Origin of the sequence: Pseudomonas sp. CBS (assembly GCF_024734645.1) — a bacterium.
Classification (GTDB): Bacteria; Pseudomonadota; Gammaproteobacteria; order Pseudomonadales; family Pseudomonadaceae; genus Aquipseudomonas.
In genome coordinates, this window is sequence record NZ_CP102929.1 from 6,107,003 (window position 1) to 6,163,559 (window position 56,557).

The 56,557-nt window shown below is 61.3% G+C and carries 52 protein-coding genes and 1 riboswitch (2 of these 53 cut by a window edge); of the genes, 32 read left to right on the top strand and 20 right to left on the bottom strand.

The genetic code is table 11. The features are described 5' to 3' along the window. The 4 genes from rlmD to NVB75_RS27915 form a co-directional block, all read left to right on the top strand. Nucleotides 1-634, top strand: the end of a protein-coding gene (gene rlmD / locus NVB75_RS27900; protein ID WP_258344270.1) for a 23S rRNA (uracil(1939)-C(5))-methyltransferase RlmD. It extends 719 nt beyond the left edge of the window; 634 of the gene's 1,353 nt are visible here — the last part of the coding sequence; the start codon falls outside the window, past its left edge; the stop codon is at nt 632-634. A 136-nt stretch (nt 635-770) separates the two neighbouring features. Continuing rightward, nucleotides 771-3,014, top strand: coding sequence for a GTP diphosphokinase (relA, locus tag NVB75_RS27905; RefSeq protein WP_010176475.1), 2,244 nt, complete (start codon nt 771-773; stop codon nt 3,012-3,014). A gap of 153 nt (nt 3,015-3,167) precedes the next feature. Beyond that, a complete protein-coding gene (gene mazG, locus NVB75_RS27910; protein ID WP_258344271.1) occupies nt 3,168-4,001 on the top strand; it encodes a nucleoside triphosphate pyrophosphohydrolase in 834 nt (277 codons plus the stop codon). A gap of 25 nt (nt 4,002-4,026) precedes the next feature. After that, nucleotides 4,027-4,572, top strand: a complete 546-nt coding sequence (locus NVB75_RS27915; RefSeq protein WP_017479129.1) for a DUF2058 domain-containing protein — start codon at nt 4,027-4,029, stop codon at nt 4,570-4,572. Nucleotides 4,573-4,771: 199 nt separating this feature from the next. Here the strand turns inward: NVB75_RS27915 and NVB75_RS27920 are convergent, their stop codons facing one another. The 4 genes from NVB75_RS27920 to purM all read right to left on the bottom strand — a co-directional run bounded on the left by NVB75_RS27920 (nt 4,772) and on the right by purM (nt 7,644). Beyond that, nucleotides 4,772-4,960: a hypothetical protein gene (locus tag NVB75_RS27920; protein ID WP_008438187.1), complete on the bottom strand. Its 189-nt coding sequence runs from the start codon at nt 4,958-4,960 to the stop codon at nt 4,772-4,774. A gap of 253 nt (nt 4,961-5,213) precedes the next feature. Beyond that, nucleotides 5,214-5,927 (bottom strand): DUF3108 domain-containing protein, encoded by a 714-nt coding sequence (locus tag NVB75_RS27925; RefSeq protein ID WP_258344272.1) that lies wholly within the window; start codon nt 5,925-5,927, stop codon nt 5,214-5,216. Between the two features lie 8 nt (nt 5,928-5,935). Beyond that, on the bottom strand, nt 5,936-6,586 hold the full coding sequence (gene purN, locus NVB75_RS27930; protein WP_258344273.1) for a phosphoribosylglycinamide formyltransferase: 651 nt from the start codon (nt 6,584-6,586) through the stop codon (nt 5,936-5,938). After that, entirely contained in the window at nt 6,586-7,644 is a 1,059-nt protein-coding gene (purM, locus tag NVB75_RS27935) for a phosphoribosylformylglycinamidine cyclo-ligase (protein ID WP_063032448.1), read from the bottom strand. Before purM ends, purN begins: the two co-directional genes overlap by 1 nt. Nucleotides 7,645-8,003: 359 nt before the next feature. Here purM and NVB75_RS27940 point away from each other — a divergent pair, with 359 nt between their 5' ends. The 5 genes from NVB75_RS27940 to NVB75_RS27960 all read left to right on the top strand — a co-directional run bounded on the left by NVB75_RS27940 (nt 8,004) and on the right by NVB75_RS27960 (nt 12,623). Further along, nucleotides 8,004-9,044: a DUF2066 domain-containing protein gene (locus NVB75_RS27940; protein WP_258344274.1), complete on the top strand. Its 1,041-nt coding sequence runs from the start codon at nt 8,004-8,006 to the stop codon at nt 9,042-9,044. 53 nt (nt 9,045-9,097) lie between these two features. Continuing rightward, nucleotides 9,098-10,171, top strand: coding sequence for an AI-2E family transporter (locus tag NVB75_RS27945; protein ID WP_076014750.1), 1,074 nt, complete (start codon nt 9,098-9,100; stop codon nt 10,169-10,171). A 217-nt stretch (nt 10,172-10,388) separates the two neighbouring features. Further along, nucleotides 10,389-11,093, top strand: coding sequence for a DnaA regulatory inactivator Hda (gene hda / locus NVB75_RS27950; protein WP_076014749.1), 705 nt, complete (start codon nt 10,389-10,391; stop codon nt 11,091-11,093). 213 nt (nt 11,094-11,306) lie between these two features. Further along, entirely contained in the window at nt 11,307-11,936 is a 630-nt protein-coding gene (locus NVB75_RS27955; protein WP_258344275.1) for a C40 family peptidase, read from the top strand. Between the two features lie 144 nt (nt 11,937-12,080). Then, the gene (locus NVB75_RS27960) at nt 12,081-12,623 is read left to right on the top strand and encodes a C40 family peptidase (RefSeq protein WP_258344277.1); all 543 of its coding nucleotides are present in this window, start codon (nt 12,081-12,083) and stop codon (nt 12,621-12,623) included. A 133-nt stretch (nt 12,624-12,756) separates the two neighbouring features. Here NVB75_RS27960 and NVB75_RS27965 read toward each other — a convergent pair whose 3' ends face one another. After that, nucleotides 12,757-14,070 (bottom strand): sorbosone dehydrogenase family protein, encoded by a 1,314-nt coding sequence (locus NVB75_RS27965; protein WP_258344278.1) that lies wholly within the window; start codon nt 14,068-14,070, stop codon nt 12,757-12,759. 99 nt (nt 14,071-14,169) lie between these two features. After that, a riboswitch (cobalamin riboswitch) is annotated at nt 14,170-14,409 on the top strand. A gap of 78 nt (nt 14,410-14,487) precedes the next feature. On the opposite strand from NVB75_RS27965, the gene cobO reads away from it, so the two are divergent. From cobO to NVB75_RS28030, 13 genes are all read left to right on the top strand, one after another. After that, complete coding sequence (gene cobO, locus NVB75_RS27970; protein WP_258344280.1) at nt 14,488-15,099, top strand: cob(I)yrinic acid a,c-diamide adenosyltransferase; 612 nt, start codon at nt 14,488-14,490, stop codon at nt 15,097-15,099. Further along, complete coding sequence (locus NVB75_RS27975; RefSeq protein ID WP_258344281.1) at nt 15,096-16,487, top strand: cobyrinate a,c-diamide synthase; 1,392 nt, start codon at nt 15,096-15,098, stop codon at nt 16,485-16,487. The genes cobO and NVB75_RS27975 overlap by 4 nt, the downstream gene beginning before the upstream one ends. Beyond that, nucleotides 16,484-17,134, top strand: a complete 651-nt coding sequence (bluB, locus tag NVB75_RS27980) for a 5,6-dimethylbenzimidazole synthase (RefSeq protein ID WP_177026428.1) — start codon at nt 16,484-16,486, stop codon at nt 17,132-17,134. Before NVB75_RS27975 ends, bluB begins: the two co-directional genes overlap by 4 nt. Beyond that, on the top strand, nt 17,131-18,039 hold the full coding sequence (gene cbiB, locus NVB75_RS27985) for an adenosylcobinamide-phosphate synthase CbiB (protein WP_258344282.1): 909 nt from the start codon (nt 17,131-17,133) through the stop codon (nt 18,037-18,039). Before bluB ends, cbiB begins: the two co-directional genes overlap by 4 nt. Beyond that, nucleotides 18,032-19,021: a threonine-phosphate decarboxylase CobD gene (gene cobD, locus NVB75_RS27990; RefSeq protein WP_258344283.1), complete on the top strand. Its 990-nt coding sequence runs from the start codon at nt 18,032-18,034 to the stop codon at nt 19,019-19,021. The genes cbiB and cobD overlap by 8 nt, the downstream gene beginning before the upstream one ends. Next, complete coding sequence (locus NVB75_RS27995) at nt 19,018-20,469, top strand: cobyric acid synthase (RefSeq protein ID WP_258344284.1); 1,452 nt, start codon at nt 19,018-19,020, stop codon at nt 20,467-20,469. The genes cobD and NVB75_RS27995 overlap by 4 nt, the downstream gene beginning before the upstream one ends. Nucleotides 20,470-21,226: 757 nt before the next feature. Then, nucleotides 21,227-21,748, top strand: a complete 522-nt coding sequence (gene cobU / locus NVB75_RS28000; protein ID WP_258344285.1) for a bifunctional adenosylcobinamide kinase/adenosylcobinamide-phosphate guanylyltransferase — start codon at nt 21,227-21,229, stop codon at nt 21,746-21,748. Next, complete coding sequence (cobT, locus tag NVB75_RS28005) at nt 21,745-22,800, top strand: nicotinate-nucleotide--dimethylbenzimidazole phosphoribosyltransferase (protein WP_258344286.1); 1,056 nt, start codon at nt 21,745-21,747, stop codon at nt 22,798-22,800. The genes cobU and cobT overlap by 4 nt, the downstream gene beginning before the upstream one ends. Beyond that, nucleotides 22,797-23,372 (top strand): alpha-ribazole phosphatase family protein, encoded by a 576-nt coding sequence (gene cobC, locus NVB75_RS28010; RefSeq protein ID WP_258344287.1) that lies wholly within the window; start codon nt 22,797-22,799, stop codon nt 23,370-23,372. The genes cobT and cobC overlap by 4 nt, the downstream gene beginning before the upstream one ends. A 2-nt stretch (nt 23,373-23,374) precedes the next feature. Then, entirely contained in the window at nt 23,375-24,103 is a 729-nt protein-coding gene (locus tag NVB75_RS28015) for an adenosylcobinamide-GDP ribazoletransferase (protein WP_063032420.1), read from the top strand. A 42-nt stretch (nt 24,104-24,145) separates the two neighbouring features. After that, entirely contained in the window at nt 24,146-24,550 is a 405-nt protein-coding gene (locus NVB75_RS28020) for a MarR family winged helix-turn-helix transcriptional regulator (RefSeq protein WP_063032418.1), read from the top strand. A 62-nt stretch (nt 24,551-24,612) separates the two neighbouring features. Continuing rightward, a complete protein-coding gene (locus NVB75_RS28025) occupies nt 24,613-25,812 on the top strand; it encodes an MFS transporter (RefSeq protein WP_258348761.1) in 1,200 nt (399 codons plus the stop codon). A 151-nt stretch (nt 25,813-25,963) separates the two neighbouring features. Then, nucleotides 25,964-26,515: a glutathione peroxidase gene (locus NVB75_RS28030; RefSeq protein ID WP_258344288.1), complete on the top strand. Its 552-nt coding sequence runs from the start codon at nt 25,964-25,966 to the stop codon at nt 26,513-26,515. Between the two features lie 65 nt (nt 26,516-26,580). On the opposite strand, the gene NVB75_RS28035 is transcribed toward NVB75_RS28030, so the two are convergent. The 3 genes from NVB75_RS28035 to NVB75_RS28045 form a co-directional block, all read right to left on the bottom strand. Further along, nucleotides 26,581-27,870: an OmpP1/FadL family transporter gene (locus NVB75_RS28035; RefSeq protein ID WP_258344290.1), complete on the bottom strand. Its 1,290-nt coding sequence runs from the start codon at nt 27,868-27,870 to the stop codon at nt 26,581-26,583. Nucleotides 27,871-28,016: 146 nt separating this feature from the next. Further along, complete coding sequence (locus NVB75_RS28040) at nt 28,017-28,499, bottom strand: hypothetical protein (RefSeq protein WP_258344292.1); 483 nt, start codon at nt 28,497-28,499, stop codon at nt 28,017-28,019. 265 nt (nt 28,500-28,764) lie between these two features. Then, nucleotides 28,765-28,989, bottom strand: a complete 225-nt coding sequence (locus tag NVB75_RS28045) for a hypothetical protein (RefSeq protein WP_003214941.1) — start codon at nt 28,987-28,989, stop codon at nt 28,765-28,767. 845 nt (nt 28,990-29,834) lie between these two features. Here NVB75_RS28045 and NVB75_RS28050 point away from each other — a divergent pair. Together NVB75_RS28050 and rmuC are read left to right on the top strand one after the other, a co-directional pair. After that, complete coding sequence (locus NVB75_RS28050; RefSeq protein WP_258344293.1) at nt 29,835-30,158, top strand: sel1 repeat family protein; 324 nt, start codon at nt 29,835-29,837, stop codon at nt 30,156-30,158. 175 nt (nt 30,159-30,333) lie between these two features. After that, nucleotides 30,334-31,698, top strand: a complete 1,365-nt coding sequence (gene rmuC, locus NVB75_RS28055) for a DNA recombination protein RmuC (RefSeq protein WP_177036364.1) — start codon at nt 30,334-30,336, stop codon at nt 31,696-31,698. Nucleotides 31,699-31,800: 102 nt separating this feature from the next. Here rmuC and NVB75_RS28060 read toward each other — a convergent pair whose 3' ends face one another. Together NVB75_RS28060 and NVB75_RS28065 are read right to left on the bottom strand one after the other, a co-directional pair. Further along, a complete protein-coding gene (locus NVB75_RS28060) occupies nt 31,801-35,271 on the bottom strand; it encodes a PAS domain-containing hybrid sensor histidine kinase/response regulator (RefSeq protein WP_258344294.1) in 3,471 nt (1,156 codons plus the stop codon). A 120-nt stretch (nt 35,272-35,391) separates the two neighbouring features. After that, complete coding sequence (locus tag NVB75_RS28065) at nt 35,392-36,138, bottom strand: 3-oxoacyl-ACP reductase family protein (protein WP_063032408.1); 747 nt, start codon at nt 36,136-36,138, stop codon at nt 35,392-35,394. A gap of 114 nt (nt 36,139-36,252) precedes the next feature. Between NVB75_RS28065 and NVB75_RS28070 the strand changes: the two genes are divergently transcribed. Continuing rightward, nucleotides 36,253-37,176, top strand: coding sequence for a LysR family transcriptional regulator (locus NVB75_RS28070; protein ID WP_258344295.1), 924 nt, complete (start codon nt 36,253-36,255; stop codon nt 37,174-37,176). 118 nt (nt 37,177-37,294) lie between these two features. On the opposite strand, the gene NVB75_RS28075 is transcribed toward NVB75_RS28070, so the two are convergent. From NVB75_RS28075 to NVB75_RS28085, 3 genes are all read right to left on the bottom strand, one after another. Continuing rightward, complete coding sequence (locus NVB75_RS28075) at nt 37,295-38,023, bottom strand: aspartate/glutamate racemase family protein (protein WP_258344296.1); 729 nt, start codon at nt 38,021-38,023, stop codon at nt 37,295-37,297. Nucleotides 38,024-38,036: 13 nt separating this feature from the next. Further along, entirely contained in the window at nt 38,037-39,566 is a 1,530-nt protein-coding gene (locus NVB75_RS28080; protein ID WP_008432689.1) for an NCS1 family nucleobase:cation symporter-1, read from the bottom strand. Between the two features lie 351 nt (nt 39,567-39,917). Then, complete coding sequence (locus NVB75_RS28085) at nt 39,918-40,652, bottom strand: phosphoadenylyl-sulfate reductase (protein WP_003214958.1); 735 nt, start codon at nt 40,650-40,652, stop codon at nt 39,918-39,920. A gap of 152 nt (nt 40,653-40,804) precedes the next feature. Between NVB75_RS28085 and thrH the strand changes: the two genes are divergently transcribed. Next, on the top strand, nt 40,805-41,422 hold the full coding sequence (gene thrH, locus NVB75_RS28090) for a bifunctional phosphoserine phosphatase/homoserine phosphotransferase ThrH (RefSeq protein ID WP_258344297.1): 618 nt from the start codon (nt 40,805-40,807) through the stop codon (nt 41,420-41,422). 116 nt (nt 41,423-41,538) lie between these two features. Here the strand turns inward: thrH and NVB75_RS28095 are convergent, their stop codons facing one another. From NVB75_RS28095 to NVB75_RS28120, 6 genes are all read right to left on the bottom strand, one after another. Beyond that, nucleotides 41,539-41,895, bottom strand: coding sequence for a type II toxin-antitoxin system HigA family antitoxin (locus NVB75_RS28095; protein WP_076014724.1), 357 nt, complete (start codon nt 41,893-41,895; stop codon nt 41,539-41,541). Continuing rightward, complete coding sequence (locus tag NVB75_RS28100) at nt 41,895-42,197, bottom strand: type II toxin-antitoxin system HigB family toxin (RefSeq protein ID WP_258348763.1); 303 nt, start codon at nt 42,195-42,197, stop codon at nt 41,895-41,897. The genes NVB75_RS28095 and NVB75_RS28100 overlap by 1 nt, the downstream gene beginning before the upstream one ends. Before the next feature lie 228 nt (nt 42,198-42,425). Then, on the bottom strand, nt 42,426-43,766 hold the full coding sequence (gene pabB, locus NVB75_RS28105; protein WP_258344300.1) for an aminodeoxychorismate synthase component I: 1,341 nt from the start codon (nt 43,764-43,766) through the stop codon (nt 42,426-42,428). Nucleotides 43,767-43,771: 5 nt separating this feature from the next. Continuing rightward, nucleotides 43,772-44,758 (bottom strand): alpha-L-glutamate ligase-like protein, encoded by a 987-nt coding sequence (locus tag NVB75_RS28110; protein ID WP_003214969.1) that lies wholly within the window; start codon nt 44,756-44,758, stop codon nt 43,772-43,774. Continuing rightward, nucleotides 44,758-46,290: an inactive transglutaminase family protein gene (locus NVB75_RS28115; RefSeq protein ID WP_258344302.1), complete on the bottom strand. Its 1,533-nt coding sequence runs from the start codon at nt 46,288-46,290 to the stop codon at nt 44,758-44,760. Before NVB75_RS28115 ends, NVB75_RS28110 begins: the two co-directional genes overlap by 1 nt. A gap of 5 nt (nt 46,291-46,295) precedes the next feature. Then, nucleotides 46,296-46,829 carry an ATP-dependent zinc protease gene (locus tag NVB75_RS28120; protein WP_258344304.1) on the bottom strand — a complete coding sequence of 178 codons (534 nt, stop codon included), beginning with the start codon at nt 46,827-46,829 and terminating at the stop codon, nt 46,296-46,298. A gap of 272 nt (nt 46,830-47,101) precedes the next feature. On the opposite strand from NVB75_RS28120, the gene NVB75_RS28125 reads away from it, so the two are divergent. The 6 genes from NVB75_RS28125 (at nt 47,102) to prpD (ending at nt 55,674) form a co-directional block, all read left to right on the top strand. Beyond that, nucleotides 47,102-47,815: a GntR family transcriptional regulator gene (locus NVB75_RS28125; protein WP_258344306.1), complete on the top strand. Its 714-nt coding sequence runs from the start codon at nt 47,102-47,104 to the stop codon at nt 47,813-47,815. Continuing rightward, nucleotides 47,812-48,705: a methylisocitrate lyase gene (gene prpB, locus NVB75_RS28130; protein ID WP_003214976.1), complete on the top strand. Its 894-nt coding sequence runs from the start codon at nt 47,812-47,814 to the stop codon at nt 48,703-48,705. Before NVB75_RS28125 ends, prpB begins: the two co-directional genes overlap by 4 nt. 161 nt (nt 48,706-48,866) lie before the next feature. Continuing rightward, the gene (gene prpC / locus NVB75_RS28140; protein ID WP_258344308.1) at nt 48,867-49,994 is read left to right on the top strand and encodes a 2-methylcitrate synthase; all 1,128 of its coding nucleotides are present in this window, start codon (nt 48,867-48,869) and stop codon (nt 49,992-49,994) included. Nucleotides 49,995-50,195: 201 nt separating this feature from the next. Further along, entirely contained in the window at nt 50,196-52,790 is a 2,595-nt protein-coding gene (gene acnD / locus NVB75_RS28145; RefSeq protein WP_258344309.1) for a Fe/S-dependent 2-methylisocitrate dehydratase AcnD, read from the top strand. Nucleotides 52,791-52,832: 42 nt separating this feature from the next. Beyond that, nucleotides 52,833-54,023 carry a 2-methylaconitate cis-trans isomerase PrpF gene (prpF, locus tag NVB75_RS28150; protein ID WP_258344310.1) on the top strand — a complete coding sequence of 397 codons (1,191 nt, stop codon included), beginning with the start codon at nt 52,833-52,835 and terminating at the stop codon, nt 54,021-54,023. A gap of 166 nt (nt 54,024-54,189) precedes the next feature. Next, the gene (gene prpD / locus NVB75_RS28155) at nt 54,190-55,674 is read left to right on the top strand and encodes a 2-methylcitrate dehydratase (RefSeq protein ID WP_258344312.1); all 1,485 of its coding nucleotides are present in this window, start codon (nt 54,190-54,192) and stop codon (nt 55,672-55,674) included. A gap of 159 nt (nt 55,675-55,833) precedes the next feature. Here the strand turns inward: prpD and NVB75_RS28160 are convergent, their stop codons facing one another. Continuing rightward, a protein-coding gene (locus tag NVB75_RS28160) for an AAA-associated domain-containing protein (protein ID WP_087695197.1) crosses the window boundary here: on the bottom strand, nt 55,834-56,557 show its 3' portion. The gene runs 599 nt beyond the window's last position; only the last 724 of its 1,323 coding nucleotides appear in the window; the start codon falls outside the window, past its right edge; it ends in the stop codon at nt 55,834-55,836.

A 56,557-nucleotide genomic window follows, 5' to 3' on the forward strand; every position in this document is an offset into this window, starting at 1 on the left:
CTTCCATGAAGCCCAGTTGTGGCTGCATGGCGAGGGCCAGCCGCAGTCTTTCGAGCCAGACCAGGCGTTGGGCTACCGGTTGGAGCAGTGGAATTTGCAGTTGGCGTACCGCCCGGGAGATTTTGTGCAGGTCAACGCCGGGGTCAACGAGGCGATGGTCGCCCAGGCCCTGGAATGGCTGGCGCCAAAGCCCGACGAGCGGGTGCTGGATTTGTTTTGTGGCTTGGGCAACTTCGCCTTGCCGCTGGCCCGCCAAGTGCGGGAAGTGGTGGCGGTGGAAGGCGTGCAGGCCATGGTGGACCGGGCGGCGCAAAATGCCGTCAGCAATAATTTGCATAATGTGCAGTTTTTTCAGGCCGATTTGTCTCAGCCTTTGACCGACGCGGAATGGGCCAAACAGGGCTTTTCTGCGGTACTCTTGGACCCACCCCGCGATGGTGCCCTGGAGGCTGTGCGCAAGCTCGCTACCCTGGGGGCTGATCGCCTGGTGTATGTGTCCTGCAATCCGGCAACGCTGGCGCGGGATACGGTCGAGTTGGTCAAGCAAGGCTACCGGCTAAAACGTGCCGGGATCCTCGACATGTTTCCCCAGACGGCCCATGTCGAGGCCATGGCGTTATTTGAAGCGGGCTAGGATGCCCGTTTAATCCGACTGGCCTGCATCTCCTGGGCCTGTGACCTGCCAGGGAGCGTGCACAAGCTTTTTTTGTAAAGCAGGTCAGCGATGATTTTGACGCACTAAAAGGTGCGTCGTAGGGAAGGTAAGCAAGATGGTACAGGTGAGAGCACACCAGCCGATCAACACCGACGGCAGTATCAATCTCGAGGCATGGCTGGATCATGCCATCAGTGTCGACCCGGCACTGGACCGTGAAGCCTTGAAAGCAGCCTGCGAGTTCGCTCGTGAGTCTGAACAGCAAGACAATGCGGCCAAGAACCTGTGGGCCGAAGGCACTTCAAGCTTTCGCACCGGGTTGGAAATAGCCGAGATCCTCGCCGATCTCAAGCTCGATCAGGATTCGTTGATTGCAGCGGTGCTGTATCGCGGCGTGCGCGAAGGGCATATTCAATTGCCCACCGTCAGCCAGCGCTTCGGCACTGTGGTGGCCAAGCTGATCGACGGCGTGCTGCGCATGGCGGCGATCAGTGCCAGCCTCAGCCCGCGCCAGTCCATGGTGCTGGGCACCCAGGGCCAGGTGGAAAACCTGCGCAAGATGCTGGTGGCGATGGTCGACGACGTACGTGTCGCCCTGATCAAGCTGGCCGAACGCACCTGCGCGATTCGTGCGGTGAAAACCGCTGACGACGAAAAGCGCAACCGCGTCGCCCGCGAGGTGTTCGACATCTACGCGCCGCTGGCCCACCGTCTGGGCATCGGCCATATCAAGTGGGAACTGGAGGACTTGTCCTTCCGTTACCTCGAACCCGATCAATACAAACAGATTGCCACGCTGCTCCATGAGCGGCGGCTGGACCGTGAGCGTTTCATCGCCGACGTGATGAGCCAGTTACGCACGGAGTTGCAGGCCACCGGCGTTGAAGCCGACATCAGCGGCCGGGCCAAACACATCTATTCCATCTGGCGCAAAATGCAGCGCAAGGGCCTGGCCTTCAGCCAGATCTACGACGTGCGCGCCGTGCGTGTGCTGGTGCCGGAAATGCGCGACTGCTACACCGCGCTGGGTATCGTGCACACGCTGTGGCGGCACATCCCCAAGGAATTCGACGACTACATCGCCAACCCCAAGGAAAACGGTTACCGCTCGTTGCACACGGCAGTGATCGGCCCCGAGGGCAAGGTGCTGGAAGTGCAGATTCGTACCCATGCGATGCACGAAGAGGCAGAGCTGGGTGTATGCGCTCACTGGCGCTACAAGGGTACCGACGTCAAGGCCGGGTCCAACCAGTACGAAGAGAAAATCTCTTGGTTGCGTCAGGTGTTGGAATGGCACGAAGAGCTGGGCGACATCGGTGGTTTGGCCGACCAGTTGCGGGTGGACATCGAACCCGACCGGGTCTACATCTTCACCCCCGACGGCCACGCGATCGACCTGCCCAAGGGCGCCACGCCGCTGGATTTTGCCTACCGCGTGCACACCGAGATCGGCCACAACTGCCGTGGCGCGAAGATCAACGGGCGCATCGTACCGCTCAACTACAGCCTGCAGACCGGTGAACAGGTCGAGATCATCACCAGCAAGCACGGTACGCCGAGCCGCGACTGGCTGAACCCGAACCTGGGCTACATCACCACCTCCCGGGCGCGGGCGAAGATCGTCCACTGGTTCAAGTTGCAGGCGCGCGACCAGAACGTCGCCGCCGGCAAGACCTTGCTCGAACGCGAATTGGCGCGTCTTGGCCTGCCGCAGGTGGACTTCGACAAGCTGGCCGAAAAGGCCAACATGAAGATCGCCGAAGACATGTTTGCCGCCCTCGGTGCCGGCGATCTGCGCCTGGCGCAGTTGGTGAATCTGGCCCAGCAACTGGTTGAGCCGGAGCGTGGCAGCGAGCAGCTGGAACTGATTCCACGCAAGGCCACCGGCTACAAGCCCGGCAAGCGCGGCGATATCCAGATCCAGGGCGTGGGCAACCTGATGACGCAAATGGCCGGCTGCTGCCAGCCGTTGCCGGGCGACGCCATCGTCGGTTACATCACTCAGGGACGCGGGGTGAGCATTCACCGCCAGGACTGTGCCTCGGTGTTGCAACTGGGCGGGCGTGAGCCGGAGCGGATTATCCAGGTCAGTTGGGGCCCGGTGCCGGTGTTGACCTATCCGGTGGACATCGTCATCCGTGCCTACGACCGTTCCGGCCTGCTGCGCGACGTTTCGCAGGTTCTGCTCAATGAGCGGATCAACGTGCTGGCGGTCAACACCCGCTCGAACAAAGAGGACAACACTGCGTTGATGTCCCTGACCATCGAGATTCCGGGGCTGGACGCGTTGGGTCGGTTGCTGGGGCGTATTTCCCAGTTGCCGAACATCATTGAGACCCGGCGTAATCGGACACCATGAGTAGCTGGATGAACGCGGATTAAAATGTGGGAGCGGGCTTGCTCGCGAAGGCGTCGTGTCAGTTACCTGATATTTGACAGACACACCGCCTTCGCGAGCAAGCCCGCTCCCACAGTTGATCCTCAGCGTTCCCACTTCTGCGGAAAGAGACTGATGTATTCACTTGAAGACCTGCTGCACCTGATGAACCGCCTGCGCGACCCGCAATACGGTTGCCCGTGGGACATCAAGCAAACCTACGCCACCATCGTCCCCCACACTCTGGAAGAAGCCTACGAAGTCGCCGACGCCATCGAGCGCGGGGATTTTGATCACCTGCAAGGTGAGCTGGGCGACCTGTTATTCCAGGTGGTGTATTACAGCCAGCTGGCGCGGGAAGAAGGGCGCTTTGAATTCGCCGGGGTGATCGACAGCATTACCCGCAAGTTGATTCGCCGTCACCCGCATGTGTTCCCTACGGGTGACTTGTACGCGCCGCTGGATATCCCGCAGTTGAGCGAAGAGCAGGTCAAGCAGCGCTGGGAAGAGATCAAGGCCGAGGAGCGTGCGGAAAAGTCCGACGCGCCACAGCAATTGTCCCTGCTGGATGACGTACCAACGGCCTTACCCGCGTTGTCCCGCGCCGCCAAATTGCAAAAGCGCGCCGGGCAGGTGGGGTTCGACTGGCCGGCCGCGTTGCCGGTGGTGGATAACGTGCGCGAAGAGCTGGATGAAGTGCTGGAGGCCATGGCCGATAACGACCCGGCAGCCATCGCGGATGAGGTGGGTGACCTGCTGTTTGCGGCGGTCAACCTGGCCCGTCATCTCCAGGTCGACCCGGAAGCGGCCCTGCGTTTAGCCAACGCCAAATTCGAACGACGTTTCCGATTTATCGAACAGGCATTGCGCGACACACGCCAATCCATAGAAGATTGCACCCTCGAAGAGTTGGACGCCCTCTGGGGTGAAGCCAAACGCCAGGAAAAGAATCTGTCCAGCTGCGGCTGAGCCGTTGCCCAAGTGAGTAAGCACCATGAGCATTTCCCTTCGCGACCAGTTGCTCAAAGCAGGCCTGGTCAACCAAAAGCAGGCCAAGCAGGTCGGCAAAGAGAAACAGAAACAGCAGCGGCTGGTGCATAAAGGCCAGGTTGCTGCCGACGATAGCCAGGCGCGCCTGGCCATCGAAGCGCATGCCGAGAAGGTCAAGCGCGACCAGGAGCTGAACCGTCAGCAGCAGGAAAAAGCCGAGGCCAAGGCCCGCGTTGCCCAGGTCAAGCAACTGATCGAAACCTCGCGCCTGCCCAAGTTGACCACTGAGGACTACTACAACTTCGTGGACGACAAGAAGGTCAAGCGCCTGTCGGTCAACACGCTGATGCGCAACAAGCTGAGCAACGGCTCCCTGGCGATCGTGCATCACGGTGGCGGTTACGAGGTGATCCCGCGCGAAGCCGCGCTGAAGATCCAGGAGCGGGCGCCGGAGCGTATCGTCCAGATGAACGTCCTGACCGAAAGCCAGGTGCCGGATGAGGATGATCCGTACGCCGCCTACCAGATCCCTGATGACCTGATGTGGTAAGGCGTTAGAAACCACATTGTGGCGAGGGAGCTTGTTGTGGTGAGTGAGCTTGCTGTGGCGAGGGAGCTTGCTCCCGCTGGGGCGCGAAGCGCCCCCAAGATCCCAAACCCAAAAAACACAAACCCCGCTCAAAAGGCGGGGTTTGTGTTTTCAGATACTCCAGCTGCGTGGGGCTGGCTACCTAAAGGATTTCAGAATTTCAGGAGCTTTGCGCCTGGCGTTTCATCTCAAGGGTCTCGAGCTCGTTTTTATAATTATGAGCTTCGGTCTCGTCGTGAAACATGCCGACCAGCAGGTCTTGCTGGTGTACATCCCAGATGTGAATCCCGTGGGCTACTGCTTCATGGGACATATGTTCATCGTCGCGTTCAGTTACTTTTACAGTCATCTGCTTGCTCCAATCTCTGGTTGATCTGCGGCAAGGCGTCGCAGGCCTTTGTTATATGATTTGTTAGCTTGCTAAGTAAATAACCAGGAATTGCAACACACCTTTACAGGATTTGCAGTAATCGCCCGAGCCCACGGAAACCGCGACATTGCGTCGCAGGGCGCTGAGTTATATGACAAAAGTTTCATGTTGGCGCCAGGCGACAGGCGAAAAAAAGCCCCGCATGCGCGAGGCTCTTTCACTGTGCTGAGGATCAGCTGCCTTTGACAGCCTTGCCGTCAACGGTACCGTCTTGCAGCATGATGTTGTATTCCTTGCCGTCGGTCTCGACCTGGCGCAGGGCAACCAGGATGCCGCCCCAGTCCTTGGCAAACCACATTTGGGTAATGCGCTTGCTTTGAGTCGGGTCACGCACGCGCTCGACCTTGATCGCATCGATGGAGCCGGCTTTGGTCTGGACCTTTTCCGGGCCGATCACGCGGAAGTCGTAGGTATCGACATCTGTGCCTTCGACGACGTTGTAGCTCATGCTTTTCTTGCCGGCTGCCACATCGCGCTGCAGTGCCAACTGGTAGGTCGACTTATCGAGCATGCCGCTTTGAAGGGCCACGTTGACCGGGTCCTTGTTTTCAAAACCGGTGACTTTCTTGGCCGTCTGATCGAAGTCGAGGTTGATCTTCTTCGTCTTTCCAAGGCCGCCGCGTTCGAAGGTGTAGCTCACCGGCTGCAGGGCATCGTTGTCGAAGCGAATCACGCTGGTTTCAGTCAGGCTGGCGATCATCATCGAAGCCTTGAAATTCAAGGTCCAGCTGCCGTTGTCATTTTTGGTCAGGCTGCGTTCTGCCGAACCACTCATGGGCAACTGTTTCCAGTCGGCGGTGTAGCTGGCGGAGAAAGGGTGAAGGTCTGCCGCTTGCACGGCAGGCAGGGCGAACAGCGCAAAGGCGAAGAGCAGGGCGCGACGCATAAAGTCTCCTAGGTTCGAATCAAGTGGCCGCTGGCCGCAAGTAACTGACCGTCCAATAATGCACCGTGGTCGCCAAGAATCAACCGCCCCTCAGCGAACCAGCGAACAGCCAGCGGGTAAATCTTGTGTTCCTGGGTGTGAACCCGTTGCGCAAGTGTCTGCGCAGAGTCCTCAGACTCTACCGGAACTACTGCCTGTACGACCAGAGGCCCGCCATCGAGTTCCTCGGTAACAAAGTGCACGCTGCAGCCGTGCTCGGTGTCGCCGGCCTCAAGGGCACGCTGGTGGGTGTGTAACCCTTTGTATTTGGGCAGCAGGGACGGGTGGATATTCAGCAGGCGCCCGTTGTAGTGGCGCACGAAGTCAGCGCTGAGAATGCGCATGAAGCCGGCCAGTACCACGAGTTTGGGGTTGAAGGCGTCGATCAGTTCGATCAAGGCGCTGTCGAAGGCCTCGCGGCCTTCGAAAGCCTTGTGATCCAGGGAGCGGGTGTCGATACCCGCGTCCCTGGCGCGTTGCAGGCCGTAGGCGTCGCTGCGGTTGGAGATCACCGCAGCGATGCGCACCGGGCTGTCGCCGGTGCGCGTGCTATCGATCAGGGCCTGCAAGTTACTGCCGGTGCCGGAGAGCAGCACCACGACATCACAGGTTGCAGGCATCAGTGCGCCTTAAGGTTCTTCAGTTCAACCTGAGCCGCGCCTTCAGGCGCGGTAGCGATCTGGCCGATGACCCAAGGCTGCTCGCCGGCTTCACGCAGTACGTTCAGCGCGGTTTCAACGTGCTCTTGAGCCACGCAGATGACCATACCTACGCCGCAGTTCAGCACGCGGTGCATCTCGGTTTCGTTGACGTTGCCTTTCTCTTGCAGCCAGTCGAAGACTGCCGGGCGCTGCCAGCTGGCCACGTCGACAATCGCCTGGGCGCCTTTAGGCAGTACGCGCGGAATGTTGTCCAGCAGGCCGCCACCGGTGATGTGGGCCATGGCCTTGACCGCGCCGGTGTCCTTGATCAGCTTGAGCAGCGGCTTCACGTAGATGCGGGTCGGGGCCATCAGCAGGTCGGTCAAAGGCTTGCCGTCGAGCTGGATGGTTTCGATGTCGGCACCGGACACTTCGATGATCTTGCGGATCAACGAGTAGCCGTTGGAGTGCGGGCCGGACGATGGCAGGGCCAGCAGGGCGTCACCGGCAGCGACTTTGGAGCCGTCGATGATTTCGGATTTTTCGACAACGCCGACGCAGAAACCGGCCAGGTCGTAGTCTTCGCCTTCGTACATGCCTGGCATTTCAGCGGTTTCACCACCGACCAGGGAGCAGCCGGACAGTTCGCAGCCAGCGCCAATGCCGGTAACCACTTGGGTCGCGGTCTCGACGTTGAGCTTGCCGGTGGCGTAGTAGTCAAGGAAGAACAGCGGCTCGGCGCCACACACCACCAGGTCGTTCACGCACATGGCAACCAGGTCGATGCCGATGCTGTCGTGCTTGTTCAGGTTCAGTGCCAGGCGCAGCTTGGTGCCCACACCGTCGGTGCCGGAGACCAATACAGGCTGCTTGTAGCCGGCCGGGATCTCGCAGAGGGCGCCAAAACCGCCCAGGCCGCCCATGACTTCGGGGCGCGCAGTGCGCTTGGCGACGCTCTTGATGCGTTCGACCAATGCTTCACCGGCGTCGATGTCTACACCGGCGTCCTTGTAGCTCAGGGAGGGTTGCTTGCTCATGATCCAGGCCTTTAGGGGGGATTCAGGGGTAACGACCGAATGCGGCGGGAATACCGAAACCTGAAGTTTCAGCATGGCCTGCCATTGACGGTCTGCGAAGGCGCGCGATTTTATCAGGCTTGAGGGGCAGCGGCCATCCTCGGGCCGACGGGCAGGGGCAATAGCTGTTAAAAAAATCGCTAATCGAGTCGGTCACGGGCCGTATTAAGGTATAGCCTTTAACTCGCTATCGTTATGACAGTACAAAAACTTACCGAGGCCCTGTGAATGTTTTGCCGGTCGCTGTGGTCACAGCCTTGCTCAACAGTGTTCACGCGGTCTGTTCCAACCGCTTATTTGTCGTTCGGGAATCTTCTTTCATGGGTCTGAGTAAATATTTTTTTGTGGGCTGCTTGTCGTTGGTCAGCCTGGCGAGTCATGCCGAAACCCTCAATGGCCTCTATCAAGTGCTGGAGCCAGTCAGCAGCCAATCTCCCCAGGAGCGTGACCAGGCTACCCAGCGTGCCCTGCAAACCCTGGTGATCCGCCTGACCGGCGACGCGAAGGCCGCCGATGGCCCGGGCCTGGCGGCGATTCGCAAGGACCCGCAACAGATCATCAGCCAATACGGCTACGACGCCGGCCCTCCGGAAAGCCTGCAAGTGGATTTCGACCCCGTCAGTACCGATCGCGCCTTGCGTGGTGCGGGCCTGGCGCTGTGGGGCAGCAATCGGCCGTCGATCCTCGGTTGGTGGCTGAACGACTCCGTCGACGGCAGCAGCCTGGTAGGTGATGGCCAGGCCGTCGCCCAACCGCTGCGTCGCGCGGCCCAGCACCGTGGTTTGCCTTTGCGCCTGCCGCTGGGTGACCTGGACGAACAAATCGTCGCCACTGCCCCGAATCTTGAAAGCCCCGACGCCACGCCGCTGCGTGCCGCGTCCGAACGTTACGGCGCCGACGCCTTGCTGGCGGTTCATGCCCGCGAAGACGGCGGCCAATGGTCGGCCAAATGGCGCCTGTGGCTGGGGGATAAAAGCGAGCAGGGCACCGCCACCGGTACTGACACCGCTGCGCTGGCCGACGCCGTGCTGCTGGCTGTCAGCGAACGCCTGGCACCGCGCTTTGCGGTCAAGGCCGGTGCTTCCACCAGCGATCAGTTGCTGGAAGTGCAGGGCATGAACCTTGAGCATTACGCCGCCCTGGGTCATCTGCTGGAGCCGTTTGGGGCCCAGCCGGTGCGGGTGGATGGCAGTCGCATCGTCTATCGTGTGAATGGCAGCGCCGAGCAGTTGCGCACCCAGTTGAGCCTGGCCAAGTTGCAGGAAATCCCGGCGGGTGAAGCGCCGTCTCCGCAGCCGGTGGTGGAAGGCGCGCAACCGGCACCGGTCGAGCCGACGCCGCAGCTACGTTTTCATTGGTAAGCGGTCTTCCTTCTTATATAGAAGCAGGAAGCAAATAATAGAGGGAGTGGTTTATGGCGGATACGCGTCGTTGGGTGTGGCTTGGCGGGATTGTCCTGCTGTGCGTTTTTGTGTTCCTGCTGCATTCGATCCTGACGCCGTTCCTGGTCGCGTTACTGCTGGCCTACCTGTTCGATCCCGTGGTGGATCGCCTGGAAAAGATCGGCCTGTCCCGTACCTGGGGCGTGGTGGCGGTGTTCGCGTTGTTCACCTTGATCATCACGGCGTTGGTGCTGGTGCTGGTGCCGATGCTGGCCAAGCAATTGTTCAAGCTCTATGAACTGGCGCCGCAGATGCTCGACTGGCTGCAACACACGGCGATGCCGTGGGCGCAGGCCAAGCTGGGGCTGGCAGACGGGTTCTGGAAGTTTGACAAGGTCAAGGCCGCCATCAGTGAGCACATGGGCCAGACCACTGACATCGTCGGCGTGGTGTTGAGCCAGGCGACGGCTTCGAGCCTGGCGCTGATTGGTTGGCTGACCAACCTGGTGCTGATCCCGGTAGTGGCGTTCTACCTGCTGCGGGACTGGGACATCATGATGGCCAAAATCCGCGGCCTGCTGCCGCGGGATCGCGAGGAGCGCATCGTCTCCCTGGCCGGAGAGTGTCATGAGGTGCTCGGCGCCTTCGTCCGTGGCCAGTTGCTGGTAATGCTGGCGCTGGGGATCATCTATGCGGCGGGGCTGATGGCTATCGGCCTGGAGCTGGGGTTGTTGATCGGCCTGATTGCCGGTTTGGCGGCCATCGTGCCGTACATGGGCTTTGTGATCGGGATTGGTGCGGCGCTGGTGGCCGGGCTGTTCCAGTTCCACGGCGACCTGTACCCGATGCTCGGGATTGTCGCGGTGTTCATGGTCGGCCAGGCCCTGGAGGGCATGGTGCTGACGCCGTTGCTGGTGGGTGACCGGATCGGCCTGCACCCGGTGGCAGTGATCTTTGCGATCCTGGCGGGCGGCGAGTTGTTCGGCTTCACCGGTATCCTGCTGGCGCTGCCGGTGGCGGCGGTGATCATGGTGCTGGTGCGCCATGTGCACGACCTGTACAAGGACTCGGACATGTACGCCGGGGTCGAGGATCCGGAGTTATAACCGCAGCATCACAAACCCGGCTCAAGGCCGGGTTTGTCGTTTATCGGCTCTGGCGTTTCGCCATTGCGTCAAACAATCTTCACCAAATCCAACAAGTTAACGCAAACCTTTGATTTTGCTTGTGGTCTGCTGCATTGTGCGCCCGGCGTCACGGGTATAAACTTTGCAAACTTTACACAGAGGTCACTAACGGTTCGATTGGAGCCGTTCAGTCAGCATGAAACCGATTCAGCTGCCCCTAGGTGTGCGTCTGCGTGACGACGCTACCTTTATCAATTACTACCCAGGCGCCAATGCCGCTGCACTCGGCTATGTCGAGCGGCTCTGCGAAGCCGACGCCGGGTGGACCGAAAGCCTGATCTACCTCTGGGGCAAGCATGGCGTGGGGCGTACCCACTTGTTACAGGCCGCTTGCCTGCGCTTCGAGCAGATGGGGGAGCCGGCAGTTTACTTGCCGCTGGCGGAGCTGCTGGACCGTGGTATCGAGATCCTCGACAACCTTGAGCAATACGAACTGGTTTGTCTGGACGACTTGCACGCGGTAGCGGGGCGGGCGGACTGGGAAGAGGCGCTGTTCCATCTGTTCAACCGCTTGCGTGACAGTGGCCGGCGTTTGTTGATTGCCGCGTCCACCTCGCCACGTGAGTTGCCGGTGAAGCTGGCCGACTTGAAGTCGCGGCTGACCCTGGCGCTGATCTTCCAGATGCGCCCGTTGTCCGACGAAGACAAACTGCGTGCCCTGCAATTGCGTGCGTCCCGCCGCGGGCTGCACCTGACCGACGAGGTCGGGCATTTTATCCTCACTCGCGGCACCCGCAGCATGAGTGCACTGTTCGACTTGCTCGAACAGCTCGATCAGGCCTCCTTGCAGGCCCAGCGCAAGCTGACCATCCCCTTCCTGAAGGAAACCCTCGGCTGGTAGCCAGCCCTTTGAAATCGCGGCTTTCGGCAAATTCCAGGCGCCAGAAAACCTGCATTTGAGCCATTTTGGCCATGCAAATGGGGGCTATAGGGTGTTAAGGGCTTAGATGTCATAGTTCAAACAAGAAGTCACATAGATCACGATTGAATTTGCAAATCGATGTGATAGAAGGCATAGTCTCGGCTTCTTTACACATCAGCCACGGTCGTGCCCATGCTAAATCGCTTCGCACCCCTCGTGCCTCTCGCACTCGTTACCCTGTTGTTTGGTTGCGCCACCCACACTCAAAACGTGGCTGAGCAGCAAAAACCAGCACAACAGTCCCAGGCAAAATTCGTTGCGTCGCAGTCTTCCACTGTTTACCAGGAAGAAATCGCAACTGAAAAAGAACTCGCCGACTTCGCCGGCAGCAAGCCTTACCAGCTTCCAGTTCTGGCCGACAGCATTCTCGAACGTGGCATGTCCCTGATCGGTACCCGTTACCGTTTCGGCGGTACCTCTGAAGCCGGTTTCGACTGCAGCGGTTTCATCGGCTACCTGTTCCGCGAGGAAGCCGGCATGAATCTGCCGCGTTCCACCCGCGAAATGATCAACGTGGATGCACCGTTGGTCGCGCGGAACAACCTCAAGCCCGGTGATCTGCTTTTCTTTAGTACGGCTGGTCGCGGTCGTGTCAGTCACGCCGGTATCTACCTGGGCGACAACCAGTTTATCCACTCCAGCAGCCGCCGCAGCGGTGGTGTGCGAGTCGACAACCTGGGTGACAGCTACTGGAGCAAAACCTTCATCGAAGCCAAGCGCGCCCTGGCGATGGCCCCGACTACCGTTACCGCTAGCAAGTAAAGTTAAAGTGATACTTGAAGTTTGACGTGTAAGCGCTAGAATCCCTGGACATTGTTGTAAATCGATCGCGCGAGCCTTGCTTGCGCGTTCTGTTTTTCAACGTTCGGCAGCGAAAGCCGCATCCAGATCAGGATTGTTCTGCCCATGTCGACCTCGGCCCGCCTAATTCTTCTTGTTTGCGCCGCGCTGCTCAGCGCCTGCGCAAGCCGTCCTCCGCCTGCGCCCGTGGCCGTCAAGCCCAAGCCGGTGTTCAATACCTACGCCACCCAGAATTTTTCGCCTGCGGCCGAAGACGTGCTCTTTCGTGCGCTGGGCCTGGTCGGCACGCCTTATCGTTGGGGCGGCAACACGCCGGACTCGGGGTTTGATTGCAGTGGCTTGATCGGTTTCGTCTACCGTGACGCGGCGGGCATCTCTCTGCCGCGCACCACCCGCGAGCTGATCGTGATGCGCGCCCAGGACGTGAGCGAAAACAACCTGCAGACCGGCGACCTGATTTTCTTCGCCACCGGTGGCGGCTCGCAGGTCAGCCACGCCGGGATCTACGTGGGTGAAGGCCGCTTTGTGCATGCGCCGCAAACCGGCGGTACGGTGAAGCTGGACACGCTGTCCAAAGCCTATTGGCAAAACGCCTACCTGAGCGCCAAGCGTGTGTTGCCAGCCGAGCACCTGGCACGAAACCCCTAGGAAAACACGAAACCCAATGTGGGAGTGGGCTTGCTCGCGAATGCAGTGTGTCAGTCACTTTGTTGTCGGCTGATCCACCGTATTCGCGAGCAAGCCCGCTCCCACATTTGTTTTGCGGTGTTTGCGCAGTGGGCTATTTAGCCGCCGACACCCGCCACACCTTGTTCCCCACATCATCTGCCACCAACAAATCCCCCTGCTTGTCGATCACCACGCCGACCGGGCGGCCCATGGCTTTCTCATCGCTGTTGAGGAAGCCGGTCAGCACATCCACCGGCTGGCCTTTTGGCTTGCCTGCCTCAAACGGCACGAAGATCACCTTGTAGCCACTGTGGGGCTTGCGGTTCCACGAACCATGTTGGCCGATAAACGCGCCATTGCTGAATTGCGCCGGTAACTTGCTGCCATCAGCAAAGGTCAGTCCCAGCGAGGCTGTGTGCGGGCCGACTGCATAATCCGGGGCAATCGCCTTGGCCACCAGGTCCAGGTTCTGCGGTGTGACCCGCACATCCACGTGCTGCCCGTAGTAACTGAATGGCCACCCGTAGAAGGCGCCATCCTTGACCGAGGTGATGTAGTCCGGCACCAGATCGCTGCCGATTTCATCGCGCTCGTTGACGGCCGTCCATAGCGCGCCGCTTTGCGGTTCCCAGGCCATGCCGTTGGGGTTGCGCAGGCCGGAGGCGAAGATGCGGTGTTGGCCGGTGGCGCGGTCCACTTCCCAGATCGCGGCCCGGCCTTGTTCCGCTTCCAGGCCATTTTCCCCGACGTTGCTGTTGGAGCCCACGCTGACGTACAGCTTGCTGCCGTCCTTGCTGGCGATCACGTTCTTGGTCCAGTGATGGTTAATGCTGCCGCCCGGCAAGTCGGTGACGGTGGTGCCGGCGTCCTTGATCGAGGTTTCCCCAGGCTGATAAGGGAAGCGCAGCAATTTGTCCGAATCGGCGACATACAGGTCGTTGCCCACCAGCGTCATGCCGAACGGCGAGTTCAGGTTCTCCAGGAACACCGTACGGGTTTCGGCCACGCCGTCGTGGTCGGCGTCCCGCAGCAGGGTGATGCGGTTCGGGCTCGGCACGCCGGCCCCGGCACGGCCCATGACTTTCTCCATCACCCAGCCACGAATGCCCTTGGCATCATCCGGCTTGGGCGGCGCGTTGGTTTCCGCCACCAGCACGTCGCCATTGGGCAGCACGTACAGCCAGCGTGGGTGATCCAGGCCTTCGGCGAACGCGGCCACCTGGGTGCCCGCGGCCGGAGTTGGCTTGACGCCTTCGGGCCAGCCGATGGCCGGGGCGATGTTCACCGTGGGGATCAGGGTTTTATTCGGCTCCGGCAGTTTGGGCGAGGGTCCGGTGCCGTCGGACACCTGAAGGGTCGAGCTTTCACCACAGGCGGCGAGGGTGCCGGCGACCATGATCAGTAGGGCAAGTCGGGTCTTGTGCATGGTTTTCTCCTTAATACCTGTAGTGGTAGAGGAGCGCAGCGGCCCGATGGTTCACGCGCATGTCCGGCTTTAATTGACGCTCCACCCCCAACCCACTAACCTTCGCGGCTTGTTTCAGGTGCTCTGTGGCGTACGCGCCGACTGAGTGAAACAGGGAAGCCGGTGAGTGAGCGCACTTTTCTACAGTGCCGCCACGATTCCGGCGCTGCTGCCCCGCAACGGTAAATGAGTCAAGACGGTGCCTTAAGCCACTGTATCGCCCGCGATATGGGAAGGCGCACCCTCGGCATCCCATGCCACTCATGAGCCCGGAGACCGGCCTGATCCATCCAACAGCATCACGGTGGGCGATGCTTGGCTGTCTGTATTGTCTTTTTCCTGCCCGCCGTTTTTGTCCAGCCCCAACGGAGAGCTGCCATGACTGAATCCCCCGATCGTGACGAACGCCACCTGGCGCGCATGCTGCGCAAAAAAGCCGTGATTGATGAGCGCATTGCCAACTCACCGAACGAGTGCGGGTTGCTGCTGGTGCTCACCGGCAACGGCAAAGGCAAGAGCAGTTCTGCCTTTGGCATGCTGGCGCGAGCCATGGGCCACGGCATGCAATGCGGCGTGGTGCAGTTCATCAAGGGCCGTAATAGCACCGGCGAAGAACTGTTCTTCCGGCGTTTCCCCGAGCAGGTGCGCTTCCACGTGATGGGCGAAGGTTTTACCTGGGAAACCCAGGACCGTGCGCGCGACATCGTGGCCGCCGAAGCCGCCTGGGCGGTCTCCCGGGAAATGCTGCAGAACCCGGCCATCGGCCTGGTGGTGCTGGACGAGCTGAACATCGCCCTCAAGCACGGCTACCTCGACCTGGACCAGGTACTCGGCGACCTGCAAGCCCGCCCGCCGATGCAGCACGTGCTGGTGACTGGCCGAGGCGCCAAACCCGAATTGATCGAAATGGCCGACACCGTGACTGAAATGGGCATGCTCAAGCACGCCTTCCAGGCCGGTATCAAGGCGCAGAAAGGCATCGAACTTTGAACCAGCCCCGTCACTGTCCTGCTGTGCTGATCGCCGCACCGGCGTCCGGCCAGGGCAAAACCACCGTCACCGCCGCGCTGGCCCGTTTGCACCGCAACCTGGGGCGCAAGGTGCGGGTGTTCAAATGCGGCCCGGACTTTCTCGACCCGATGATCCACGAGCGCGCCAGTGGTGCGCCGGTCTATCAGTTGGACATGTGGATGGTGGGCGAGCAGGAAAGTCGCCGGTTGCTGTGGGAAGCGGCGGGGGAAGCCGACCTGATCCTGATCGAAGGCGTGATGGGCTTGTTCGACGGCACGCCGTCCAGCGCCGACCTTGCGCGGCACTTTGGCGTGCCGGTACTGGCGGTGATCGACGGCACGGCCATGGCCCAGACCTTCGGCGCCCTGGCATTGGGCCTGGCGCGTTACCAGCCGGACCTGCCGTTCGCCGGTGTGCTGGCTAACCGCGTCGGCACACTGCGCCACGCGCAATTGCTCGAAGGCAGCCTTACCGAAGGCCTGCGCTGGTACGGCGCGCTGTCCCGGGAAACCGGTATCGAGTTGCCCAGCCGCCACCTTGGCCTGGTGCAGGCCAGCGAATTGAACGACCTTGATCTACGACTCGACGCCGCCGCCCAGGCCTTGGGCAGCAGTTGCGAGGTAGCGCTGCCACCGCCGGTGGAATTCGCCGCACCCGAGTTGATCGAGACCCAACCGTTGCTGGCCGGTGTGCGCATTGCCGTGGCCCGCGACGAAGCCTTCGCCTTTACCTACGGTGCCAGCCTCGACCTGCTGCGGGCGATGGGCGCCGAGCTGTGCTTCTTCTCGCCGATTCGCGACCGCGCGTTGCCCGACGCTGACAGCCTCTACCTGCCGGGCGGTTACCCGGAACTGCATCACCAGGCGCTGTCGGAAAATACCCCGATGCTGGCCGCCATTCGCGCCCATCACGCTGCCGGCAAGCCGCTGCTGGCCGAATGCGGCGGCATGCTCTATCTGCTGGACTCGCTCACCGATGTCGACGGCACCCGTGCCGAACTGGTGGGCCTGCTCCAGGGTGATGCCGTGATGCAGAAACGTCTGGCGGCGCTGGCCCTGCAAAACGTCGAACTGCCCGAAGGCCTGCTGCGTGGCCACACTTATCATCACTCGTTGACCAGCACAGAATGGCAGCCGATTGCCCGGGGCCTGAGCCCGAATGGCGGGCGCGGCGCCGAGGCGGTTTATCGTCAGGGCCGGATGACGGCTTCCTACGTGCACTTTTACTTCCCGTCCAACCCGACAGCGGTGGCTGCCCTGTTTGCGCCAAGCCTTGAGACCGCCATCGCAGGCAAGCCAGCTCCCACACTTGACCGAGTTGAAACGCAATCTACGGTGGGAGCGGGCTTGCCCGCGATGAGGCCATGACGGACAACGCCTTTCCGGAAGCCGACCGCGAAGCCGTCTACCGCGCCATCGCCGAACGCCGTGACATGCGCCACTTCAGCGGTGGCACCGTCGCGCCTGAATTGCTCCACCGCCTGCTGCAAGCCGCCCACCAGGCGCCGAGCGTCGGCTTGATGCAGCCCTGGCGTTTTATCCGCATCAGCGACCGCAACCTGCGCGGCCAGATCCAGCAGCTAGTGGAAGAAGAACGCGTACGCACCGCCGAAGCCCTTGGCGAGCGCTCCGACCAGTTTATGAAGCTCAAGGTCGAAGGCATCAACGACTGTGCCGAAGTACTGGTGGCGGCGTTGATGGACGATCGCGAACGGCATATCTTCGGGCGCCGTACCTTGCCGGAAATGGACATGGCGTCGTTGTCCTGCGCGATCCAGAATCTATGGCTGGCCGCCCGCGTCGAAGGGCTGGGCATGGGCTGGGTCTCGTTGTTCGAGCCCCAGGCCCTGGCCGACCTGCTGGGCCTGCCGCCCGGCGCCAAGCCGCTGGCCGTGTTGTGCCTGGGCCCGGTGACCGAGTTCTACCCGGCACCGATGTTGCAGCTCGAAGGCTGGACCGAACCACGGCCACTGAGTGACATGTTGTACGAGAATGTTTGGGGAGTGAGTCAATGAGTGTGGCCTTGCTGAGTGTCGCTGCGGTGGCGCTGGATGCGCTGCTGGGCGAGCCCAGGCGCTGGCATCCGCTGGTAGCGTTCGGCAATTTTGCCGAGCGTATCGAGCAGCGTTTCAACTCCGGCGGCCGTGGCTGGCGCAGTCATGGCGTCACCGCGTGGGTGATCGCAGTGGTGCCGCTGACGCTGCTGGCCACGGCCCTGTCGTGGGCGCCGTATATCGGCTGGGTATTGGAAATCCTCGCGCTGTACTGCGCCCTGGGCATGCGCAGCCTCGGTGAACACGTGCTGCCGGTCGCGCAGGCGCTGCGCAGCGATGACCTGGACGAGGCCCGTAAGCGTGTCAGCTACCTGGTAAGCCGCCAGACCAGCGAACTGGACCAAACGGAAGTGGCCCGCGCGGCCACCGAATCGGTGCTGGAAAACGGCAGCGATGCGGTGTTCGCTGCACTGTTCTGGTTTGTGGTCGCTGGCGTGCCCGGCGTGGTGCTCTATCGACTGAGCAACACCCTGGATGCCATGTGGGGCTATCGCAATGAACGCTTTGAGCGTTTCGGCTGGGCCGCAGCAAAGATCGACGACGTGCTCAACTACATTCCGGCGCGCCTGGTGGCGTTGACCTACGCGCTGCTGGGCAAAACCCGCCTGGCCCTCAAATGCTGGCGCACTCAGGGCCCGACCTGGGACAGCCCCAACGCCGGCCCGGTGATGGCGGCAGGCGCTGGCGCCCTTGGCGTGGAGCTGGGTGGCGCGGCGATTTATCACGGCGAGCTGCACCAGCGCCCGCAACTGGGCGAAGGCCCGCCCGCGGATGCGGATTCCATCGAGCGTGGCTGGCAACTGGTGCAACGCGGCGTGTGGCTTTGGTTGCTGATCCTGTGTGTGGGGGCTGAATTTTATGCTTGAGCACGGTGGCCGCTTGCGCAAGGCGGCGTTGCAATACGGGATTGCAGAGGGCGATTGGCTGGACCTGTCCAGTGGCCTGGCGCCATGGCCGTTTCCGATCCCGGACATCCCGCTGCGGGCCTGGGCGCGCCTGCCTGAAACCGATGACGGCCTGGAACAGGCCGCCTGCGAATATTACGGCGCCCCCCATGTACTGCCGGTGGCCGGTTCCCAGGCCGCAATCCAGTTACTGCCGCGGCTGCGCCGGGCGGGCAAGGTCGGTGTGCTGTCGCCGTGCTACGCCGAGCATGCTGAAGCCTGGCGTCGCGCCGGCTATATCGTGCGCGAAGTACTGGAGCAGGAAGTCGACTTCTTCCTCGACGGCCTCGACGTATTGGTGGTGGTCAACCCCAACAACCCCACCGGCCTGAGCCTGCCGCCGCAACGCCTGCTGGACTGGCATGCTCGGTTGGCCCAGCGTGGCGGCTGGCTGGTGGTGGACGAAGCGTTCATGGACATCACCCCGCAACTGAGCCTGGCGAGCCAAGCCCATCAAGTTGGCCTGATTGTGCTGCGCTCCTTTGGCAAATTCTTCGGCCTGGCCGGCGTGCGGCTAGGGTTTGTGCTGGCCGAGCGCCAGCTGCTCAAGCTGCTCGCCGAACAGGTGGGGCCTTGGGCCGTCAGCGGGCCGACGCGGGTGCTTGGGCAAGTGTGCCTGCGCGATACCGTCGGCCATGCGCAACAGCGGTTGCGTTGCGAGTCGGCCAGCCAGCGTCTGTTTGACGTACTTGAACGCCATGGCTTGCGACCTCAGGGTGGCTGCGGGTTGTTCCAGTGGATGATCACGGACCGGGCAGAGCAGCTGCATGAATTCATGGCCCAGCGCGGTATTTTGCTGCGCCTGTTTGTCGACAACAGCAGCTTGCGTTTCGGCCTGCCGGATACCGAGGCCGACTGGTTACGGCTGGAACAGGCGCTGAGCGCCTACAGGGAAGCCTCATGAGTACCTTGATGGTGCAGGGCACCACATCCGACGCGGGCAAAAGCACGTTGGTGACCGCGCTGTGTCGCTGGCTGGTGCGCCAGGGCATCCCGGTGGTGCCCTTCAAACCCCAGAACATGGCACTCAACAGCGCCGTGACTGCCGAAGGCGGCGAAATCGGCCGAGCCCAGGCGGTGCAGGCCCAGGCCGCGAACCTGGCGCCCCACACCGACATGAACCCGGTGCTGCTCAAACCCAACAGCGACACGGGCTCCCAAGTGATCATCCACGGGCGCGCCGTGACCACCATGAATGCCGTGGCTTATCACGATTACAAAGCCATCGCGATGCAAGCGGTGCTGGCCTCCCATGCGCGGTTGAGTGCGGCGTACCCGGTGGTGATGGTCGAGGGTGCAGGTTCGCCGGCCGAGATCAATCTGCGGGCGAACGACATTGCCAACATGGGCTTCGCCGAAGCGGTGGACTGCCCGGTGCTGCTGATTGCCGACATCAATCGCGGCGGGGTGTTTGCGCACCTGGTGGGCACGCTGGAATTGTTGTCGCCCACCGAACAAGCGCGGGTCAAAGGCTTCATCATCAACCGGTTTCGCGGGGATATTGCGCTGTTGCAGCCGGGGCTGGATTGGCTGGAAGCGCGTACCGGCAAGCCGGTGGTGGGGGTGTTGCCGTATGTGATGGACCTGCATCTGGAGGCGGAGGACGGTATCGACCAGCGCCAGATCGACAAGGCGGCGCAGGTGCTCAAGGTGGTGGTGCCGGTGTTGCCGCGGATCAGTAATCACACGGATTTTGATCCGTTGCGGTTGCATCCGCAGGTGGATTTGCAGTTTGTGGGGCCGGGGCAGGCGATTCCTGCGGCGGACCTGATTATTTTGCCGGGCTCGAAGAGTGTGCGCAGTGATTTGGCGTATTTGCGGGCCAATGGGTGGGACACGGCGGTGGCGCGGCACCTGCGTTATGGCGGGAAGGTGTTGGGGATTTGTGGTGGGTTGCAGATGCTCGGGGAGCAGGTGCATGACCCGCTGGGGCTGGAAGGGCCTCGCGGGTCGAGTGCGGGGTTGGGGTTGTTGGCGCTCAGTACGACCCTGGAGGAGGAGAAGCAGCTGCGTAATGTGCGCGGGCGGTTGTTGCTGGAGGATGCCGAGGTGAGTGGGTATGAGATCCACGCGGGCGTAACCAGTGGCGCTGGTTTGGTGCGGGCTGCGGTGCAGTTGGACGATGGGCGTCGGGATGGGGCGCAGAGTGAGGATGGGCAGGTTCTTGGGACCTATTTGCATGGGGTGTTTGAGGCTCCGGCGGCCTGTAGTGCTTTGTTGCGTTGGGCCGGGTTGGAAGATGTGCAAGAGGTGGATTATCACGGGTTGCGGGAGCGGGATATTGAGCGGTTGGCGGATTTGGTAGAGCAGCATCTGGATACCGGGTTGCTGCGTTCGTTGTGTGGGGTTTGAGTTGGTTGTAATGGACCGTGTACATATCCGTTGCTGCGGTAACGGCGGCTTGTGGTTCCGCTCTTACAGCGGGTCACTTTTGGCAAACGCCCGGAATGCCGGCCCAGCCAAAAGTAACCAAAAGGTCTTTGCCCCACCACTCGGTGCCTCGCCCAGGCTCGGCATACCCGCACTCCGGCACGGCCATCGTGGTTAATGGGGCCCGCAGATCAAGATCAAAAGCACGCAGCCTCGCTGGCGCTCGACAGCTGCTACGGGCGGTGTGGCTCTGCTTTTCTGTGGGAGCGGGCTTGCTCGCGAAAAACCTGAGGGCGCCGCGTTGAATCAGGATGCCCGCGTCATCGTTAACGACCTTCGCGAGCAAGCCCGCTCCCACATTTGGACCGTGCCCGCTTTAGATTTTGATTTTGCTTTTAACACTCAAGCCGGCCGGTAGGCCGCTGTGCTCTTGCTTTTGATCTTGATTTTGATCTTAGGCGCCCCGTTAAACCACGCTGGCCGAACGCAGGCTTTGGAGCGTGGGTAACCCGGCAGGACGCCGGGTTAGCCGTCCTGGGCCAAGGATGGCCCATGACGGCGGCCCACGGTCCAAAGCCGGAGTGAGGGCACTCCGAGCCTAGGCGAGGAGCCGAGTGGTGGGGCAAGAGCGTTTTGCTTACTTTTGCGCTTTTCAAAAGTGAGCCGCTGTAAGAGCGGAACCCATAGTCGCCGTTACAAAAATAACGGATATACACACAGTCAAAAACAGGCACACCCCATGCTCCAGTTGATCCTCGGCGGCGCCCGCTCCGGCAAAAGCCGCCTGGCTGAAAAACTCGCCACCGACAGCGGCCTAAGCGTCACCTACATAGCGACCAGCCAACCCCTGGACGGCGAAATGACCGCACGCGTCGCCCACCACCGCGAGCGCCGCCCATCCGAATGGGGCCTGATCGAAGAGCCCGTCGAACTGGCCCGTGTCCTCAAGGAAAACGCCACCCCGAACCATTGCCTGCTGATCGACTGCCTCACCTTATGGCTCACCAACCTACTGATGCTCGAAGACCCCGACCGTCTCAAGTACGAGCGCGAGGCCTTGCTACACACCCTGGCCACCCTCCCAGGAGAAATCATTTTTGTCAGCAACGAGACCGGACTGGGTGTCGTCCCGCTGGGCGAATTGACTCGCCGCTATGTCGATGAAGCCGGATGGCTGCATCAAGCCTTGGCCGAACGTTGTCAGCGCGTTGTCCTGACCGTCGCCGGCCTGCCCCTGACTTTAAAAGGTACTGCGTTATGACCGACACCTGGTGGCTCAACCCCTGCAAAACGATCGACACCCAAGCCCACGAACAAGCCCTGGCCCGCCAGCAGCAACTGACCAAGCCCGCCGGCTCCCTCGGCCAACTGGAAGCCGTGGCCGTCCAACTGGCCGGCCTCCAGGGCCAGGTCAAACCCAGCGTCGACCACCTGTGGATCGCGATCTTCGCCGGCGACCACGGTGTAGTCGCCGAAGGTGTCTCCGCCTTCCCCCAGGAAGTCACCGGCCAGATGCTCCACAACTTCGTCACCGGCGGCGCCGCCATCAGCGTACTTGCGCGCCAACTGGACGCAAAACTGGAGGTAGTCGACCTGGGCACCATCACCCCCACCTTGAGCCTGCCCGGCGTACGCCACCTCAACCTCGGCGCCGGCACCGCCAACTTCGTCAATGGCCCGGCCATGACCGAAGCCCAGGGCCGCCTGGCCCTGCAAGCCGGCCGCGACAGCGCGCTCCGCGCCACCGCGAGCGGCGCGCAACTGTTTATCGGCGGCGAAATGGGCATCGGCAACACCACCGCCGCCAGTGCCCTGGCCTGCGCGCTGCTGGACTGCCAGGTCAGTGACCTGACCGGCCCCGGTACCGGCTTGAACGCCCAGGGTGTCAGCCACAAAGTCGCCGTCATCCAGCGCGCCCTGGCACTGCACGCAGGCGACCGTGGTGACGCCCTGAAAACCCTGTTCAACCTCGGCGGCTTTGAAATTGCCGCGCTGGTCGGCGCCTACCTGGCCTGTGCTCAAGAAGGGGTCGTGGTGCTGGTGGACGGCTTTATCTGCACGGTCGCCGCGCTGGTCGCCACGCGCCTGAATCCCGGCTGCCGTGAATGGTTGCTGTTCGGCCATCGCGGTGCTGAGCCCGGCCATCGTCACGTGCTGCAAAGCCTCAATGCCGAACCACTGCTGGAGCTCGGCCTGCGCCTGGGCGAAGGCAGCGGTGCCGCGCTGGCCGTGCCGTTGCTGCGCCTGGCCTGCGCGCTGCACGGGCAAATGGCGACCTTCGCCGAAGCGGCCGTGGCGGATCGCCCGGCATGACCTTGCACCTGGACCTGCTGCGCCACGGCGAAACCGAACTGGGCGGCGGCTTGCGCGGCAGCCTGGACGATGCGCTCACGGCCAAGGGCTGGAAGCAGATGCGTGGGGCGGTGGTGGAGCAGGGCCCGTGGGACCGACTGGTCAGCTCGCCGCTGCAACGTTGCGCACGGTTTGCTGATGAGCTGGGCGCGCGCCTGAACCTGACGGTCACCCTGGAAAAAGACCTGCAGGAGCTACACTTCGGCGCCTGGGAAGGGCAGAGCGCCGCTGCCCTGATGGAAACCGATGCCGACGCGCTGGGCCTGTTCTGGGCTGATCCCTACCGTTTCACGCCGCCCCAGGGCGAGCCGGTTTCGCAGTTCTCCGCGCGCGTATTGGGGGCTGTCGCGCGCTTGCATCAAGCCTATGACGGCCAGCGAGTGCTGCTGATCAGCCACGGCGGAGTCATGCGTTTGCTATTGGCCCAGGCGCGTGGCTTGCCTCGTGAGCAACTGCTGAATGTCGAAGTCGGCCACGGTGGCCTGTTCAGCCTGCAGGTCGAGGCTGATGGCGTATTAAGGGAAGGAATCTGAGTATGTTGCCGTTCTGGATCGCCTTGCAGTTTCTCAGCAGCCTGCCGATTCGCTTGCCGGGTATGCCGCAGCCCCAGGAACTGGGGCGTTCGTTGCTGTTTTATCCGCTGGTGGGGCTGCTGTTCGGGCTGCTGCTGTGGGGCTTGAACGCCGTATTGATGGGCGCGCCATTGCTGCTGCACGCCGCGTTGTTGTTGACTGCGTGGGTGTTGCTCAGCGGCGGCTTGCATCTGGACGGCCTGGCCGACAGCGCCGACGCCTGGCTCGGTGGCTTCGGCGACCGCGAGCGCACCCTGACCATCATGAAAGACCCGCGCAGCGGGCCGATTGCGGTGGTCACCCTGGGCCTGGTGCTGCTGCTCAAGTTCACCGCTCTGGTGGCGTTGATCGAGCAGCACAACGGCGCCGCGCTGATCCTCGCACCGCTGATTGGCCGAGCTTCGATGCTGGCGCTGTTTCTCACCACCCGCTATGTGCGCGCCGGAGGGTTGGGGCAGGCCTTGGCGGATCATTTGCCGCGCATCGTCGGCCAACAGGTGCTGATCCTCAGCGGTCTGGCGTGTATCCTGATCGGCGGTTTCAGCGGCGGGATTGCGGTGTTGCTGGCGGCCCTTTGCTTTATCGGCTTGCGCCAGCTGATGGTCAATCGCCTCGGTGGCACCACCGGCGACACCGCCGGCGCGCTGTTGGAGTTGCTGGAAGTGGCTGTGTTGGTCGGTCTGGCGCTGTAACAGTTTCTTGCATTTCATTAATCCCGGGTATATACACGCTCTATGCTTGCCTCCCAATGTTTATGCACTAACCTGCGTCGCGCCGCTCGTGGCGTCAGCAGACATTACGACGGCGCTCTCGACGGCTTCGGGATCAACGTTGCCCAGTATTCTTTGCTGTGTAATCTGCAGCGCCTCGATCAACCGAGCATCTCCAGCCTGGCCGACGCCATGGGCCTGGATCGCAGCACGCTGGGGCGTAACCTGCGGGTGCTGGAGGGCGAGGGCCTGGTGCAACTGGTGGAGGGCGATGACCTGCGCAACCGCCTGGTTCTGCTCACCGAGGCAGGTAACGAACGGCTGGCGGCGGCATTGCCGGCCTGGGAAGCGGCACAGCAGAAATTGATTGATAAGTTGGGCGCCGAAAAGCGCGAAACCCTGTTGGCCTTGCTGGATGAACTCGCTTGACGCGAGTTTGTTCGATGACAAGCGGGTATATACCCGCGACCGGAGAATAAGAAATGACCTCGATGTGGCGCACCAGCGGCTGGATTCTTGTGGGGAGTGCGCTGATCCTCGCGTTGTCCTTGGGGGTGCGGCACGGCTTTGGCCTGTTCCTGGCGCCCATGAGTGCCGAGTTCGGCTGGGGCCGTGAAACCTTTGCCTTTGCCATTGCCTTGCAAAACCTGATCTGGGGCCTGGCGCAGCCATTTACCGGCGCCTTGGCCGACCGCTTCGGCGCTGCCAAGGTGGTGATGATCGGTGGTGTGCTGTATGCCCTGGGCCTGGTGTTCATGGGCTTGTCGGATTCGGCGTGGTCGCTGTCCCTGAGTGCCGGATTGCTGATCGGTATTGGTCTGTCGGGCACCTCGTTCTCGGTGATCCTTGGCGTGGTAGGGCGCGCCGTGGCGCCGGAAAAACGCAGCATGGCCATGGGTATCGCCAGCGCCGCCGGCTCCTTCGGCCAGTTCGCCATGTTGCCAGGCACCCTCGGTTTGATCGGCTGGCTCGGCTGGTCCGCCGCGCTGCTGGTGCTGGGTGTGATGGTGGCGCTGATCGTGCCGTTGGTAACCATGCTCAAGGACCGTCCGCTGCCCGCGGTAGCCGGTCAACAGACCCTGCGTGAGGCCTTGAGCGAAGCCTGCTCCCATTCAGGATTCTGGCTGTTGGCGTTCGGTTTTTTTGTCTGCGGTTTCCAGGTGGTGTTTATCGGCGTGCACTTGCCGTCGTACCTGGTGGACCAGCACTTGCCGGCTTCTGTGGGTACCACGGTGCTGGCATTGATCGGCCTGTTTAATATCTTCGGCACGTATACGGCGGGATGGCTCGGCGGGCGTATGTCCAAGCCACGCTTGTTGACGGGGTTGTACCTGCTGCGGGCGGTGGTGATTGTGATCTTCCTGTGGGCGCCGGTGACGCAAACCAGCGCCTACCTGTTTGGCATGGCGATGGGCTTCCTGTGGTTGTCCACGGTGCCGCTGACCAACGGCACCGTCGCGACCTTGTTTGGTGTCAGAAACCTTTCCATGCTCGGTGGGATCGTGTTCCTGTTCCACCAACTGGGCTCGTTCCTCGGCGGCTGGTTGGGCGGGGTGGTCTATGATCGAACCGGTAGTTACGATTTGATCTGGCAGGTGGCAATCGTCCTGAGCCTGGTGGCGGCGGCCCTGAACTGGCCGGTGCGCGAGCGCCCGGTGGCACGTTTGCAGGCGCAAATGGGGGTGGCATGAATTCGACCTGGCATTGGCTCGGCGCAGCAGGAGCAGCAGTTCTGCTGCTGTTGGCGTGGTGGGGCTGGCAACAGGGCGGCCTGGCATTGATGCAGTTGGGCATGGCGATCTGTTAAGTTCTGTGTCTGAGACTTTTTCAAGGACACCTGACATGCAGATGCGCTGGCTTGCAGTACCCGCTCTGATGGTGGCTTTTGGCGGCGTCGCCATGGCCGCCGATTGCCCGCCGTTGCTTGAAGGCCAACTGCCCAAGCTGCGCGCCAAGGAATCCATCGACCTGTGCCAGCGCTTCGCCGGCAAGCCGCTGGTGATCGTCAACACCGCCAGCTTCTGTGGGTTTGCGCCGCAGTTCAAAGGGCTTGAGGCCTTGTACCAGCGCTATAAGGGCCAGGGGCTGGAAGTGATTGGCGTGCCGTCCGATGACTTCAAGCAGGAAGCCAAGACCGGGGAGGAAACGGCCAAAGTCTGTTATGTGAACTACGGCGTGACCTTCACCATGACCGATCCACAGAAGGTCAGAGGCCCGGACGCGGTGCATCTGTTCAAGATTCTGGCGCAGCAGAGCAGCGCGCCGAAGTGGAATTTCTACAAGTACGTGGTGGACCGCCAGGGTAAGGTGATCGCCAATTTCTCCAGCCTGACCAAACCGGATAGTCCGGACCTGATCAAGGCAGTGGAAGAGGCGTTGGCCTCCAAACCCTGATTACCGCCCACTAAAAAGCCCCGCCTCTTTTGCAAGAGAGCGGGGCTTTTTTATGTCGCTTTACATCAGAACTTGTACGTCACACCCAGGCCGAAACCGTTGGCGCTGTTTTCGTACTTGGCGTTGTAGGACTGGCCCAGTGCGTTAGCGCGTGCAACTTTGACAGGTTCTTCCTTGAGGTAGGAGTAAGCCAGGTCGACGGTCATGTTCGGCATGACGTCGTAGCCCAGGCCGAGACTGAAGATCGTCCGGTCACCGGTAGGGATGCGAGGCGAGCGATCAGTGTTGTTGGTCGGCGACTGGTCGAACGTCAGGCCGGTACGCAGTACCACCTGCTTGGTCACGCGGTACGAAGTACCCAGGGCGTAGGCCCAGGTGTCGTGCCAGTTCTGGTCTTCCTTGATGGTGCCGACAATTTGCGGAGCCAGAGCACCACTGCCTGCGGCGGCCGATACGCCTTCGTTATTGACGGTGATGTCTTTCAGGCGGCTCCAGCGAGTCCATGTTGCGCCCGCATAGAGTTTCCAGGCGTCGCTCAGGTCTTGAGTAACAGACAGGTCCCAGGATTCAGGGGTGTCGATCTTCAACGAAGCGTCGTAACGACCGTTGTTCAAGAGACTGGCAGGAACGTTGGCCCCCTTGGTCACTTCGGTGTGGCCTTCGAGCTTGTACTTCACTTTCGAGTGATAGGTCAGGCCCACTCGAGTGGTGTCAGTGGCTTGTACCAGCAGGCCGGCATTGAAGCCGAGTGCGGTGTCATCACCCTTGATCTTGACGTTGTTGGAGCCGGTCCCGGCGATTGGCAGGTTGATATCAGACTCAAGCGTACCGGCGATACGGTTGATAGTCGGACCAAAACCAATCGATACCCGGTCGTTGAAGGCATAGCTGACGGTTGGCTGGAAGGCGATGACCTTCACTTCGCTCTTACTGCCGAATGCTTTGCCCCGGAAGCCGCTTTCGTAGTCAGTCACCAGACCAAAGGGTGCATAGACGCCGAAACCGACAGCCCATTGCTCATTGAGTTTATTGGTGTAGAAACCGAAAGGAACGGCAGTGAAAGGGACCATGTCGCCTTTGTTGCTACCGCTGGAGCGACCACTGACATCTTTGATGTTGGTGGAGGCATCAATCGCTGCAACACCACCTGTAACTTGCTGGCCTTCAAGGCGAGCCATACCGGCAGGGTTACCATAAACGGTGCTTGCGTTTTCGGCAGATGAAGAACGTCCCGCAAAACCGGTCCCCATCCCGGCAACGTCTTGTTCGTTGAGGGCAAAGCCGCTCGCGAACACGTGGGAGGAGGCCATTGCAACGGCGAGGCTAAGTGTCGTCTTGAGCATTACTTTTTTCATTATTAGAACTCCGTGGTGATCACCGCTGCGGAAAGTAACAATAAATTTATGTTTGCGCTATAGGCTGAAACATAGGAGATAGAGCGGTTTTGTAGGACAATCCGACCAAAATCAGCGTTTTTAGCCGAATCTTGCAAATCGCCCGGTCAACAGGCGACGTGATTCATGGTTGAAACACAGGTTTGCCAGGCTTGGGTGAAATCCCGAAGCCGGCCCTGAGGGTGAAATATTTCTTTCCAGATACGCGCCATCGCCACTACATCGTCGGCTGGCGGCAGGGAAGGGCGGTGCTGTTCCACCAGCAGCCAGGCGATGGCGGTGGCGTAACGCAGGTTGACCGTCAGCTCAAGCTGCGGCCCGCTGAGGAAGGCATGCTGGCTGGCGAGGCCGCGAACCAGGCTGGCGCGCTCGGGGTCCAGCGCCAGGTAGTTATCCCACAACGCACGGTGGCGCGGTTCGGTGATGCTGTAGAGGCCATGGCCGCGGCGGTCGTGCAGGGCTGATCCGAGCGCCGACTGGCTGGCGGCGATGCCCAGCAGCAGGGATTCAGCAGTCGGGTTATCACGGCCCAGGTAAAGCAGGGTGGGCCGGATCACATAACGACACAATTCGCTGGCGGCGATGCCCATAAAAGCCTCAATCCATGAAATTGGTCGGCGATGCCTGAGAGGGGGCTTGGCAGCAGTGAATCGGATCCCAGGCTCGCCGGAAGCGGATCAAGCCGCTTGAGTTGAAGTGTAGTGTCATATTTACGACGTAAAGGACTGTTTTTAAAATATTTTTATCATTTAGTTATATCGTTTATATCAATTTAAACTTAGCGCGCCTGAATTTCAGGCAATAAAAAACCCCGGGTTTTAACCGGGGTTTTTGTGTTTCAGCGATCCGGGTCGATCAGGCAACCAGTGCCTGACGAGTACGATCGATCACGGCCTGCAGCGGTTCTGCGCTGGAGTATTGATCGGGGTACAGGCGTTCGCTGTGACGAGCGATGCCGTGTTCGTTGACCAGGGTAAAGCTGAAGCAGCCTTTGCGAGCGGCCATGATCAGGCAGTTCATTGGTGCAAAAGCGTTGGTGAGGGTGCGAATGGCATCCTGAGTGTGGATTTGAGTGGACATATTATTGGTGTTCCTACAAATGACACGGTTAAGAACCGTGCAACGTTAAAACGTTCCAGTGACGTTGATCACCATTGATCGAACGAAGAACCCGACTGGAACAAAGCAGCCAGTTTGAAGCGCTATTAAGTTGGCGCGCTTGGGCTGGCAGGTAGGTACTTAGGAGGGCAGGCAACACAACAGGGGCAAAGGTTCTGGGCCCGGGGTGAAGATCCTGATCAATTTGCAGGTTGGTTCTTTCAGAGTATTGAGACTTCGCGACACCCTTTGCATTGTTCAAAGGCTGTGTCGTCGCAAGTGATACCTGGAAACCATCGAGGTGGTCGATCCCTTTTTGTCGGCGGTGCCGTGAGGGAGTTGTTCGACCAGAATTGACTTTCAGCTTGGTACTAACGCCGCGGATAGTAACGGATTGAACCGATGAAAGGAAGTGTGCTAGGTCAAAAACTTTTCTGGCCCTGGTGCGTCGGTAACATTCCTCAGCCGCCGTCTGACAAAAAACGCGGTGCATATAACCGCCAGATGGGCAGTTGTGCACATTGGTTGCGCCCTGTGTCACCGTCCTGACATAAGCCCAGAAGCGCCCCCGGGTGCCTGCAACTAAAATTTAAGTCAATGAAAAATCGAGCTTTTTTTTATTGGTGAAAAAATCGTCAGTTTGACTGCGGCCCCCATTCCATGGGCCTTTGCGCGAGTTACATAACGGTTGTCCACTGAGTTATCCACAGGTTCTGTGGATTGTCCCAAGCGCTTGCTCTAGAACGGGCGTGCAGGTTTTTTTCAGCTTTACCTGTACGAAAAAAAGAGTAGAGTGGCGCGCCTTCCGTTCTGTCCCACAGTGCTTTATGAAGTTTCGCTCAGTATCACCTTCTGTTACCGGCAGCCCTCAGGTTGTTACCGCACCCAAGCGTTTCTCCCTGAAAGTGGCCTTGTGGTTGCTCGACAGCCCGCGCCTGGGCCACAGCCCCAACGTCAAGCATTTCGCCGGGCATTTGCTCAAGCAACCCGCCCGCGCTGGCGTGGTGGTAGCGCAAAGCCGTCTGGGCCAGTTGATGTGCCGCGAGTGCGGCAATGCCCGGGACCGCCGCATCGGCCACGACCTGCTGCGCCAGGCCGCTCGCGCCGGCGACCGCATCGCCCAGCGTGAACTGGGCCAGATCGAAGACTGAGCTGTCCTCAATGCGCAGGCTTGGTTAACCTTCTTCTTTTCGGGTGACGGCAGGAATCGCTATGGCTTTTGACTGGACCAGTGTTGCGCTGGGTCTCGCCGGTGCTGGATTGCCGCTGTTGGGGCTGTGCTGGCAGATTCAGCGAAAACTGACGGCGCGAATGGCCGGCTGGGAATTGCTCGAAGAGCGCCTGGCCACCGCGCAACTGGCCCAGGAAGGGCTCGCCGCACAGCTGGACGCCAGCCGCGACGAAATCAGCGACCTGAGCCAGGCCAACGCCGCCAAGCAGGCTGACTTGGCCGCGGTGCGCCGCGAAGTCGAACTGCTGCAGATCGACCGCGACAACGCCCGCGACGCCGCTCACGCCTGGAACCTCGACCGTTCCGCCAAAGAAACCGAGCTTCGCCGCCTGGACGCCTTGTCCGCCTCCCTGCGCGCCGAACTGCGCGAGCAACAGGAAAGCCATCAGCAACGCCTCAGCGACCTGCAAGGCTCCCGCGACGAGCTGCGCGCGCAATTCGCTGAACTCGCCGGCAAGATCTTTGACGAGCGCGAACAGCGCTTCGCCGAAACCAGCCAGCAGCGCCTCGGCCAATTGCTCGACCCGCTCAAGGAGCGCATCCAGTCGTTCGAAAAGCGTGTCGAAGAAAGCTACCAGAGCGAGGCCCGCGAGCGCTTTTCCCTGGCCAAGGAACTCGAGCGCCTGCAACAGCTGAACCTGCGCCTGTCCGATGAAGCCACCAACCTGACCCGCGCCCTCAAGGGTCAGAAAACCCAGGGCAACTGGGGTGAGTTGATTCTGGAACGAGTGCTGGAACACGCCGGGCTGGAAAAGGGCCGCGAGTACCAGACCCAGGTCAACCTCAAGGGCCCGGACGGCGAACGCTTCCAGCCTGACGTGTTGATCATGTTGCCGGGTGACAAGCAGGTAGTGGTGGATTCCAAGGTCAGCCTGACGGCCTATCAACAGTACGTCGCCGAGGACGATCAAGCGATCGGCCAGGCCGCCCTGAAGGCGCATGTGCTGTCATTGCGCAACCACGTCAAAGGCCTGGCCGGCAAGGACTACAAACGTCTCGAAGGCCTGCACAGCCTGGATTTCGTGCTGCTGTTCGTGCCCATCGAAGCCGCATTTTCGGCCGCGCTCCAAGCCGAACCGAACCTGTTCCAGGAAGCCTTCGATCGCAATATCGTGATCGTCAGCCCGACCACACTGCTGGCGACCTTGCGGGTGATCGACAGCCTGTGGAAACAGGAACGGCAAAGCCAGAACGCCCGGGAAATCGCCGAGCGTGCCGGTTGGCTGTATGACAAGTTCGTGCTGTTTATCCAGGACCTGGACGAGGTAGGCAACCGCCTGCAGCAGTTGGACAAAGCCTACAGCGCAGCGCGCAACAAGCTGACCGATGGGCGCGGCAACCTGGTGAGCCGTACCGAGCAACTGAAACTGCTCGGCGCCCGCGCCAGCAAAAGCCTGCCGGCCGACCTGCTGGAACGCGCGATGACCGATGAAGACGGCGTGGCGCAGTTGCCAGAATAGTCACCGGTCTCTGTAGGAGCTGGCTTGCCTGCGATGCGGACACCTCGGTCCTCCAGATACACCGAGGCGATGCCATCGCAGGCAAGCCAGCTCCCACATGGGCTAAAGCGGCAGGTGCCGGCTCAACAAGGCCCGCAATGCTGCCGGCTTCACCGGTTTGGCCAGGTAATCCAACCCGGCCGCATGCACCTGGGCCACCATCTCCGGCCGTCCATCGGCACTGATCACCACACCCGGAATCGGCTCCGCCAGTTGCGCGCGCAGCCAGCCCATCAATTCGGTGCCGGTTTCGCCGTTGTCCAGGTGGTAATCCACCAGAGCCAGCTGCGGCCGTACACCCTCAGCCAGCAGCGCGGCGCATTGCGCCTGGTCGCGCGCGGTCCAGACTTCACAGCCCCAGCGCGTGAGCAAGCTGCGCATGCCGATCAGGATGCTTTCTTCGTTATCCACACACAGCACCTGGGCGCCGCTCAACGGTTGGCCGTTTTCCAACACCGGCTTGGCGGGGGCGCTGACCTGGCTGCGCGCCAACGGCACGCGCACGCTGAACACGCTGCCCTTGCCCGGCCATGAACGCACACTCAAGCGATGCCCCAGCACGCGGCACAAGCCGTCGGCAATCGCCAGGCCCAGGCCCAGGCCTTTCTCGGCGCGGGTCTGGTGACTGTCCAGGCGTTTGAATTCTTCGAAGATGACTTTCTGTTTGTCCTGAGGAATCCCGGGGCCGCGATCCCACACTTCAAGGCACAGCTCGCCACGACGGCGCCGGACACCTAATAGAACCGGCCCATCGGCGTACCGGAACGCGTTGGTCAGGAAATTCTGCAACACCCGCCGCAACAACTTGATGTCGCTGTCGACCCGCAAACGGCTGCCCCGCAGGCGGAAGCGCAGACCCTGTTCCTGGGCCAGCGCCTTGAACTCGGCGCCCAACGTATCGAACAGTTCATTGAGCACGAAGGGCTGGCGCTGCGGATTGATCTTGCCGTTTTCCAGGCGTGAAATATCCAGCAGGTCGCTGATCAGGTCTTCCGCTGAGCGCAGCGAACTGTCCAGATGCTGCACCAGTTGCCGGGCGTCCGGCGACATGCCGTCGTTCTGGTGGGAGAGGGCGGCAGAGAACAGCCTTGCGGCGTTCAACGGCTGCATCAAGTCGTGACTGACCGCCGCGAGGAACCGGGTTTTCGACTGGCTGGCCGTCTCGGCGACACCCTTGGCATCGGTCAGGGCGACGTTGAGTTGCGACAGTTCGTGGGTACGCTCGGTCACTCGCTGTTCCAGGCCTTCGTTGGCCTCGGTCAACGCCTGCTCGGCTTCGCGGAAGGCGGTGATGTCGGTGAAGCTCATGACAAACCCGCCGCCCGGCATCGGGTTGCCGATCAGCTCGATCACCCGGCCATTGGGGAACAGCCGCTCGGACGTATGCGCGCGGCCCTGGCGCATCCAGTGCAGGCGGCGCGCCACGTGCACTTCGGCCTCGCCCGGGCCGCACAGCCCGCGCTCAGCGTTGTAGCGAATGATGTCGGCAATCGGCCGGCCCACGCTGATCAGGCCTTCGGGGTAATTGAACAGTTCAAGGTAGCGCCGGTTCCACGCCACCAGCCGCAACGACTGGTCCACCACGCTGATGCCCTGGGTGATGTTTTCGATGGCGCCTTGCAGCAGTGCCCGGTTGAACTGCAGTACTTCCGACGCTTCGTCGGCGATGCGTACTACGTCCTCCAGCTGCATTTCCCGGCCTTCAATGGCGGCTTTCACCACCGCCCGGGTCGACGAAGCGCCGAGCACACCGGCCAGCAGGCGCTCGGTGTGGGCGATCCAATCGTTGTCGGCGTTCTGGTTAGGGTTAAAGCCTTTGCCTTGGCGATAGGCGAAGCGCACAAAACTCTGGTGGGCCCGTTCTTCACCGACAAACCGTGCTGCGAGGCTGAGCAAATCATTGATCTGCACCGAAAGCATCGAGCGGGCGCTGGCCCGCTGGCTGATTTCCTGGCCAATAAAACGCCCGGCCTGCCAATGCTCCGACACCCGCGTACGCGACAACATCGAGACCCACACAAACAGTGTGAAGTTACCCGCCAGGGAAAATACGGTGCCCAGCGTCAAAGACGTCACGGACAAACCCAACGGGTGCGAATGCAGCCACGTCATGCCCGGGAAAAGGCTGAACGACCAGCCTAGACTTTTCGCAGTGACCGGTAGGACCAAGGTGTAGAACCACAGGAACGTACCCGCCGCCAAACCGGCAAATACCCCGCGTCGGTTGGCCTGTTTCCAATACAGCGCGCCGAGCATCGCCGGTGCCAGTTGGGTCACGGCGGCGAACGCGATCTGGCCAATGGTTGCAAGGCTCGCAGAGGATCCCAGCAACCGGTAACTGACATAAGCCAGCAGCAGGATGATGACAATGCTCACCCGGCGTACCGACAGCATCCAGTGACGGAACACTTCGAACGGCCGCTCGGCGCTGGAACGGCGCAGCAGCCAGGGCAGCAGCATGTCGTTGGAGACCATGGTCGACAGCGCGATACTCGCGACGATCACCATGCCCGTCGCCGCCGAAGCTCCGCCGATAAACGCCAGCACCGCGAGGGCCGGATGGGCTTCGGCCAATGGCAGGCTGATCACGTAGGAATCCGGCAATACCGAGCCCGGCAGCAGCATTTTCCCGCCGAGGGCAATCGGGATCACAAACAGGGCGGCCAGGATCAGATAGGCCGGGAACACCCACTTGGCCAGGCGCAGGTCCTGGGGGTCGATATTTTCCACTACGGTGACGTGAAACTGCCGGGGCAGGCAGATGATCGCCATCATCGCGACGCCGGTCTGCACCACCATCGAAGGCCAGTTGACCGTCTCTTTCCAGTATTCCTCCAGCCGTGGCGCAAGCATCGCCTGGCTGAACAAATCTTCAAAACCGTCGTACAGGCCGTAGGTCACAAACGCACCGACGGCGAGAAACGCGAACAGCTTGACCAGGGATTCAAAGGCAATCGCCAGCACCATGCCCCGGTGGTGTTCCGTGGCATCCAGGTTGCGCGTACCAAACACGATGGTGAACAGCGCCAGCACCAGCGACACAATCAGCGCCGTGTCCTGGGAGCGGGTGCCGGTGGTGTCGGCGCTGGCCCCGATCAGCAGGTTCACCCCCAGCACGATGCCTTTGAGCTGCAAGGCGATATAAGGCAGCACGCCCACCAGACAGATCAGCGCCACCACCACGGCAAGGGATTGGGATTTGCCGTAACGGGCGGCAATAAAGTCGGCGATGGAGGTGATGTTTTCCTGTTTGCTGATCAGCACCATCTTTTGCAGGACCCACGGCGCCAATACAAGCAGCAATACCGGCCCCAGGTAGATCGGTAAAAATGCCCACAACTGTTCGGCCGCCTGGCCTACGGCACCAAAGAATGTCCAGCTGGTGCAATACACCGCCAGCGACAGGCTATACACCCAGGCACGCATCCGCGGCGGCAATGGCGCATGGCGACGGTCACCGTAAAAGGCGATGGCAAACATAATGGCCATATAGGCCAGGGCAACGGCGGCGATCAGCCCGCTGGACAGCGTCATGAGAACTCCAGACATAAGAACGCCCGGGCATTCCCGGCCCGGGCGAACAGTCTCGCATGATGCTTGGCGTTAGTCAGTGTCGACCAAGGTCGGAGCGTGGTGTGATGTCGCAGCTTGGGTTCAGGCGCCGAAGCCGCCGTCGATGGTCAGGCTGGCACCGGTGATATAGCCGGCTTCAGGGCCAACCAGGTAAGCGACGAAACTGGCGATCTCTTCCACATGGCCATAACGGCCCACGGCCATGAAGCCGATCAGGCTCTCGGCGAAATCACCGCTTGCGGGGTTCATGTCGGTGTCCACCGGGCCGGGCTGCACGTTATTGATGGTGATGCCCCGTGGCCCCAGGTCGCGGGCCAGGCCTTTGGTCAGGCCGACCAGCGCCGATTTGCTCATGGCGTACGGGCCGCCACCGGCAAACGGCATGCGATCGGCGTTGGTGCTGCCAATATTGATGATGCGGCCACCTTCGCCCATGTGCCGCGCGGCTTCCTGGGTAGCGACAAACACGCTGCGCACGTTGATGGCGAGGGTACGGTCGAAGTCTTCCAGGCTGAAATCTTCCAGCGGGCCGACGGCCAGCACGCCTGCGTTGTTCACCAGGATATCCAGGCGCCCGAAGGCTTCGACGGTGGCGTTGACGGCGCTGCGGATGGCGGCTGCGTCGGCGCTGTCAGCGTGGATCGCCAGGGCTTTGCCGCCTTCGCTGATCACGCTGTTCTGCAATGCTTCGGCCTTGGCGGCCGAGCTGACATAGGTGAACGCGACGGCTGCGCCTTGGGCGGCCAGGCGCTTGACGATGGCGGCGCCGATACCGCGAGAACCGCCCTGGATCAAGGCGACTTTGCCGCTGAGGTTCTGTGTGGTCATGTCGATCTCCAAAAGATGTGTTGAGGTTGGAGTCGAGTATCGACCTCGCATGGCGCCCTCGGTAGACCGTGATTGCTATAGTCTGTGTAAACCAAAAGTTTAGAGTGGGGCGATATGGAAAGCTTTGGCAGTATCGAATGCTTTGTGCGCAGCGCCGAAGGTGGCAGCTTTGCCGAAGCTGCCCGGCACCTGAGCCTGACCCCGGCGGCCGTGGGTAAAAGCGTGGCCAAGCTGGAGGCGCGCCTGGGTGTAAGGCTTTTTCAGCGCAGCACCCGGCGCCTGACCCTGACCGAAGCAGGCAAGCTATTCCTGGAAGAAGTCAGCGGCAGCCTCACCACTATTCAAAACGCCGTGGCCAACCTGGCCAGCGCCGAAGGGCGGCCGGTGGGAACGCTGAAGGTCAGCATGGGCACGGTGTTTGGCAACCGTTATGTGGTGCCGTTACTGGGGGAATTTCTAAAGCGCTTTCCTGATATCAACCCCGACTGGCATTTCGATAACCGCCAGGTGGACCTGATCGGCCAAGGCTTCGATGCCGCGATCGGCGGTGGTTTTGAGCTGCCCCAGGGCGTGGTTGCGCGCAAGCTGGCGCCGGCGCATCGAATCCTGCTGGCCTCACCGGAGTACCTCGCCAAACGCAAGCCGGTACTCGCGCCCGAGGATTTGTCGCTCTGCAACGGCATTCTGATCCGCTCACCGCAAACCGGGCGCGTGCGATCCTGGCAACTCACCCATCGCAACCGCGAACAGCGCCCGCTGGTGCTCAAGCCGCGCATGACCATGAGCGACTCTGGCGCTGCCTGCTGCGCCAGCGCCCAAGGCCTGGGGATTGCGCTGGTCAGCATGCCGATGGCGGTGCCGTATCTGGACAGCGGCCAACTGGTGCGAGTGCTGCCCGACTGGTACGTCGACGACGGCAACATCTCGCTGTACTACGCCGAACACAAGCTGCTGCCCGGCAAGACACGGGCGTTTGTGGATTTCATTCTGGAGCAGTTTGTCGAACGCGAGCTGGGGCGGCGGTTCAGCGCCATTTGATCCTTGTGGGAATCAAAGTGTGGGAGCGGGCTTGCTCGCGAAGGCGGTGTGACAGTCACCCGATGCATAGACTGATCCACCGCTTTCGCGAGCAAGCCCGCTCCCACCTTTCGGATCTTCAGTGTCCGAACTTTCCAGGCCAGCCGATCACTTTCTTCGGCCTCGGCGTCGCATACGTGCGGATCTTCGAGGTCGACAGCCCTAACCGCACCAGCCCTTCAGCAATGGTCACCGCTGCGGTCACGCCGTCCACCACCGGCACACCCGTGCGGTAGCGAATCTGGTCATCCAGCCCGGCCATGCCGCCGCAGCCCAGGCAGATCACTTCGGCCTTGTCTTCGCTGATCGCCAATTCGGCCTGGCGCACGATGGCCTCCATGGCCCGCAGCGGGTCTTCTTCCAGTTCCAGTACCGCCATGCCGCTGGCCCGTACCGACGCGCAGCGCTGGTACAAACCCGCCAGTTTCAGCCGGTCCTCGATCAGCGGCACGGTGCGGTCCAGGGTGGTCACCACCGAATAGGCATGCCCGAGGAACATCGCGGTGCTGGCGGCGGCTTCGGTGATGTCCACCACCGGCACATTGAGCAACTCCTGCAAACCTTCGCGGCCGTGCTCGCCGTAACCCGCCTGGATCACGGCATCGAACGGCTGGTCGTAGGCCATCACCCGGTCCATCACCGCGATGGCCGCCAGGTAGCTTTCGAAATTGCCCTCCACCGATTCGGCACCGAAAAACGGGGTCAGCCCGACGATCTCGGTGCCGGGGGACGCCACCGCCCGTGCCTGCTTGGCGATGGCCTCGGTGATGGATTCGGTGGTGTTGACGTTGACCACAAGGATGCGCATGGAATGTCCTTACTTAATGACTGACGTTATCGACTGCAATGCTTTCGCCGCTCACATCGGCGTAATACGGCTGGCGCTTGGCGAACAGCAGGTACAGCAGCCCTGCAATACCGGCGCCAATCAGCCAGGAGAACGGCGAGACAAGGGCGAAACCCGGCAGCAGGGCGAGGAGAATGGCGATCACCGCCGCAGGAATAAACGCCGCCACCGCCCGCAAATTGATCCCGCGGCTGTAGTAATAAGCGCCATTCGGGTCTTCGCTATACAACTGCGGCACGTCCACCTGGCTTTTACGGATCAACCAGTAGTCGACCATGATCACCCCGTACAACGGCCCCAACAGAGCGCCCAGCCCCGACAGGAAATACACGATCACCAGCGGGCTGTTGTAGAGGTTCCACGGCAGGATCAGCACCGCCACGGTGGCGCTGATCAGCCCGGCGCGGCGGAAGTTCAGGTACTTGGGCGCCAGGTTGCTCAGCACGAAGGCGGGTGCGACGAAGTTGGCCATGATGTTCACCGCCACGGTCACAATCAGGAACGCCAGGCAGCCCAGCACCAGGAAGAAGGTGTTGGGTATCGCCGCAATGATTTCGGTGGGGCTCTCAATCACCCGGCCATTGAGGTGAAACTGCCCGCCGCACAGCAACACGGTGATGGCGGCGAACACCAGGATATTCACCGGCAGGCCCCAGAAGTTGCCGACCTTGATGGTCTTGCGGCAGGGCGAAGAGCGGGCGAAGTCGCAGAAATTCAGGATCAGCGTACCGTAGATCGCCAGCCACAGCGCACCGCCGGCGAAGATATTGCGCCACATCTCGCCACCGGTCAGCGGCTCGCGGATCGACCAGGCAATCTGGCCGCCGGCCTGGAAATACATCCAGCCGGCGAGTGATGCCACCGTCAGCAGAATCACCGGCCCGGCGAAGGCTTCATAGCGGCGCACCATCTCCATGCCATAGGCGAGGATCGCGAGCTGCACAAACCAGATCGCCACAAAACACGCCCAGCCGAGCGTCGACAGGCCGAGGATCGAGTTGTGGTCGTAGTCGGCAAAGCCTGGATGAACCGCCGTCAGCAGCACGCGGAAAACCACCGAGGCCAGGTAGGTCTGGATCCCGAACCAGGCAATCGCGATCACCGCACGAATCAACGCCGGAATCTGCGCGCCATGGATACCGAAACTGATGCGGCTGATCACCGGAAACGGCACGCCGGTCTTCTGGCCCATGTAGCCAGACAGGTTCATGAAGAAGTACACCAGCGCCGCGCCGATCCCGAGGGACAGCAGAATCTGCCAGCCGCCCAGGCCCAGCGCATACAAGCCAATGGCGAAGGAATAGTTGGCGATGTTGTGCACATCGTTGGTCCACAAGGCAAAGATGCTGTAGCGGCCCCAGCGCCGGCCTTCGGCCTTGGTGGGTGCAAGGTCCTTATTGTGCAGGCGCGGGCTGAGGACCAGCGGGCCGGGGCTGGTGGCCTCGGGGTTCAGGGTGGAGGAGGGCAGATCCAGTGCGATGTTATTGGAGAGACTTGTACGCATTCCGGCAGGCTCCTGGACACCAGCAGGAGAGCGGCTGATGTCAAAGTGTATGTATCTTTTTTATTGATTGTATACAAAGTGTGTTTTGCCTTAAGCCACATGCGTGCCAGATTTTCGCCGGGTGAAATACACGGCGATTTGGTTTTTAGCGTATTGGAAATAACAGGCTGAATTTAAAGCGATATAAATTGACCGTTTGAACAGCTATTTATTTTGTAGCGCAGAGAGGGGCGGGGATTTAGGAAGAGGTGTGACGCGGGAGGATGTAACTTTTCGGTGCGGGATTTTATAAGTGCACACAAAAATGGCACCGATGGTGACATTTCTGTGTACAGGTTTTCGACCTGGGTGTTACGCCTTGCTGATGATGTTCCCGGCGTGCAACCCGCATTCTTTCTGGGTTGCTTCTTCCCACCACCAACGGCCTTCGCGTTCGTGTTGATTCGGCAGTACCGGGCGCGTGCACGGCTCACAGCCGATGCTGATAAAACCGCGCTCGTGCAGGCTGTTGTACGGCAGCTCGAGCATGCGGATATAACCCCAGACTTCCTCACTGGTCATCTGCGCCAGCGGGTTGAACTTGTACAGGGTGCGTTCCGGGGTGGAGAAGGCGGTATCGATTTCCAGCGCGGCCACCTGGCTGCGGGTGCCGGGGCTCTGGTCGCGGCGCTGGCCGGTGGCCCAGGCGCTTACGCCGGAAAGCTTGCGGCGCAGCGGTTCGATCTTGCGCACGCCGCAGCACTCGCCGTGGCCGTCCTTGTAGAAGCTGAACAGGCCCTTTTCCTTGACGAAGGGTTCCAGCTTGCTCTGGTCCGGCGAGATCAGCTCGATGTCGATTTTGTAGAACTCGCGCACCTGCTCGATAAACCGGTAGGTCTCCGGGTGCAGGCGGCCGGTGTCGAGGCTGAATACCTTGACGTTCTTGTTCAACTTCCAGGCCATGTCGACCAGCACCACATCCTCGGCACCGCTGAAAGAGATCCACAGGTCGTCGCCAAACTGGCTGAAAGCCAGTTTGAGAATGTCCTGGGCGGATTTGTTGGCATAAGTCGCGGCGAGTTCAGCGACGTCGAAGGCTTGGTTCATCAGGACGGTTCCTACAGGTCAGTGGCGCTGAGCGCTCTATAGGAGGGCGATGGTAACAAAATCCCGCCTGCGTTGCGGCGGCCAGCGTGAATCGCTAGAGTTCGGCAGTCCTTTTGCTCGCTCAACTCAATAACTTTAAATGGGAGTGTCTTGTGGAAATTGCCTGTCTCGACCTGGAAGGCGTACTGGTCCCGGAAATCTGGATCGCCTTCGCCGAAAAAACCGGTATTGAATCCTTGCGGGCCACCACCCGGGACATTCCCGACTACGACGTGCTGATGAAACAGCGCCTGCGCATTCTTGATGAACACGGGCTGAAGCTCTCGGACATCCAGGAAGTGATCGCCACCCTCAAGCCCCTGGACGGCGCCATCGAATTCGTCAACTGGCTGCGCGAGCGCTTCCAGGTGGTGATCCTGTCGGACACATTCTATGAGTTCTCCCAGCCGCTGATGCGTCAACTGGGCTTCCCGACCTTGCTGTGCCACCGGTTGATCACCGACGAGAACGACCGGGTGGTGAGCTACCAACTGCGTCAGAAAGATCCCAAGCGTCAGTCGGTGCTGGCCTTCAAGACCTTGTACTACCGAGTGGTTGCCGCCGGTGATTCCTACAACGACACCACCATGCTCGGTGAGGCGGATCGCGGGATTCTGTTCCACGCGCCGGAGAACGTGATTCGCGAGTTTCCGCAGTTCCCGGCGGTGCATACGTTCGAGGATTTGAAGAAGGAGTTCATCAAGGCGTCGAATCGTTCGTTGAGCCTGTAAGTTATTTGGCGTGGCTGACGCCTTCATCGCAGGCAAGCCAGCTCCCACATGTTGACCGCGCTCCCCTGTGGGAGCCGGGCTTGCTCGCGATGAAGCCGGAGTGGACACTGCACCGCCTAGACCCCTGCCAGCAAACTCTCATAAGGAATGCGCAAGCCTTCATGCAGGCGTTTGATCATCGACAAGCTCAGCTTGCGCTTGTGGTTCAGCACTTCAGAAACCCGCCCGCTCGGACCTATGAAAGGCTCCAGGTCACGGGCGGTCAGGCCTAGCTGCTCCATTCGAAATTTAATTGCTTCTATAGGATCCGAAGGCGGCATTGGGTAATGCTCTGCTTCGTACTTTTCGATAAGTATTGCGAGAATTTCCAGCTCGTCACCCTCAGGCGAGCCGATTTCCGCTTCCCAAAGCTGCTCGACGCGCGCGAGCGCAGCGGTCAGGTCTTCCTGGGAATGAATAGGTTTGATGTTCATCACACGGTCTCCGCGTTGATCTGATCGTACTGCGCGTGGGTCCCCACGAAGCGTATGAATGCAAGCTGTCGCTGATAATTGATCGCCATGATCACTCGATACTTGTTGCCGCCTATGTTGAATACAACCCTGCCCGCTTTGAGAATGCTCGCTGTCCTCAGCTCTGCTTTGAGGGCTTGTGGCGTCGGGTAAATAGCTTTTTCCATATGGCGATATAGCTCGACCAGCGGCGTTTTTGCATCCCTATAACCGGGTTGGCTTTCCCAGAATATTCGCAAGGCAGACAGCGCGATTATCCGCATCGCTGCAACCTCCCAATTTGGGAGATAATAGGTGCGGTTAAGGGCAGATGCAATCTCGGAAATCTTTCCTGACAAGTAGGCAGTCGTTTCATGTGATCCTTCACAGACGGCGGGTGGACGGTTGAAGCCGGACGCTATCGTCCGACTTCAGCTCCGTCCACTTCGGTACTGATTCAGGTCTTTTCTGCTGCTTGGCTCCGCGTCGCAGAGCCAGGGAGGGGTTGCGTGCTACAGGCTTTCCAAGGTTTGTAACAACACCCGCACCTTGGTCATCGACTCCTGGTACTCCGCCTGCCACTCCGAGTCAGCGACAATCCCGCCGCCACCCCAGCAACATACCTGCCCATCCTTGACCAGCAGGCTGCGGATTGCGATGGAGCTGTCCATCTCGCCGCGCACGTCCAGGTATAACAACGAACCGCAATACAAGCCGCGCCGGGTTGGCTCCAGTTCGTCGATGATCTGCATCGCGCGGATCTTCGGGGCGCCGGTGATGGAGCCGCCGGGGAAGCTGCCGGCGATCAGGTCGAGGGCGTCTTTGTCGTCCGCCAGCTCACCGGTGACGCTGCTCACCAGATGATGCACGTTGGGATAGCTTTCGAGGCTGAACAGCTCCGGGACTTTCACCGAGCCGGTACGGCAGGTGCGGCCCAGGTCGTTGCGCAGCAGGTCGACGATCATCAGGTTCTCGGCACGATCCTTGGGGCTGGCCAGCAGTTCGGCGGCGTTGGCCGCATCTTCCGCAGGCGTTGCACCTCGTGGCCGGGTGCCCTTGATCGGGCGGGTTTCCACCTGGCGCTGGCTGATTTTGACGAAGCGCTCCGGCGATAAACTCAATACCGCGGCATCATCCGGCAAGCTTTGGAACCCGGAAAACGGTGTTGGGCAGGCTGCGCGCAGGGCGCAATAGGCCACCCACGGGTCGCCGACGCATGAGGCGCGGAAGCGTTGGGCAAAGTTGACCTGGTAGCAGTCACCCGCCTGGATGTAATCCTGGATGCGGGCGAGTGCGTGTTTGTAGGTGTCGGCTGTCACGTCCGGGGCCATTGGGCCTTGCAGCTTGAAGGTGGCCGATGCGCTGATGGCCGGCTGACCGAACAAGGTAATCAGGCGTTGCCGTTCGCTTTCCGCCAGTTTGGGATGAAACACCAGTTGGCTGGTCTGCGCCTGGTGATCGCTGATCAAGGCCCAGGCGTACAGGCCGAACCGCGCATCCGGCAGGTGCAGGTCGTCCACGGCCAGGTGCGGCAGTTGTTCAAGATGGCGACCGAAGTCATAGCTCAGGTACCCGATCAGGCCACCGGCAAACGGCAGTTCGTAGGGCGCAGGAATCGTGGCTTCACCCAGCAACGTCAGGTTTTCCCGCAAGCGTTGCAGGAAATCGCTGCCGCTTTCATCCGGCAGTACCGCCAGTGTCGTTTCGGGCCAGGCGCTCAGCAGGTCATAACGGCCGCGCTCGGCAGCCGGTCGGCCGCTGTCCAGCAGCACCGCGCCGGGGGCATGGCGGATGGCTGCAAAGTATTCGGCAGGGTTCGCCCGGTAGGGCAGCGGGTGTACGGAGCAGGTCACTGGGTTTATCCCTCGACCGCCGGAATATGCCCAAACATCTCCTGCACAAACTTCACGCGCTCTTCGGGCGTTTCCGTCACGCCCGCCGCCTTCAGCTCTTCCAGTCGAGCCTCCACCGCATGGGTGCGCAAGGTCAGGCCGCAGTCGTTGGCGATCTGGATGTTCAGCCCCGGGCGAGCGTTAAGCTCCAGGATCAGCGGGCCTTTCTCCTGGTCCAGCACCATGTCCACGCCGATGTAACCCAAACCGCACAGCTCGTAGCAGCCGGCGGCGAGCTTCATGAAGCCGTCCCAGTTGGGCAGTTGCACGCCATCCACCGCGTTGGTGGTGTCCGGGTGCTTGGTAATGATGTTGTTCAACCAGGTGCCGCGCAGGGTCAGGCCGGTGGCCAGGTCGACACCGACGCCAATCGCTCCCTGGTGCAGGTTGGCCTTGCCGCCGGACTGGCGGGTGGGCAAGCGCAGCATGGCCATTACCGGATAGCCCATCAGCACAATGATGCGGATGTCCGGCACGCCTTCGTAGCTGATGCTTTTGAAAATCTGGTCGGGCACCACCCGGTATTCGATCAGCGCCCGGTCACGGTGGCCGCCAAGGGAATACAGGCCGGTGAGGATGCTGGAAATCTGATGCTCGATCTCTTCATGGCTGATGATCTTGCCGGAGACCGTGCGATAGCGCCCTTCGAAGCGGTCGGCGATCACCAGGATGCCGTCACCGCCGGCGCCCTGGGCCGGCTTGATCACGAAGTCGCTGCGCCCGCCGATGATCTCGTCGAGCTTGTCGATTTCCTTCTCGGTGGAAATGACCCCGTACATCTCCGGCACATGGATGCCGGCGGCCATGGCCCGTTCCTTGGTGATGATCTTGTCATCCACGATCGGGTACAGGCTGCGCTTGTTGTACTTGAGCACGTAGTCGGCATTACGCCGATTGATGCCCATGATCCCCCGCGCTTCCAGGGCCTTCCAGGTCTTCCAGAAACCGAACATTACGAATCAGCCTTGAGGAAGGCCTTGAAACGTACCAGTTCGGTGAGGCGGTAACCGCGATAACGACCCATGGCCAGCATGAAGCCCACCAGGATCAACAGGATCGCCGGGAAGGTGAACACGAAGTAGATCAGTTCCGGCACGCTCATGATGATGTGGGCCAGGGAGGCGGCGAACAGTGTGCCGATCGCGACTTTCATCGCATGGCCGCCACCGCGCTCTTCCCAGGTGATCGACAGGCGTTCGATGGTCATGGTCAGGATCACCATCGGGAACAATGCCACCGACAACCCGCGCTCCAGGCCCAGCTTGTGGCTGAACAGGCTGATGGCCGCGATCAGCACCACCACGAAGGTCAGCACCACCGAGAGCCTCGGCAGCATCTGCAGCTTCAAGTGTTCCAGGTAAGACCGAAGCGACAGCCCCAGCGCCGTAATAATGGTGAACAGCACAATCCCGAAGCCCAGCTGCGTCTCGCGGAACGCCAGGGCAATCAGCACCGGCGTAAACGTGCCGAGGGTCTGCAGACCGATCAGGTTGCGCAGGATCAGGATCACCAGCACGCCAATCGGGATCATCACCATGATCATGAAGGTCTGCTGGGTTTGCAGCGGCAGGCCGTACAGCGAGTATTCGAGGAAGTTGGCGTCGGTGTTTTCGTCCGTCAGCTTGGCCAGGCGAATCGCGTTCATTTCGCTGTTGTTAAGGCTGAAGGTCACCATGGCCTTTTTGCCGCCATCGACGGTGATCAGGTTTTCATCGCCGGTCCACCACAGCAGGCGGTCAGCCGGCAGGCCTTGCTCGCCGGTGTCGGGGTTGAAGTACAGCCAGTCATTGCCATTGAAACTGCGCAGCCAGAGTTCCGGGGTTTGCGGCTGGTCGGCCACCAGGCGGATGGTGTGGACCTTTTCCACCGGCACGTGGGCGATGGACAGCAGCAGCTCGACGATCTTGGCCTTGTGCGGTGTCGACGGGTCGCCCGCCAGCAGCAGCTTCACGTTGTCGTCGTTGAGGTTGTTGGTGCGCTTGATGGCTTCGCTGATAAAGGTCTCGACGTCGGCCGAGTGCTGGCGGATCGGCGCCAGCAGGGCTTCGGCGGCGATTTTTTCCGGGCCTTCGACGGCGATGCTGTCGCGGAAGGTCGGGCCCTTGATCTTGACCTTTTCACCGCTGTAGCGCTTGGTCAGTACCAGGCGGTAGTAGAGGGTCTGGTTGCCCTTGGCTCGGCGGGCCGACCAGGTGACCTTGCGGTTGCCGTCGAGGCGATTGACGCTGACGCCGTAGTTATTCGAGATAAAGCTTTCGTTCAGGCTGACGAAGTCGCGGCTCAGGGGCGGCACGAACATCTGGATTTTCACCGGGTCCTTGGCACTGGCGACGAACTCGACCTTGGCGTCGATGTTCCACAGGTCGTCGGTGGCGTCCTCGGTGACGGGAATCCCCAGCACGAAAATCTGATAGGCGGTGACCGAAATGCCCAATACCACCAAAACGGCGATCAGGATTTTCAGGTGCAGATTAAGAGAGCGCATTCAAATTACTCAGCGGTATGAGCGTCGGAGGCGCAGGCAGGTTTGCCCGCCGCGTATTTAAGACTAGGGTCGACCAGCGCATCAAAGCGTTTGAGCGCTTCGGAGCCGATCAGCAGCGGGTATTGGAAGGCGCTGCGGTCAGTCAAGTTCACTTCGATACTGCGTAAAGCGGTGCCCATGCAGATGTCCAGGGCAATCACTGGACGGGCGGTGTAGTTCTTGTCTTCATCGGGGTCGTAGTCACCGGCTCGGCGCTTGATCTTGCTCACGCGGGCCAGGGGACGCTCGATGGGGTGGGAATGTGCGGTGTCGATGGCCAGGTAGAAGCGCACCCAGGATTCACCGTTGCGCTTGAAACGCTTGATGTCGCGGGCGCTCAAGGAAGCGGTCTTGGCACCGGTGTCGAGTTTGGCGGCCACTTCCAGGTCAATGCCGGCCAACTTGGCGTATTCATTGAGCCCATACACGGTCTTCTCGGCAGCAACGCCAAGGCCCGGCATAAGCAGTAGAAGCAAAAGGGGGAAGGGCTTGAGTCTCATAAATCCTGAGGCGGTGCAGTGCGATGTTCAATTCAAGGCGACTGGCATTGCTGCGCAAGCTCCCTCGTGCGCCTTTTCATCCAGGGATGTCAGGCAAAAGTGGCCGGCATTCTAACATGAAGGTTTTCTTGCGCCAGCGCTGGCAGCCGGCCATGCCCTGATAGGGTGCAAGGCGGGTTATTAGACGATTGTCGACAATGTGTATTTATTCTTTGACTATCTGGGGCTGATTGGCTAGTTTTTGCGGCATTGCTTTTAAAGGTGTCGACAATATGCTGGATCAACTGGAAACCCCAGTGGTAGCGTCAGACGATTCCCAGACCATGTCGGAGAACGTCTTTCGGCGTATCCAGGCTGCCATCGTCAAGGGCGAGATCGCCCCCGGCAGCAAGATCTCCGAGCCGGAACTGGCGCGCACCTATGGCATCAGCCGTGGCCCGCTGCGTGAGGCCATCCACCGCCTGGAAGGCCAGCGCCTGCTGGTGCGCATCCCCCATGTGGGCGCGCGAGTGGTGTCGTTGAGCCATGAAGAGCTGATCGAACTTTACGAAATCCGCGAATCCCTGGAAGGCATGGCCTGTCGCCTGGCCGCCGAGCGCATGACCGACGCCGAGATCGAAGAGTTGCGCCAGGTGCTGCACACCCACGAGCGCGACGCGGCCTTCCAGGCCGGTGTCGGCTACTACCAGCAGGAAGGCGACTTCGATTTTCATTACCGGATAATTCAAGGCGCCGGTAACCGCACCCTGACCCAAATGCTGTGCGGCGAGCTGTATCAGTTGGTGCGCATGTACCGCATCCAGTTTTCCGCCACCCCCAATCGTCCACGCCAGGCCTTTGCCGAGCATCACCGCATTCTTGACGCGATTGCCGATCGCGATGGTGAACTGGCCGAGTTGTTGATGCGCCGTCATATCGGCGCCTCCAAACGCAACATTGCCCGTCACTTCCCGGACGGCGCTCCCCAATCACGAGGTGAGTCATGAGTTCCAATAACAACACTACTCCAGGCCAGCGTTTCCGTGACGCCGTCGCCAGCGAGCACCCATTGCAGGTGGTCGGTGCGATCAACGCCAACCACGCGCTGCTGGCCAAGCGTGCCGGGTTCAAGGCGATCTACCTGTCGGGTGGCGGGGTGGCTGCCGGCTCCCTGGGTGTGCCGGACCTGGGCATTACCGGCCTGGATGACGTGCTGACCGACGTGCGCCGCATCACCGATGTGTGCGACCTGCCGCTGCTGGTGGACGTGGACACCGGTTTCGGCTCCTCGGCGTTCAACGTCGCGCGCACCGTCAAGTCGATGATCAAGTTCGGCGCGGCGGCGATCCATATCGAAGACCAGGTGGGCGCCAAGCGTTGCGGCCATCGCCCGAATAAAGAAATCGTGTCCCAGCAGGAAATGGTCGACCGCATCAAGGCCGCCGTGGATGCGCGCACCGACGACAGTTTCGTGATCATGGCCCGCACCGACGCACTGGCGGTGGAAGGTCTGGAATCCGCCCTGGAACGTGCCGCCGCCTGCATCGAGGCCGGCGCCGACATGGTCTTCCCGGAGGCCATCACTGAGCTTGAGATGTACAAGCTGTTCGCCTCTCGCGTGAAAGCGCCGATCCTGGCCAACATCACCGAGTTCGGCGCAACGCCTCTCTATACCGTCGATCAACTGAAATCTGCGGATGTTTCCATCGTCCTGTACCCGCTCTCGGCCTTCCGCGCCATGAACAAGGCGGCCGAGAACGTCTACACCGCGATCCGTCGCGACGGCACCCAACAGAACGTGATCGACACCATGCAAACCCGCATGGAGCTTTACGATCGCATCGACTACCACACCTTCGAGCAGAAGCTCGACGCGCTGTTCGCCGCCAAAAAATAACCGACCCTGATACGTGTAGGAGCGAGCTTGCTCGCGAAGATCGTTAACGATAACGCGCTTAGCCTGAATGAACACGGCGCCCTGAAGTTTTTCGCGAGCAAGCTTGCTCCTACAAGTGGCAGCGAAACGCCTCACTAATAACTACAAAATTGGAGATAACCATGGCCGAAGCAAAAGTACTCAGTGGCGCTGGCCTGCGTGGCCAGGTTGCCGGGCAGACCGCACTGTCCACCGTGGGCCAGGCCGGTGCCGGCTTGACCTACCGCGGCTACGACGTGCGCGAACTCGCCGCCGACGCGCAGTTTGAAGAAGTCGCCTACCTGCTGCTCTACGGCGAACTGCCGACCAAGGCCGAACTCGCGGCCTACACCGCCAAACTCGGCAAACTGCGCGACCTGCCCCAGGCGCTGAAAGAAGTGCTGGAACGCATCCCCGCCGACGCCCATCCGATGGACGTGATGCGCACCGGTTGCTCGTTCCTGGGCAACATCGAGCCGGAGAAAGACTTCAGCGTGCAGCGCGATGTGACCGACCGCCTGCTCGCCGCGTTCCCGGCGATCATGTGCTACTGGTACCGCTTCAGCCACGACGGCCAGCGCATCCATTGCGTGACCGACGAGCCGACCATCGGCGGCCACTTCCTGCACCTGTTGCACGGCAAGAAGCCCAGCGACTTGCACGTCAAGGTGATGAACGTGTCGCTGATCCTCTACGCCGAGCACGAATTCAACGCCTCGACGTTCACCGCCCGTGTATGTGCGTCGACCCTGTCGGACCTGTATTCCTGCGTCACCGCCGCCATTGGCTCCCTGCGCGGCCCGCTGCACGGCGGCGCCAACGAAGCGGCGATGGAGATGATCGAGCGTTTCTCTTCCGCCCAGGAAGCAGTGGAAGGCACCCTCGGCATGCTGGCGCGCAAGGACAAGATCATGGGCTTCGGCCACGCGATCTATAAAGACAGCGACCCGCGTAATGAAGTGATCAAGGGCTGGTCGAAAAAACTTGCGGAGGAGGTGGGCGACACCGTGTTGTTCCCGGTTTCCGAAGCCATCGACAAGACCATGTGGGAGCAGAAGAAACTGTTCCCCAACGCCGACTTCTACCATGCCTCGGCGTACCACTTCATGGGCATCCCGACCAAGCTGTTCACCCCGATTTTCGTCTGCTCGCGGCTTACAGGCTGGGCCGCGCATGTATTTGAACAGCGTGCCAACAACCGCATCATCCGTCCGAGCGCCGAGTACATCGGCGTTGAACAGCGCAAGTTCGTGCCAATCGAACGTCGCTGAGTGGAGAAACCGCTGATCTCGGGGTGAAACCGGATCAAAAATGTGGGAGCGGGCTTGCTCGCGAAGGCGGTGTGACAGTCGCCATGGGTGTTGAATGACACACCGCCTTCGCGAGCAAGCCCGCTCCCACATTTAGACCGTGTTTCACACTGGATCAGCAACGGTTCTTCCTTTTGCAACTACCGTGACCGAGTCCTGACGATGAACACTGAACACCGCAAACCGCTCCCCGGCAGCCGCCTCGATTTCTTTGATGCCCGCGCGGCGGTCGATGCAATCACCCCCGGCGCCTACGCCACACTGCCGTACACCTCCCGCGTACTCGCCGAGAACCTGGTGCGTCGCTGCGACCCGGCGACCCTCAACGCATCCCTGAGCCAACTGATCGAGCGCAAACGCGACCTCGACTTCCCGTGGTTCCCGGCCCGCGTGGTGTGCCACGACATCCTCGGCCAGACCGCCCTGGTGGACCTCGCCGGCCTGCGCGATGCCATCGCCCTGCAAGGCGGTGACCCGGCCCAGGTCAACCCGGTGGTGCCCACCCAATTGATCGTCGACCATTCCCTGGCCGTCGAAGCCGGTGGTTCTGACCCGGAGGCGTTCGAGAAAAACCGCGCCATCGAAGACCGCCGCAACGAAGACCGTTTCCACTTTATCGAGTGGACCAAAAAGGCCTTCAAGAACGTCGACGTGATCCCGCCGGGCAACGGCATCATGCACCAGATCAACCTGGAGAAAATGTCTCCGGTGATCCAGGTGCGTGACGGCGTGGCCTTCCCGGATACTTGCGTCGGCACCGACAGCCACACGCCTCACGTGGATGCCTTGGGCGTGATCGCCATCGGCGTCGGCGGCCTCGAAGCGGAGAGCGTGATGCTCGGCCGTGCCTCGTGGATGCGCCTGCCGGAAAGTGTCGGCGTGGAGCTGACGGGTAAACTGCAACCGGGCATCACCGCCACCGATATGGTGCTGGCGCTGACCGAGTTCCTGCGCAAGCAAAAGGTCGTGGGTGCGTGGCTCGAGTTCTTCGGCGAAGGCGCCTCCGCGCTGACCCTGGGCGACCGCGCCACCATCTCCAACATGGCTCCGGAATATGGCGCCACGGCGGCGATGTTCTATATCGACCAGCAGACCATCGCCTACCTCAAGCTCACCGGCCGTGAAGACGAACAAGTCACCCTGGTGGAGCAATATGCTCGCCACACCGGCCTGTGGGCGGACGACCTCAAGGGCGCGCAATACGAGCGTGGCCTGAGCTTCGATTTGTCCAGTGTAGTGCGCAACATGGCCGGCCCGAGCAACCCCCACGCCCGCGTCGCCACCAGCGACCTGGCGGCCAAGGGCATCTCTGGCCAGTGGGATGACGTGCCGGGGCAAATGCCCGACGGCGCAGTGATCATCGCCGCCATCACCAGTTGCACCAACACCAGCAACCCGCGCAACGTGATTGCCGCCGGCCTGCTGGCGCGCAATGCCAACAAGCTCGGGCTGGTGCGCAAGCCGTGGGTCAAGTCGTCCCTGGCACCGGGTTCGAAAACCGTCGCCATGTACCTCGACGAAGCCGGGCTGACCACTGAGCTGGAGCAGTTGGGTTTCGGCGTGGTGGCGTTTGCCTGTACCACCTGCAACGGCATGTCCGGCGCACTCGACCCGGTGATCCAGCAAGAGATCATCGACCGCGACCTGTACGCCACCGCCGTGCTGTCGGGCAACCGCAACTTCGACGGCCGTATCCACCCGTACGCCAAGCAAGCGTTCCTTGCTTCGCCGCCGCTGGTGGTGGCCTATGCGATTGCCGGCACCATCCGTTTCGACATCGAAAAAGACGTGCTGGGCCTGGACGCCAACGGCAAGGAAATCCGCCTGAAGGACATATGGCCGAGCGACGAAGAAATCGACGCAGTGGTCAAGGCGTCGGTCAAGCCGGAGCAGTTCCGCCAGGTCTACATCCCGATGTTCGCGATCCACGAAGACACCGGCCCGAAAGTCACGCCGCTGTACGACTGGCGCCCGCAGAGCACCTATATCCGCCGTCCGCCGTACTGGGAAGGCGCCCTGGCCGGCGCGCGTCCGCTCAAGGGCATGCGCCCGCTGGCGGTGCTGCCGGACAACATCACCACCGATCACCTGTCGCCGTCCAACGCGATCATGCTCGACAGTGCCGCCGGTGAATACCTGGCGAAAATGGGCCTGCCGGAAGTCGACTTCAACTCCTACGCGACCCACCGCGGCGACCACTTGACCGCGCAGCGCGCCACCTTCGCCAACCCGAAACTGTTCAACGAAATGGTCATCGAAGACGGCAAGGTCAAGCAGGGTTCGCTGGCGCGCCTGGAGCCGGAAGGCAAGGTCACGCGCATGTGGGAAGCCATCGAAACCTACATGGAGCGCAAGCAGCCGCTGATCATCATTGCCGGCGCCGACTACGGCCAGGGCTCGTCCCGGGACTGGGCGGCCAAGGGCGTGCGCCTGGCGGGCGTGGAAGCGATTGCCGCCGAAGGTTTCGAGCGCATCCACCGCACCAACCTGGTGGGCATGGGCGTGTTGCCCCTGGAGTTCCTGCCGGGCACCGACCGCAAGACCCTGAAGATCGACGGCACCGAAACCTACGACGTGATCGGCGAGCGCACCCCGCGTGCGCAACTGACGTTGTTGATCAACCGCAAGAATGGCGAGCGTGTCGAGGTGCCGGTGACCTGCCGCCTGGACACGGCTGAAGAAGTGTCGATCTACGAGGCGGGCGGCGTGTTGCAGCGCTTTGCCCAGGACTTCCTGGAATCGGCTGTTAACGCCTGACAACTGTGGCCGGGGTTTGCGCCCCGGCCCATGAGGACCACCATGGCACACGTACCGCAGATCAAGATTCCCGCCACCTACATGCGTGGCGGTACCAGCAAGGGGGTGTTTTTCAGCCTCAAGGATTTGCCCGAATCGGCCCAGGTGCCGGGCGCGGCGCGGGATGCGCTGTTGTTGCGGGTGATCGGCAGCCCCGACCCGTACGACAAGCAGATCGACGGCATGGGCGGCGCGACGTCCAGCACCAGTAAAACCGTGATCCTGGCCAAAAGCACCCGCGCCGATCACGACGTGGACTATCTGTTCGGTCAGGTGTCCATCGACAAACCGTTCGTGGACTGGAGCGGCAACTGCGGCAACCTGTCGGCGGCGGTGGGTTCGTTCGCCATCAGCGCTGGCCTGGTAGAAGCCGGGCGCATTCCGCATAACGGCGTGGCCGTGGTGCGGGTGTGGCAGGCGAATATCGGCAAGACCATCATCGCCCACGTACCGATCACTGACGGCGCGGTGCAGGAAACCGGCGACTTCGAACTCGACGGCGTGACCTTCCCGGCCGCCGAAGTGCAGCTGGAATTCATGGACCCGGCGGCGGAAGAAGAGGGCGGTGGTGGTTCGATGTTCCCTACCGGCAACCTCGTGGATGACCTGGAAGTGCCGGGTGTCGGCACGTTCAAAGCGACCCTGATCAATGCCGGGATTCCCACCATCTTTATCAACGCCCAGGACCTGGGCTACACCGGCACCGAGCTGCAGGGCGCGATCAATAGCGACCCCAAGGCCCTGGCGATGTTTGAAACCATTCGTGCCCACGGTGCGTTGCGCATGGGCTTGATCAAGCATCTGGACGAAGCGGCCCAGCGGCAGCACACGCCAAAAGTCGCGTTTGTGGCACGGCCTGCGGATTACGTGGCATCCAGTGGCAAGGCGATCAAGGCGGCCGATGTCGACCTGTTGGTGCGGGCGTTGTCCATGGGCAAGTTGCACCACGCAATGATGGGCACCGCTGCGGTGGCGATTGGCACGGCGGCGGCGATTTCCGGCACGCTGGTGAATCTGGCGGCGGGCGGCGTGGAGCGCAATGCCGTGCGGTTCGGGCATCCGTCCGGGACGCTGCGGGTAGGCGCCGAGGCCAGCCAGGTCAACGGTGAATGGGTCGTGAAAAAAGCCATCATGAGCCGCAGTGCGCGGGTGTTGATGGAAGGGTTCGTGCGCGTACCCGGCGATGCTTTCTAACCGATCGTTCCCACGCTCTGCGTGGGAATGCATCCCGTGACGCTCTGCGTCACCCTTGCGCCGTGCGGGACGCGGAGCGTCCAAGGCGGCATTCCCACGCAGAGCGTGGGAACGATCACCCTGACCCTGAGGATGGACCACACCTAACCCACTTTGGAGTACTGCCATGAGCGCCAACGTCGACCAGAACAACCGCCCCGACTACGACCAGGTCCTGCAGGACATCGCCGACTACGTCCTTAACTTCAGGATCGAATCCCGCGACGCCCTGGACACCGCCCGCAATTGCCTGATGGACACCCTCGGTTGCGGCCTGCTGGCCCTGCGTTTCCCGGAGTGCACCAAGCACCTGGGGCCGATCGTGGAAGGCACGGTGGTGCCGTTCGGCGCACGGGTGCCGGGCACCTCGTTCCGCCTGGACCCGGTCAAGGCCGCGTGGGACATCGGCTGCATCGTGCGCTGGCTCGACTACAACGACACCTGGCTCGCCGCCGAATGGGGGCATCCCTCGGATAACCTCGGCGGCATTCTCGCGGTCGCCGATCACCTCTCGCAAAAACGCGTGGCCAACGGCGAGGCGCCGCTGACCGTGCGGGCCGTGCTGGAGGCGATGATCATGGCCCACGAAATCCAGGGCGTGATCGCCCTGGAAAACTCCTTTAACCGCGTCGGCCTGGACCATGTGCTGCTGGTGAAAGTCGCCTCCACCGCCGTCACCGCCAAACTGATGGGCGCCAACCGTGAGCAACTGCTGTCGGCATTGTCCCAGGCGTTTGTCGATGGCCAGGCGTTGCGTACTTATCGTCATGCGCCGAACGCCGGTTCGCGCAAGTCGTGGGCGGCGGGGGATGCGTCGAGTCGCGGCGTACGGCTGGCCGACATCGCCATGCGCGGCGAGATGGGGATTCCCGGTGTGTTGAGCGCGCCGCAATGGGGTTTTTATGACGTGCTGTTCAGCCACACCAACAAGGACCTGGCGCTCAAGCCCGACGACAAGCGCGCCTTCAGCCTGTCGCAGCCCTACGGCACTTATGTGATGGAGAACGTGCTGTTCAAAATCAGTTTCCCGGCCGAGTTCCATGCGCAAACCGCCTGTGAAGCGGCGGTCACCTTGCACCCGCACGTGAAGAATCGCCTGCATGAGATCGATCGGATTGTCATCACCACCCACGAGTCGGCGATCCGGATCATTTCCAAGGTCGGGCAGTTGGCCAATGCGGCCGACCGTGATCACTGCCTGCAATACATGACCGCCGTGCCGCTGGCGTTTGGCAATCTGGTGGCCGAGCAATACGAAGATGAGTTCCACGCGGCCCATCCGATCATTGATGAACTGCGGGAGAAGATTGTCATCGTCGAAGACCCGCGCTACAGCCGCGAATACCTGGAGGCCGACAAGCGCTCCATCGCCAATGCGGTGCAGGTGTTCTTCAAGGATGGCTCCAGCACCGAACAGGTGGCCGTGGAATACCCGATTGGCCATCGTCGCCGTCGGGTGGATGGCATTCCATTGCTGGAAGACAAGTTCAAGGCCAACCTGGCGACCCGGTTTACTGCGCAGCGCAGTGCCGAGATTTTTGCCCTGTGCAAGGATCAGGCGAAGCTTGAGGCCACTCCGGTCAACCGGTTTGTCGACCTATTCGTCATCTAAAAATGATCGTTCCCGCGCTCTGCGTGGGAATGCATCCTGTGACGCTCCGCGTCACCATTGCGCAGGACTCAAGCCTTGCGCCAGCAGTGGAACGCGGAGCGTCCCTGGCGGCATTCCCACGCAGAGCGTGGGAACGATCAATGTGTCGACATCACGCCGTTACATGCTGCCTTCCACATCATCCAGGCTGAACGTCTCGGTATGGTCGTCATAGGAGAAAATCTCCGCATACCGTCCCCACGCCACCACGCTTTCCAGGGTCTTTTCCACAAAGGCTTCCGTCATCGAATCTTCCAGCTCCTGCTCGAAGCGCACCCGTGGCGCCCGGTGGCCGCTGCGCTCAAGCAACACCTGGTGAATGCGCGCGGCCAATGGCACGTGGCGGATCAAGTGTTCGGCAAACAGGGTTTTACGCTCCTGGGTGCCGTAGTCGGCGAACAGTTTGCCGGCGTCGGTGAGGGTGATGTCGGCACCCTTGAGTTCGGCGAAGCCCAAATGCTCAAGCATCTCCGCCACCGGGAACAGATCGTCGACTTCCAGCAAGCGCCGTTCGGCCACGGTCGGCAGGCCGGCGTGGCCGTTGTAGGGCTCGGCGGCCAGGGTTTCGATCAGGCCGGCCATCAGGTTGGTGGAGACTTCCGGCAACAGGCTGCCCATTTTCAGCTCAGGCAAACCTCTGCTGGCGTCAGCGCTGCGGCGGTCGGTCATCAGGGCATAGATGTCGTCGACCATTTGCCGGAAGGTCGGGTCCAGCCGGTTGCGCGGGTGGGCAAACGGCACCTTGATCTCGGCCACCACCCGGCCAGGGTTGGACGACAGCACCAGGATGCGGTCGCACATCAGCACCGCTTCTTCGATATTGTGGGTCACGATCAGGATCGAT

Bases quoted from the DNA above. Each gene is read 5' to 3' on its own strand.
- relA (WP_010176475.1), top strand. From the start codon at position 771: ATGGTACAGGTGAGAGCACACCAGCCGATCAACACCGACGGCAGTATC.
- mazG (WP_258344271.1), top strand. From the start codon at position 3,168: ATGTATTCACTTGAAGACCTGCTGCACCTGATGAACCGCCTGCGCGAC.
- NVB75_RS27915 (WP_017479129.1), top strand. From the start codon at position 4,027: ATGAGCATTTCCCTTCGCGACCAGTTGCTCAAAGCAGGCCTGGTCAAC.
- NVB75_RS27920 (WP_008438187.1), bottom strand. From the start codon at position 4,960: ATGACTGTAAAAGTAACTGAACGCGACGATGAACATATGTCCCATGAA.
- NVB75_RS27925 (WP_258344272.1), bottom strand. From the start codon at position 5,927: ATGCGTCGCGCCCTGCTCTTCGCCTTTGCGCTGTTCGCCCTGCCTGCC.
- purN (WP_258344273.1), bottom strand. From the start codon at position 6,586: ATGCCTGCAACCTGTGATGTCGTGGTGCTGCTCTCCGGCACCGGCAGT.
- purM (WP_063032448.1), bottom strand. From the start codon at position 7,644: ATGAGCAAGCAACCCTCCCTGAGCTACAAGGACGCCGGTGTAGACATC.
- NVB75_RS27940 (WP_258344274.1), top strand. From the start codon at position 8,004: ATGGGTCTGAGTAAATATTTTTTTGTGGGCTGCTTGTCGTTGGTCAGC.
- NVB75_RS27945 (WP_076014750.1), top strand. From the start codon at position 9,098: ATGGCGGATACGCGTCGTTGGGTGTGGCTTGGCGGGATTGTCCTGCTG.
- hda (WP_076014749.1), top strand. From the start codon at position 10,389: ATGAAACCGATTCAGCTGCCCCTAGGTGTGCGTCTGCGTGACGACGCT.
- NVB75_RS27955 (WP_258344275.1), top strand. From the start codon at position 11,307: ATGCTAAATCGCTTCGCACCCCTCGTGCCTCTCGCACTCGTTACCCTG.
- NVB75_RS27960 (WP_258344277.1), top strand. From the start codon at position 12,081: ATGTCGACCTCGGCCCGCCTAATTCTTCTTGTTTGCGCCGCGCTGCTC.
- NVB75_RS27965 (WP_258344278.1), bottom strand. From the start codon at position 14,070: ATGCACAAGACCCGACTTGCCCTACTGATCATGGTCGCCGGCACCCTC.
- cobO (WP_258344280.1), top strand. From the start codon at position 14,488: ATGACTGAATCCCCCGATCGTGACGAACGCCACCTGGCGCGCATGCTG.
- bluB (WP_177026428.1), top strand. From the start codon at position 16,484: ATGACGGACAACGCCTTTCCGGAAGCCGACCGCGAAGCCGTCTACCGC.
- cbiB (WP_258344282.1), top strand. From the start codon at position 17,131: ATGAGTGTGGCCTTGCTGAGTGTCGCTGCGGTGGCGCTGGATGCGCTG.
- cobD (WP_258344283.1), top strand. From the start codon at position 18,032: ATGCTTGAGCACGGTGGCCGCTTGCGCAAGGCGGCGTTGCAATACGGG.
- NVB75_RS27995 (WP_258344284.1), top strand. From the start codon at position 19,018: ATGAGTACCTTGATGGTGCAGGGCACCACATCCGACGCGGGCAAAAGC.
- cobU (WP_258344285.1), top strand. From the start codon at position 21,227: ATGCTCCAGTTGATCCTCGGCGGCGCCCGCTCCGGCAAAAGCCGCCTG.
- cobT (WP_258344286.1), top strand. From the start codon at position 21,745: ATGACCGACACCTGGTGGCTCAACCCCTGCAAAACGATCGACACCCAA.
- cobC (WP_258344287.1), top strand. From the start codon at position 22,797: ATGACCTTGCACCTGGACCTGCTGCGCCACGGCGAAACCGAACTGGGC.
- NVB75_RS28015 (WP_063032420.1), top strand. From the start codon at position 23,375: ATGTTGCCGTTCTGGATCGCCTTGCAGTTTCTCAGCAGCCTGCCGATT.
- NVB75_RS28020 (WP_063032418.1), top strand. From the start codon at position 24,146: ATGCTTGCCTCCCAATGTTTATGCACTAACCTGCGTCGCGCCGCTCGT.
- NVB75_RS28025 (WP_258348761.1), top strand. From the start codon at position 24,613: ATGTGGCGCACCAGCGGCTGGATTCTTGTGGGGAGTGCGCTGATCCTC.
- NVB75_RS28030 (WP_258344288.1), top strand. From the start codon at position 25,964: ATGCAGATGCGCTGGCTTGCAGTACCCGCTCTGATGGTGGCTTTTGGC.
- NVB75_RS28035 (WP_258344290.1), bottom strand. From the start codon at position 27,870: ATGAAAAAAGTAATGCTCAAGACGACACTTAGCCTCGCCGTTGCAATG.
- NVB75_RS28040 (WP_258344292.1), bottom strand. From the start codon at position 28,499: ATGGGCATCGCCGCCAGCGAATTGTGTCGTTATGTGATCCGGCCCACC.
- NVB75_RS28045 (WP_003214941.1), bottom strand. From the start codon at position 28,989: ATGTCCACTCAAATCCACACTCAGGATGCCATTCGCACCCTCACCAAC.
- NVB75_RS28050 (WP_258344293.1), top strand. From the start codon at position 29,835: ATGAAGTTTCGCTCAGTATCACCTTCTGTTACCGGCAGCCCTCAGGTT.
- NVB75_RS28060 (WP_258344294.1), bottom strand. From the start codon at position 35,271: ATGACGCTGTCCAGCGGGCTGATCGCCGCCGTTGCCCTGGCCTATATG.
- NVB75_RS28065 (WP_063032408.1), bottom strand. From the start codon at position 36,138: ATGACCACACAGAACCTCAGCGGCAAAGTCGCCTTGATCCAGGGCGGT.
- NVB75_RS28070 (WP_258344295.1), top strand. From the start codon at position 36,253: ATGGAAAGCTTTGGCAGTATCGAATGCTTTGTGCGCAGCGCCGAAGGT.
- NVB75_RS28075 (WP_258344296.1), bottom strand. From the start codon at position 38,023: ATGCGCATCCTTGTGGTCAACGTCAACACCACCGAATCCATCACCGAG.
- NVB75_RS28080 (WP_008432689.1), bottom strand. From the start codon at position 39,566: ATGCGTACAAGTCTCTCCAATAACATCGCACTGGATCTGCCCTCCTCC.
- NVB75_RS28085 (WP_003214958.1), bottom strand. From the start codon at position 40,652: ATGAACCAAGCCTTCGACGTCGCTGAACTCGCCGCGACTTATGCCAAC.
- NVB75_RS28095 (WP_076014724.1), bottom strand. From the start codon at position 41,895: ATGAACATCAAACCTATTCATTCCCAGGAAGACCTGACCGCTGCGCTC.
- NVB75_RS28100 (WP_258348763.1), bottom strand. From the start codon at position 42,197: ATGCGGATAATCGCGCTGTCTGCCTTGCGAATATTCTGGGAAAGCCAA.
- NVB75_RS28110 (WP_003214969.1), bottom strand. From the start codon at position 44,758: ATGTTCGGTTTCTGGAAGACCTGGAAGGCCCTGGAAGCGCGGGGGATC.
- NVB75_RS28115 (WP_258344302.1), bottom strand. From the start codon at position 46,290: ATGCGCTCTCTTAATCTGCACCTGAAAATCCTGATCGCCGTTTTGGTG.
- NVB75_RS28120 (WP_258344304.1), bottom strand. From the start codon at position 46,829: ATGAGACTCAAGCCCTTCCCCCTTTTGCTTCTACTGCTTATGCCGGGC.
- NVB75_RS28125 (WP_258344306.1), top strand. From the start codon at position 47,102: ATGCTGGATCAACTGGAAACCCCAGTGGTAGCGTCAGACGATTCCCAG.
- prpB (WP_003214976.1), top strand. From the start codon at position 47,812: ATGAGTTCCAATAACAACACTACTCCAGGCCAGCGTTTCCGTGACGCC.
- prpC (WP_258344308.1), top strand. From the start codon at position 48,867: ATGGCCGAAGCAAAAGTACTCAGTGGCGCTGGCCTGCGTGGCCAGGTT.
- acnD (WP_258344309.1), top strand. From the start codon at position 50,196: ATGAACACTGAACACCGCAAACCGCTCCCCGGCAGCCGCCTCGATTTC.
- prpF (WP_258344310.1), top strand. From the start codon at position 52,833: ATGGCACACGTACCGCAGATCAAGATTCCCGCCACCTACATGCGTGGC.
- prpD (WP_258344312.1), top strand. From the start codon at position 54,190: ATGAGCGCCAACGTCGACCAGAACAACCGCCCCGACTACGACCAGGTC.